At 45.7% G+C, this 57,671-nt stretch carries 54 protein-coding genes and 1 riboswitch (2 of these 55 cut by a window edge); of the genes, 14 read left to right on the top strand and 40 right to left on the bottom strand.

Annotation, left to right across the window (positions count from 1 at the left end; all coding sequences use genetic code 11):
* Positions 1 to 1,205, bottom strand: partial view of an argininosuccinate synthase gene (locus tag ACOJQI_RS03730; protein WP_421383700.1) — the 5' portion only. 43 nt of this gene lie to the left of the window's left edge; 1,205 of the gene's 1,248 nt are visible here — the first part of the coding sequence; its start codon is at positions 1,203 to 1,205; its stop codon lies off the left edge, out of view.
* 260 nt (positions 1,206 to 1,465) lie between these two features.
* Between ACOJQI_RS03730 and ACOJQI_RS03725 the strand changes: the two genes are divergently transcribed.
* Positions 1,466 to 2,518: an NAD(P)/FAD-dependent oxidoreductase gene (locus ACOJQI_RS03725; protein ID WP_421383698.1), complete on the top strand. Its 1,053-nt coding sequence runs from the start codon at positions 1,466 to 1,468 to the stop codon at positions 2,516 to 2,518.
* A 149-nt stretch (positions 2,519 to 2,667) separates the two neighbouring features.
* Complete coding sequence (locus ACOJQI_RS03720; RefSeq protein WP_421383696.1) at positions 2,668 to 2,931, top strand: hypothetical protein; 264 nt, start codon at positions 2,668 to 2,670, stop codon at positions 2,929 to 2,931.
* Between the two features lie 16 nt (positions 2,932 to 2,947).
* Here the strand turns inward: ACOJQI_RS03720 and ACOJQI_RS03715 are convergent, their stop codons facing one another.
* The 4 genes from ACOJQI_RS03715 to ACOJQI_RS03700 form a co-directional block, all read right to left on the bottom strand.
* Positions 2,948 to 3,985: a ribonucleotide-diphosphate reductase subunit beta gene (locus tag ACOJQI_RS03715; RefSeq protein WP_421383694.1), complete on the bottom strand. Its 1,038-nt coding sequence runs from the start codon at positions 3,983 to 3,985 to the stop codon at positions 2,948 to 2,950.
* Between the two features lie 19 nt (positions 3,986 to 4,004).
* Positions 4,005 to 6,245, bottom strand: a complete 2,241-nt coding sequence (locus ACOJQI_RS03710; protein ID WP_421383692.1) for a ribonucleoside-diphosphate reductase subunit alpha — start codon at positions 6,243 to 6,245, stop codon at positions 4,005 to 4,007.
* A gap of 20 nt (positions 6,246 to 6,265) precedes the next feature.
* Complete coding sequence (locus ACOJQI_RS03705; protein ID WP_421383690.1) at positions 6,266 to 6,733, bottom strand: acyl-CoA thioesterase; 468 nt, start codon at positions 6,731 to 6,733, stop codon at positions 6,266 to 6,268.
* A gap of 161 nt (positions 6,734 to 6,894) precedes the next feature.
* Positions 6,895 to 7,080: riboswitch (cobalamin riboswitch) on the bottom strand.
* A gap of 162 nt (positions 7,081 to 7,242) precedes the next feature.
* Complete coding sequence (locus ACOJQI_RS03700; protein WP_421383688.1) at positions 7,243 to 7,767, bottom strand: helix-turn-helix domain-containing protein; 525 nt, start codon at positions 7,765 to 7,767, stop codon at positions 7,243 to 7,245.
* A 159-nt stretch (positions 7,768 to 7,926) separates the two neighbouring features.
* Between ACOJQI_RS03700 and ACOJQI_RS03695 the strand changes: the two genes are divergently transcribed.
* Complete coding sequence (locus ACOJQI_RS03695; RefSeq protein WP_421383686.1) at positions 7,927 to 8,979, top strand: ATP-binding protein; 1,053 nt, start codon at positions 7,927 to 7,929, stop codon at positions 8,977 to 8,979.
* Between the two features lie 16 nt (positions 8,980 to 8,995).
* On the opposite strand, the gene ACOJQI_RS03690 is transcribed toward ACOJQI_RS03695, so the two are convergent.
* Positions 8,996 to 9,883, bottom strand: a complete 888-nt coding sequence (locus tag ACOJQI_RS03690) for a GNAT family N-acetyltransferase (RefSeq protein WP_421383684.1) — start codon at positions 9,881 to 9,883, stop codon at positions 8,996 to 8,998.
* 255 nt (positions 9,884 to 10,138) lie between these two features.
* On the opposite strand from ACOJQI_RS03690, the gene ACOJQI_RS03685 reads away from it, so the two are divergent.
* Both ACOJQI_RS03685 and ACOJQI_RS03680 read left to right on the top strand, forming a co-directional pair.
* A complete protein-coding gene (locus ACOJQI_RS03685) occupies positions 10,139 to 10,582 on the top strand; it encodes a S1 domain-containing RNA-binding protein (protein ID WP_421383682.1) in 444 nt (147 codons plus the stop codon).
* Between the two features lie 266 nt (positions 10,583 to 10,848).
* Positions 10,849 to 11,016 carry a hypothetical protein gene (locus ACOJQI_RS03680; protein WP_421383680.1) on the top strand — a complete coding sequence of 56 codons (168 nt, stop codon included), beginning with the start codon at positions 10,849 to 10,851 and terminating at the stop codon, positions 11,014 to 11,016.
* Positions 11,017 to 11,170: 154 nt separating this feature from the next.
* Here the strand turns inward: ACOJQI_RS03680 and ACOJQI_RS03675 are convergent, their stop codons facing one another.
* On the bottom strand, positions 11,171 to 11,704 hold the full coding sequence (locus tag ACOJQI_RS03675) for a helix-turn-helix domain-containing protein (protein WP_421383678.1): 534 nt from the start codon (positions 11,702 to 11,704) through the stop codon (positions 11,171 to 11,173).
* 219 nt (positions 11,705 to 11,923) lie between these two features.
* On the opposite strand from ACOJQI_RS03675, the gene ACOJQI_RS03670 reads away from it, so the two are divergent.
* From ACOJQI_RS03670 to ACOJQI_RS03660, 3 genes are all read left to right on the top strand, one after another.
* Positions 11,924 to 12,325, top strand: a complete 402-nt coding sequence (locus ACOJQI_RS03670) for an anti-sigma regulatory factor (RefSeq protein ID WP_421383676.1) — start codon at positions 11,924 to 11,926, stop codon at positions 12,323 to 12,325.
* A 212-nt stretch (positions 12,326 to 12,537) separates the two neighbouring features.
* Positions 12,538 to 13,647 carry an aminopeptidase gene (locus tag ACOJQI_RS03665; RefSeq protein WP_421383674.1) on the top strand — a complete coding sequence of 370 codons (1,110 nt, stop codon included), beginning with the start codon at positions 12,538 to 12,540 and terminating at the stop codon, positions 13,645 to 13,647.
* Positions 13,648 to 13,845: 198 nt separating this feature from the next.
* Positions 13,846 to 14,397, top strand: a complete 552-nt coding sequence (locus ACOJQI_RS03660) for a flavodoxin family protein (protein ID WP_421383672.1) — start codon at positions 13,846 to 13,848, stop codon at positions 14,395 to 14,397.
* Positions 14,398 to 14,481: 84 nt separating this feature from the next.
* On the opposite strand, the gene ACOJQI_RS03655 is transcribed toward ACOJQI_RS03660, so the two are convergent.
* Positions 14,482 to 14,625 carry a hypothetical protein gene (locus ACOJQI_RS03655; RefSeq protein ID WP_421383670.1) on the bottom strand — a complete coding sequence of 48 codons (144 nt, stop codon included), beginning with the start codon at positions 14,623 to 14,625 and terminating at the stop codon, positions 14,482 to 14,484.
* A 237-nt stretch (positions 14,626 to 14,862) separates the two neighbouring features.
* On the opposite strand from ACOJQI_RS03655, the gene ACOJQI_RS03650 reads away from it, so the two are divergent.
* A complete protein-coding gene (locus ACOJQI_RS03650; RefSeq protein WP_421383668.1) occupies positions 14,863 to 15,390 on the top strand; it encodes a YhcN/YlaJ family sporulation lipoprotein in 528 nt (175 codons plus the stop codon).
* Between the two features lie 52 nt (positions 15,391 to 15,442).
* Here the strand turns inward: ACOJQI_RS03650 and ACOJQI_RS03645 are convergent, their stop codons facing one another.
* Positions 15,443 to 16,291: a neutral zinc metallopeptidase gene (locus ACOJQI_RS03645; protein ID WP_421383666.1), complete on the bottom strand. Its 849-nt coding sequence runs from the start codon at positions 16,289 to 16,291 to the stop codon at positions 15,443 to 15,445.
* Between the two features lie 150 nt (positions 16,292 to 16,441).
* Between ACOJQI_RS03645 and ACOJQI_RS03640 the strand changes: the two genes are divergently transcribed.
* Positions 16,442 to 17,905, top strand: a complete 1,464-nt coding sequence (locus ACOJQI_RS03640; protein WP_421383664.1) for an amidase — start codon at positions 16,442 to 16,444, stop codon at positions 17,903 to 17,905.
* A gap of 100 nt (positions 17,906 to 18,005) precedes the next feature.
* Here the strand turns inward: ACOJQI_RS03640 and ACOJQI_RS03635 are convergent, their stop codons facing one another.
* The 4 genes from ACOJQI_RS03635 to ACOJQI_RS03620 form a co-directional block, all read right to left on the bottom strand.
* Entirely contained in the window at positions 18,006 to 19,718 is a 1,713-nt protein-coding gene (locus tag ACOJQI_RS03635) for an ABC transporter ATP-binding protein (RefSeq protein ID WP_421383662.1), read from the bottom strand.
* A gap of 122 nt (positions 19,719 to 19,840) precedes the next feature.
* A complete protein-coding gene (locus ACOJQI_RS03630; RefSeq protein WP_421383660.1) occupies positions 19,841 to 20,773 on the bottom strand; it encodes a TRM11 family SAM-dependent methyltransferase in 933 nt (310 codons plus the stop codon).
* 111 nt (positions 20,774 to 20,884) lie between these two features.
* On the bottom strand, positions 20,885 to 23,128 hold the full coding sequence (locus ACOJQI_RS03625) for an EAL domain-containing protein (RefSeq protein WP_421383658.1): 2,244 nt from the start codon (positions 23,126 to 23,128) through the stop codon (positions 20,885 to 20,887).
* Between the two features lie 253 nt (positions 23,129 to 23,381).
* Positions 23,382 to 24,023: a vWA domain-containing protein gene (locus tag ACOJQI_RS03620; RefSeq protein WP_421383656.1), complete on the bottom strand. Its 642-nt coding sequence runs from the start codon at positions 24,021 to 24,023 to the stop codon at positions 23,382 to 23,384.
* Between the two features lie 42 nt (positions 24,024 to 24,065).
* Here ACOJQI_RS03620 and ACOJQI_RS03615 point away from each other — a divergent pair, with 42 nt between their 5' ends.
* On the top strand, positions 24,066 to 24,575 hold the full coding sequence (locus ACOJQI_RS03615; protein ID WP_421383654.1) for a hypothetical protein: 510 nt from the start codon (positions 24,066 to 24,068) through the stop codon (positions 24,573 to 24,575).
* Positions 24,576 to 24,643: 68 nt separating this feature from the next.
* Here ACOJQI_RS03615 and ACOJQI_RS03610 read toward each other — a convergent pair whose 3' ends face one another.
* Positions 24,644 to 25,606, bottom strand: coding sequence for an ATP-grasp domain-containing protein (locus ACOJQI_RS03610; RefSeq protein ID WP_421383652.1), 963 nt, complete (start codon positions 25,604 to 25,606; stop codon positions 24,644 to 24,646).
* Complete coding sequence (locus ACOJQI_RS03605) at positions 25,599 to 26,663, bottom strand: LLM class flavin-dependent oxidoreductase (RefSeq protein WP_421383650.1); 1,065 nt, start codon at positions 26,661 to 26,663, stop codon at positions 25,599 to 25,601. Before ACOJQI_RS03605 ends, ACOJQI_RS03610 begins: the two co-directional genes overlap by 8 nt.
* Positions 26,664 to 26,926: 263 nt before the next feature.
* On the opposite strand from ACOJQI_RS03605, the gene ACOJQI_RS03600 reads away from it, so the two are divergent.
* Positions 26,927 to 27,100, top strand: a complete 174-nt coding sequence (locus ACOJQI_RS03600; protein ID WP_421383648.1) for a hypothetical protein — start codon at positions 26,927 to 26,929, stop codon at positions 27,098 to 27,100.
* Positions 27,101 to 27,188: 88 nt separating this feature from the next.
* Here ACOJQI_RS03600 and ACOJQI_RS03595 read toward each other — a convergent pair whose 3' ends face one another.
* The 12 genes from ACOJQI_RS03595 to ACOJQI_RS03540 form a co-directional block, all read right to left on the bottom strand.
* Complete coding sequence (locus tag ACOJQI_RS03595) at positions 27,189 to 27,797, bottom strand: DedA family protein (RefSeq protein ID WP_421383646.1); 609 nt, start codon at positions 27,795 to 27,797, stop codon at positions 27,189 to 27,191.
* 272 nt (positions 27,798 to 28,069) lie between these two features.
* Positions 28,070 to 31,297 carry a BTAD domain-containing putative transcriptional regulator gene (locus ACOJQI_RS03590; RefSeq protein WP_421383644.1) on the bottom strand — a complete coding sequence of 1,076 codons (3,228 nt, stop codon included), beginning with the start codon at positions 31,295 to 31,297 and terminating at the stop codon, positions 28,070 to 28,072.
* Positions 31,298 to 31,512: 215 nt separating this feature from the next.
* On the bottom strand, positions 31,513 to 33,015 hold the full coding sequence (locus ACOJQI_RS03585) for a class I adenylate-forming enzyme family protein (RefSeq protein ID WP_421383642.1): 1,503 nt from the start codon (positions 33,013 to 33,015) through the stop codon (positions 31,513 to 31,515).
* Positions 33,016 to 33,025: 10 nt separating this feature from the next.
* Positions 33,026 to 33,757: a 3-oxoacyl-ACP reductase FabG gene (gene fabG, locus ACOJQI_RS03580; RefSeq protein WP_421383640.1), complete on the bottom strand. Its 732-nt coding sequence runs from the start codon at positions 33,755 to 33,757 to the stop codon at positions 33,026 to 33,028.
* Positions 33,754 to 34,665, bottom strand: coding sequence for an alpha/beta fold hydrolase (locus ACOJQI_RS03575; protein ID WP_421383638.1), 912 nt, complete (start codon positions 34,663 to 34,665; stop codon positions 33,754 to 33,756). The genes fabG and ACOJQI_RS03575 overlap by 4 nt, the downstream gene beginning before the upstream one ends.
* A 14-nt stretch (positions 34,666 to 34,679) precedes the next feature.
* Positions 34,680 to 35,684 carry a 3-oxoacyl-ACP synthase gene (locus ACOJQI_RS03570; protein WP_421383636.1) on the bottom strand — a complete coding sequence of 335 codons (1,005 nt, stop codon included), beginning with the start codon at positions 35,682 to 35,684 and terminating at the stop codon, positions 34,680 to 34,682.
* On the bottom strand, positions 35,681 to 35,872 hold the full coding sequence (locus ACOJQI_RS03565) for a hypothetical protein (protein WP_421383634.1): 192 nt from the start codon (positions 35,870 to 35,872) through the stop codon (positions 35,681 to 35,683). The genes ACOJQI_RS03570 and ACOJQI_RS03565 overlap by 4 nt, the downstream gene beginning before the upstream one ends.
* 12 nt (positions 35,873 to 35,884) lie before the next feature.
* Positions 35,885 to 36,892, bottom strand: coding sequence for a branched-chain amino acid ABC transporter permease (locus tag ACOJQI_RS03560; protein WP_421385380.1), 1,008 nt, complete (start codon positions 36,890 to 36,892; stop codon positions 35,885 to 35,887).
* A gap of 5 nt (positions 36,893 to 36,897) precedes the next feature.
* Positions 36,898 to 37,758 (bottom strand): branched-chain amino acid ABC transporter permease, encoded by an 861-nt coding sequence (locus tag ACOJQI_RS03555; protein ID WP_421383632.1) that lies wholly within the window; start codon positions 37,756 to 37,758, stop codon positions 36,898 to 36,900.
* 11 nt (positions 37,759 to 37,769) lie between these two features.
* The gene (locus tag ACOJQI_RS03550) at positions 37,770 to 38,477 is read right to left on the bottom strand and encodes an ABC transporter ATP-binding protein (protein WP_421385379.1); all 708 of its coding nucleotides are present in this window, start codon (positions 38,475 to 38,477) and stop codon (positions 37,770 to 37,772) included.
* Complete coding sequence (locus tag ACOJQI_RS03545) at positions 38,461 to 39,228, bottom strand: ABC transporter ATP-binding protein (protein ID WP_421383630.1); 768 nt, start codon at positions 39,226 to 39,228, stop codon at positions 38,461 to 38,463. The genes ACOJQI_RS03550 and ACOJQI_RS03545 overlap by 17 nt, the downstream gene beginning before the upstream one ends.
* 77 nt (positions 39,229 to 39,305) lie before the next feature.
* Positions 39,306 to 40,541, bottom strand: coding sequence for a substrate-binding domain-containing protein (locus ACOJQI_RS03540; RefSeq protein ID WP_421383628.1), 1,236 nt, complete (start codon positions 40,539 to 40,541; stop codon positions 39,306 to 39,308).
* 334 nt (positions 40,542 to 40,875) lie between these two features.
* On the opposite strand from ACOJQI_RS03540, the gene pflB reads away from it, so the two are divergent.
* Both pflB and pflA read left to right on the top strand, forming a co-directional pair.
* On the top strand, positions 40,876 to 43,131 hold the full coding sequence (gene pflB, locus ACOJQI_RS03535; protein ID WP_421383626.1) for a formate C-acetyltransferase: 2,256 nt from the start codon (positions 40,876 to 40,878) through the stop codon (positions 43,129 to 43,131).
* Positions 43,132 to 43,158: 27 nt separating this feature from the next.
* Entirely contained in the window at positions 43,159 to 43,902 is a 744-nt protein-coding gene (gene pflA / locus ACOJQI_RS03530) for a pyruvate formate-lyase-activating protein (RefSeq protein WP_421383624.1), read from the top strand.
* Between the two features lie 301 nt (positions 43,903 to 44,203).
* Here the strand turns inward: pflA and ACOJQI_RS03525 are convergent, their stop codons facing one another.
* The 13 genes from ACOJQI_RS03525 to ACOJQI_RS03465 all read right to left on the bottom strand — a co-directional run.
* Entirely contained in the window at positions 44,204 to 44,821 is a 618-nt protein-coding gene (locus tag ACOJQI_RS03525; protein WP_421383622.1) for an acetate uptake transporter, read from the bottom strand.
* 234 nt (positions 44,822 to 45,055) lie between these two features.
* Positions 45,056 to 45,841 carry an SDR family oxidoreductase gene (locus ACOJQI_RS03520; protein ID WP_421383620.1) on the bottom strand — a complete coding sequence of 262 codons (786 nt, stop codon included), beginning with the start codon at positions 45,839 to 45,841 and terminating at the stop codon, positions 45,056 to 45,058.
* Positions 45,842 to 46,023: 182 nt separating this feature from the next.
* A complete protein-coding gene (locus ACOJQI_RS03515; protein WP_421383618.1) occupies positions 46,024 to 47,481 on the bottom strand; it encodes an MDR family MFS transporter in 1,458 nt (485 codons plus the stop codon).
* Positions 47,482 to 47,524: 43 nt separating this feature from the next.
* Positions 47,525 to 48,139: a TetR/AcrR family transcriptional regulator gene (locus ACOJQI_RS03510; RefSeq protein WP_421383616.1), complete on the bottom strand. Its 615-nt coding sequence runs from the start codon at positions 48,137 to 48,139 to the stop codon at positions 47,525 to 47,527.
* A gap of 226 nt (positions 48,140 to 48,365) precedes the next feature.
* The gene (locus ACOJQI_RS03505) at positions 48,366 to 50,048 is read right to left on the bottom strand and encodes a glycoside hydrolase family 13 protein (protein ID WP_421383614.1); all 1,683 of its coding nucleotides are present in this window, start codon (positions 50,046 to 50,048) and stop codon (positions 48,366 to 48,368) included.
* A gap of 148 nt (positions 50,049 to 50,196) precedes the next feature.
* Positions 50,197 to 51,018 carry a carbohydrate ABC transporter permease gene (locus ACOJQI_RS03500; RefSeq protein ID WP_421383612.1) on the bottom strand — a complete coding sequence of 274 codons (822 nt, stop codon included), beginning with the start codon at positions 51,016 to 51,018 and terminating at the stop codon, positions 50,197 to 50,199.
* On the bottom strand, positions 51,018 to 51,881 hold the full coding sequence (locus ACOJQI_RS03495) for a carbohydrate ABC transporter permease (protein ID WP_421383610.1): 864 nt from the start codon (positions 51,879 to 51,881) through the stop codon (positions 51,018 to 51,020). Before ACOJQI_RS03495 ends, ACOJQI_RS03500 begins: the two co-directional genes overlap by 1 nt.
* Positions 51,882 to 51,967: 86 nt before the next feature.
* Positions 51,968 to 53,206 (bottom strand): ABC transporter substrate-binding protein, encoded by a 1,239-nt coding sequence (locus tag ACOJQI_RS03490; RefSeq protein ID WP_421383608.1) that lies wholly within the window; start codon positions 53,204 to 53,206, stop codon positions 51,968 to 51,970.
* Positions 53,207 to 53,307: 101 nt separating this feature from the next.
* Positions 53,308 to 54,321 (bottom strand): LacI family DNA-binding transcriptional regulator, encoded by a 1,014-nt coding sequence (locus ACOJQI_RS03485; protein ID WP_421383606.1) that lies wholly within the window; start codon positions 54,319 to 54,321, stop codon positions 53,308 to 53,310.
* Between the two features lie 149 nt (positions 54,322 to 54,470).
* On the bottom strand, positions 54,471 to 56,072 hold the full coding sequence (locus tag ACOJQI_RS03480; protein WP_421383604.1) for a glycoside hydrolase family 13 protein: 1,602 nt from the start codon (positions 56,070 to 56,072) through the stop codon (positions 54,471 to 54,473).
* A gap of 212 nt (positions 56,073 to 56,284) precedes the next feature.
* On the bottom strand, positions 56,285 to 56,440 hold the full coding sequence (locus ACOJQI_RS03475) for a DUF1540 domain-containing protein (RefSeq protein ID WP_421383602.1): 156 nt from the start codon (positions 56,438 to 56,440) through the stop codon (positions 56,285 to 56,287).
* A gap of 175 nt (positions 56,441 to 56,615) precedes the next feature.
* Positions 56,616 to 57,077 carry a DUF305 domain-containing protein gene (locus tag ACOJQI_RS03470; protein ID WP_421383600.1) on the bottom strand — a complete coding sequence of 154 codons (462 nt, stop codon included), beginning with the start codon at positions 57,075 to 57,077 and terminating at the stop codon, positions 56,616 to 56,618.
* 80 nt (positions 57,078 to 57,157) lie between these two features.
* Positions 57,158 to 57,671, bottom strand: the 3' portion of a protein-coding gene (locus ACOJQI_RS03465; protein WP_421383598.1) for an aminoimidazole riboside kinase. It continues 458 nt past the right edge of the window; 514 of the gene's 972 nt are visible here — the last part of the coding sequence; its start codon lies off the right edge, out of view; its stop codon occupies positions 57,158 to 57,160.

The following is a 57,671-nucleotide window of genomic DNA, read 5'->3' as shown; positions in this document are numbered from 1 at the left end:
GACTCCTCATCTTCCTTGTTCACCTGTGAATACACTTTTGTGGTCAGACCCCACAGCTTGATGAATCCTGCTGCAGCATTATGGTCGAAGGCGTCCCCTTTTGAATAGGTGGCAAGCTCTTCATTATATAGGCTGTTGGCAGACTGGCGACCAGTGACAAAATGGTTTCCCTTATGAAGCTTCACGCGGATCTTTCCACTGACGACTTTCTGCGTTTCATCCACAAACGCCTGAAGCGCCTTATTCAAAGGTGAATACCATAAACCTTCATAGATGAGTTTTGCCATTTGGGCGTCTACTGTTGTTTTGAAAGCAGTGATTTCACGCGGCAGCGTCAGGAATTCAAGCTCCTTGTGCGCATTGATCAGGATGAGGGCTGCTGGATTTTCATACACCTCCCGGGATTTGATTCCCACCAGGCGGTTTTCAATATGGTCAATCCTGCCGATTCCATGCTTGCCGCCAATCTCGTTGAGTTTTTCAATAAGCTGAACCAGCTCCATTTTTTCACCGTTCAATGCAGTCGGAATTCCATGTTCGAAATCTATTTCTATATTTTCTGCTTCATCGGGTGTCAATTCAATCGGGCTGGTCCAGTCAAAGGCTCCCTCGGGTGCTTCTGCCCAAGGGTTCTCCAGCACTCCTGCCTCACAGGCACGGCCCCATATGTTCGCATCAATGGAGTAAGGATTATTTAAGTCGACCGGAATCGGTATCCCTTTCTCCTGTGCATACTCAATTTCCTCATCACGGGTCATCCCCCATTCCCTGACAGGAGCAATCACTTTCAAATCCGGTGCCAAAGCATTAATCGAAACTTCAAAGCGCACCTGATCATTCCCTTTGCCTGTACAGCCATGAGCGACAGCTGCAGCACCTTCCTGCTTAGCCACATCAACTAAGAGCTTTGCAATCAGAGGCCGGGATAAGGCGGAAGAAAGCGGGTATTTCCCCTCATACAAACAGTTCGCTTTCAGGGCCGGAATGATATAATCCTTTGCCAGCATTTCTTTTGCATCCACCATATACGCTTTAACGGCTCCCACCTGGATTGCCTTATTCTTAATAAAATCGAGATCCTTCCCTTCACCGACATCCAACCCCAATGCAATGACGTCATACCCGTACTTTTCTTGGATCCATTTTATAGAAACCGATGTATCAAGTCCTCCGGAGTAGGCCAAAACAATCTTTTCTTTTTCCAATTGCCACGCTTCCTTTCCTGATAAAAAATGAATTAAAATTTATTATACTGAATTTTTATACATTTGCAACCTCATTTAGAATAATAGTTTAAAAGAACTCACTATTTTTTATACAGAAGGTTGAATGTTTATTTCTCCTTCAGTAAATAACCGTTGATAATGATTATCAGTTTCGGATACAATGGGATTATATATATCAAACATTCTATTGGGGGAAAACCTCGATTCAATATAATTGCACAGAATAAGGAGAGGTCATTATGAACGGAATTGAATGCTTTGACGTCACCATCATCGGAGGAGGGCCTGCGGGACTTTATTCCGCTTTCTACAGCGGGCTGAGGGAAATGAAAACGAAAATCATTGAATTCCAGCCCCAGCTGGGAGGCAAAATTCATGTTTACCCTGAAAAGATGATCTGGGACGTAGGAGGGTTGACGCCTACTCCAGGGGCCAAACTGATCGACCAACTGGTGGAACAGGGACTGACCTTTAATCCTGAAGTCGTCCTTAATGAAAAAATTGTCTCTATCACACGGGATGAAGACGGCCTCTTCCTTTTGAAAGCGGCATCAGGCAATATCCATTACTCCAAAACGATCATCATTGCGGTTGGCAGCGGAATCCTGCAGCCGCAGAAACTCAATATTGAAGGGGCAGACCGATTTGAAATATCGAACCTGCACTATACAGTAAAGTCCCTTAAATATTTTAAAGACAGAACAGTCATCATTTCCGGGGGAGGAAACTCAGCGGTCGACTGGGCAAACGAGCTCCTCCCCATCGCCAAGAAGGTATACCTCACTTGCCGGAAAGATCAGCTGAGCGGACATGAAGCTCAGGTTACACAACTGATGAACAGTTCAGCAGAGTGTATCATGAATAGCTCCATTTCTAAACTGATTGCGAAAGACGGCGAGGATGTCATCGAAAGAGTGGAAATAACAAACAAGGTTTCAAATGAAACTACCAGCCTGAATGTAGACGATGTCATCATTAACCATGGTTTTGACATGGATAGCTCCCTGCTCAAGGAAAGCGAGCTTAACATTAAAATGATGGATGACTTTTATGTGAAAGGATCGGTCATGGGCGAATCATCCATCCCCGGCATCTATGCAGCAGGGGACATCCTGAAACATGACGGCAAGCTGAACCTGATTGCCGGTGCATTCCAGGATGCAGCCAATGCCGTAAATAAAGCGAAACAATATATCCAGCCGGAAGCCAATGCTTTTGCGATGGTCTCGTCCCATAATGAGGCCTTTAAGAAACGAAACAAAGAGCTTGTGCGGCAGCTGGTGAAAGGATGATGAAAAGGCGTATTCCCTGATGGGGGATACGCCTTTTTTGTGGGTTGGGATGTGCCCGGCTCAGATTCCCCACCCCGGTACTTCCCAGCCTATACACATCCACCCGCTTATGCATAGGCTGACATTGTATAGAAAAGGAGGTGGCACCCATGCCCAAATATAGAAAGAAACCCATTGTTGTGGAAGCTGTGAAGCTCACAAGATCTATTACGATTGAAACATCCAATGGCACCATGAAGGGACTCCCGGGAGATTATCTGATTACAGACAAAGATGGAGAACACTACCCTTGTGATCGAGATCAATTTGAAGCCGAATACGAGCTCGTTAAGGGACAGATGTATTTTAAAGAAATGCTTCTAAAATCCTTCAGGTTAATGAAAACAAAAATGTATAAAGCTAAACAGTCGTAACATATTAGGAAAACAATTAAAGCTCATCAAATCCATTCGCATCGGATGTTTTGGTATACTGCCTCGATTTCTGCTCAAAGAAGTCTGTTTTGCCCAGGTCGACTTCCTGATAGGCGACAATCCACCTCAGCGGATTGGTCCTGTGTCCTTCGAATGGTGCCTCGAATCCCATTTGTTCCGCTCTTCGGTTGGCCATGAATTTGATATAAGCTTCCAGGTCGGACATCAGCAGGCCTTCAATGTTATTGCCGATGATCTGTCGGCCCCATTCAATTTCGAGTTCTGCAGCCTGGCGGAATGATTCCTTGCCGAACGTTTTCAGTTCTCTAGTATCGTATTCGGGGTTTTCGCGAAGGACCTCTTTGAATATTTTTTCAAACAGTCCCACATGCAATTGTTCGTCCCTGTTGATGTAATTGATCATCGTGGAGGTGGCGACCATCTTCTGGTTGCGGGCAAGGTTGTAAAAGAAGGCGAATCCTGAGTAGAAAAAGAGTCCTTCCAGAATGACATCATACACAATGGAGTGAAGCAGATTTTCAACATTCGGGTTTTCCACAAACCCTTGGTAGCCGTTGGTGATGAAATCATTGCGCTTTCTCAATGTCGGTTCCGTTCTCCAATAATCAAATACTTCATCCTGCTTGTTTTTTGAGACGATGCTTGAAAGCACATAGCTGTAAGAGTGATTATGCACCACTTCCTGCTGTGCGAGGATGATCATCAGCGCATTCAAGCTTGAGTCTGTCAGATAGTCAGCAACCTTTCCGGCATAATCCGTCTGGATGCTGTCCAGCAAGGCAAGCAGGCCGATCACCTTCAGAAAGGTATCCTTCTCCTGGTCCGTCAAGTTCGGAAATTGCTTGATATCCTTGGACATGTTGATTTCAAAAGGGGTCCAGAAGTTGCCGAGCATTCTTTTATATTTCGGGTAAGCCCAGGGAAAGCGCACATCATCCCAGTTTAATATATTGGAACTTTTCCCGTTGATGATGCCGGTAGAAGCGTTTGGGGCATCTGAATCTATCAGTTTTCTTTTCTCTATATTCATCATGTTTCATCCGTCCTTTCTTTCAGCTATGGCAGCTTTCACAATCATCGATGTCTGCATTGGATGTCGAGCGGACATAATAGGTCGTTTTCAAACCGGATTTCCATACATCCAGATGAATATCAAGCAGGGCTTTTGCCTTGATATCATTACGCACATAAAAATTGAATGATATCGATTGGTCAATATGGCGCTGGCGCTTGGCATTTTGCTTGATGCTCCAATGCTGGTCGATATTATAGGCCGTTTTGTAGTACCAAGTGGTATGCGGCGACAAGTCCGGTGCTGTTACCGGAATCTTATAGTCTTTCTTTTCCTCCGAATATTCCAGTCGGAAGATAGGGTCGATGCTGGCAGAAGATCCGGCAATGAGCGATGTCGAAGAATTAGGCGCGACAGCCATCAGATAGCCGTTACGGATGCCGTTCTGCCGCACTTCTTCCTTCAGCTCCAGCCATCTGGAAGAATCGTAGTCTCTCGTCTCAAAATAACTGCCTGTCGACCATTCCGAACCTGGAAAATAAGGATAAGCCCCTTTTTCTTTTGCCAGGTTTGAGCTTGCTTTTACCGTATAGTAGGCGATATCTTCATAAAGGGCATCACAATAGTCAACTGCCTCATCGCTCTCCCACTTGATTCCTTTCAGGGCGAGCAAGTGATGCCAGCCATAAGTTCCAAGCCCGATCCCGCGGTATCTTTCATTCGTGAGCTGAGCCTGCAGGACCGGAATTTTGTTGATATCTATGACATTATCAAGCATCCTGACGGCAATCGTGATGACTCTTTCAAGTACACCCGCTTTGACGGACCTCGCCAGGGAAACAGATGATAGATTGCACACGACATAGTCGCCCGGCTTCTTATAGGTGATGATTCTACCATCTTCCACCAGTTCTTCTTCCATGACCGTAGGGCTCATATTCTGCGTGATTTCCGTACAGAGGTTGCTGCAGTAAATCATTCCTTTGTGCTGATTTGCGTTCATTCTGTTGACAGTGTCGCGGTAAAACATATAAGGCGTTCCCGTTTCAAGCTGGGAGATCATGATCGACTTGAACAGCTCGATCGCCGGAACCGTTTCACGGGACAAGTCGAGATTGAATACACACTGCCAATACTTTTCCCTGAAAGAGCCCTCACCTTGCTTTTCATCATAGTAATCTTCAAGGGAAAAGCCCATGACCTTTCTCACTTCATGCGGATCAAACAGATGCCACTCCCCCCTGTTTTCCACCTGCTCCATGAACAGGTCGGGCAGGCATACCCCGGTAAAAAGATCATGGGTGCGCTGGCGTTCATCGCCATTGTTCAGCTTGGCATCGAGGAACGAAAAGATATCCTTATGCCAAACATCCAGGTAAACAGCGATGGCCCCCTGCCTTTGGCCGAGCTGATCCACGGAAACCGCTGTGTTGTTCAACTGTTTCATCCATGGAATGACACCGGAACTGATTCCTTTAAAACCTTTAATGTCACTCCCACGGCTTCTGATTTTCCCCAAATAAAGACCGATTCCCCCGCCGTTCTTGCTCAAGGTTGAAACATCTGTGTTGCAGTCATATATGCTTCTCAAGTCATCTTCCACCGTATCAATGAAACAGCTCGACAGCTGCCCGTAGCTTTTACCGGCATTCGCAAGTGTAGGCGTTGCGACTGTCATGTATAAATTTGAAAGAGCCCAATAGGCCTCTTGAATCAATTGCATGCGTTTCTCTTTCGGTTCATCCGCTAAAAGAGTCATGGCTATAATCATAAATCGTTCTTGCGGCAGCTCGATAAAGCTCCCGCTATGGGACTTGGCCAAGTATCTTTCCGCCAAGGTGACAATTCCTATGTATGTGAATAATCTGTCCTTTTCGGGATCGATCATTTTTTCCAAAGCCTCGATTTCTTCTCTTGAATACTGCTGAAGCAGGCGCTTGTCATAGATGCCGAAATCTTCGAGTAGGCTGATCAACTCGTAGAAGGATCCATATCCTTTCGATGCTTCTGTGCCTCTTGCTTCTGCACTCAGCCGGTATAGCCTTCGCAAATAGATATCAGCTGCCACATAGGTCCAATCGGGTTCATTACTGCTGATTCTTTCTACAGAAGCCAGGATCAATATATTTTCAATTTGCTCTTCCGTCATATCTTCCTTCGCTTCTATTGTTTGGATCACCTTTTGCTCATATGCCTCAAAGGATAGGCCCGCATGCCTGTCCTTCAATTCCCCAAGCAGCATCATTGCTTCTTGCTTATGATTTTCAGTCATTAATTCCATATCAACATCCACCTATCTTTCTATTGATTTCTCATTTCCATCCGGCGCTGCTTTCGGATCTGTGCTGTTTTCAGCAGCCTCTCTTCTTCCTCTGTCTGCGGGATGACACCCGGGACTGGTACTGGAAGCCCGCCCTCATCCTTAGCCACCATTGTTAAAATCGAGGTGGTTGTAAGTGTTTTGCTGCCTGTTTCCAGGTCCTCGCTTTCTACTTTCACAAACACTTCCATTGATGTCCGTCCCGTGGAGATGACACAAGCTTCCAGTGTCAAAATATCGCCGACTTCAGCCGAGGAAAGAAAATTCACCGTATCAATCGATGCTGTCACCACGACTTTCCTGCTGTGCTTCATCGCAGCGATAGCTGCAATCTCATCAATATAGGACAAGACGGTACCTCCAAAGATGGTTCCCATGTGGTTGGTGTCCGGCGGAAGTACCAATCGGGTAACGGTAGTTCTCGATACATGTGACGATAAAGCTTCCATTTTTCATTGCTCCTTTTACTTTCGAAGTTGCTTCAATCTGAAAAATGGGAATAAAAAAACCCATCACTAAGGATGGGTTCATCAAACGTTGATAAATTAATAGACAATCGGTTCAGGCCTACCAATGTATCCTCGTTCTACCTTCCCAATTCCCGAAGAAGATAAGACGCTATAAACATGGCAGGTCTCCTGACTTGTGCTTCAGCCTACTTTAAGTCCTTCCCGTCTCTTTATGAAGACAGTGGTCGTCACTTATTTCGTCAGCACTTACAGTTGCGGGGACAGTTCCGGATTTTCACCAGATTCCCTATTAAGTCTATTCAGACACCATATTTACCGGCATTACACAATATGTAGTTGTTGTTTTTCTCAAAAGACACATAATATTGTGTTCTCTTTTTAGATGATAAAGGAAACTTGGAAGGATTACAATAGATTTGATTTATAAAATTTTTATTGTTTTGGTGAAGGGTAACAAAAAAGCATACCACCTGTAAAAAGAAGGTATGCTACTCCATTTCCATGGAAGAGGTGGCCACTCCGATGATTTTCCCGTCTTCGTTTTCCAAAGGCTGAGCAAACACATCATAGGATAACGAACCATTTGACAACGGGAAGCGGATTTTTCTTCTGAGAGTGGTCCTGCTCTCAAGAACATCCCGCTTCAACTTCTCCAGGGCCCGTGTCCCCTCATTATCGTCTATTTCGGTGTCCGTTTTGCCAATGACTTCTGCAGGGTCAAAATCCGAGTGTGGATTATAGATCCACGTATATCTTTGATTTCTGTCACAATGAGCAAGAATCATAGGTGAATTATGTAAGGAGAACAGGAAAGGATTTTCATCCATTGAAAATGCAGAATAATGAAATTCCAGGGTATTGGCTATCTTTTTGGCCACATCCTCACTTGGCTTCCGCTCTCCATTTTCAATTTGCGCATAGTAAGAGCGGTCAATGAAGGCTTTATCTGCTATTTGCTTCTGGGTATATTTTCTAATTTTTCTTAAAGTAATCAACCATGACCTTTTCGACAAGAGACAGACTTCCTTTCTGGTCCGTAAAGAGTGTGGCTTTTTTGCCACATCTTTCATTATCCTATAATTAGTACACTTTCGTCACGTGGCTTTTTTGCCACAAAGGTTGTTCCTTGCCTCATCCATCCCACATGGTAAAATATAGGCGGAGGAGATTTAATGACCAACCACGTTGATTTTTCCCATTTAATAGATGATAGTCGTGATGCGCAAGTCGTAATGAAGTCGGGGAATATTTTATATACCAACCAGGCTTTCATTGACCTTTTGGGTTTCCAGGAGGCCAAGGAGATTCTTGGCCGTGACATTTCCGGCCTCATACACCCTTCCTCCCAAAAAGAAGGATTGGTACACGACTTAAGGGCAATGTGCGGAAAAATAGTACCATTTAATGAGCAGAAACTGATCAGTGCTGATGGCAGCATTCTGGATGTTGAAATCATGGGAGCTCCATTCCTTCACGTCAGAGAGGTCCTTGTCCTTGCCATCATCCGCGATTTGTCGGCTGCCAAGAAAAGTGAAGAGCTGCTCAGGCAATCCGAAAAGCTCTCACTTATCGGAGAATTGGCTTCCGGTATCGTTCATGAAATCCGGAATCCGTTAACAGCAATGAAAGGCTTCCTTCAACTTATGAAAAGCCATCCGAAACCCGAATACCTGGACATTGTAATGCGTGAATTGAAGCAGATAGAAGAAATTGCAAATGAGCTGCTTCATTTTTCTAAGCCTGCTGAACAGCATCTTACCAGGCAAAACATTTTGGCTATTGTCAAAGAAGCTGTTAATTTTTCCGGTGCCGAGTCATTCAAGCGGAATGTTAAGGTTGAGTTCTATCATGGTGATGAATGTGATATCGGGATCATCGGCAACAAGACACAGTTGAAACAGGTACTGCTCAACTTGATCAAAAATGGATTAGAAGCTATAACGACTGACGGAAAGATCAAAGTACATATCAGCAAAGACGATCATCAGGTCTACATACATATCAGTGATAACGGAGGAGGAATCCCGAAAGATCAACTCGACAAAATAGGGAAGTCCTTCTATACAAGCAAAGAGCAGGGAACCGGACTAGGATTAATGGTTTCCTTCAATATCATCAAGAGTCACAACGGCTCAATCGATGTCGAAAGCGAAGAAAATCTAGGAACAACTTTTAAAATCACATTGCCGTTGGCAAATGAAGAAGCCCTCCCTCTCTTACCATGAAAGGAAGGGCCTTTTTTCACTTTTTAATGATTTTATCATAGCGGATAAAATGTCTATTGATCTTCATGCCGACACTCTCATATACTTTCACAGCCCCGGTGCCGTTTTCCGAATCGACATTCAGGTCAATGACCGGCCGATGTTCGGTCTGTAAAGTGAAGAATGCTTGATGGAGGAGAACTTTTCCCAACCCTTTTTTCCTCCATGCCGGGCGGACACCAAGATGGGTGATTTCCGCATGGCGATCCGTGGATCTTTTACAAAAAACGAACCCTGCAATCTCTTCACCTTCCTTTAATAGCAGCCACAGGTTCGGATCAAATCCTTCGTGTTCCGTCCGTTTCAAAAACTCTTCCTGGGTGGAAGGACTATAACCATAATGAGTCTGGAAGCTCTCCTCAAAAGCCTGGTAGATCTCCTCTTCATCCCGGCTCAACTGAAAGGTCTCCATTGTGTAACCGCTTGGCAGTTCAGCTTCCATAACCGGGCTCTTACTCAAATCAATCTTCATGTTGAACCAGTACCGGACCGGTTGAAATCCATTTTCCTCAAAGAGTCTGTGTTCATATTCATTATTGGATGAAACCACAATAGTCCCTTCCTGTAGCGATTGACTCATTTTAGTAATCAGTTCTTTTTCAATCCCCTTAAACTGATATTCAGGATGTGCCGCCACGAGTGATGGATGGGTCGTTCCGCCGCTTTCAGTGACAGCAGCAAATCCAATGATTTTGCCATCCCCCTCAACCACCCATGTATGTGTATTCAAATCGGGAACAGCATTCAGGATTTGCCTTGTATCCCCTTCCGTCGTTTCTATTTCTCCGGTTATATTCAGGTCATATAGCTCAAGGACCCTGGTGATTTCTTTGACATCTGACATGCTTGCGCTTCTTATTATCATCTTATACCTCATTCGCATTTTTCTTTGACTCTCTTAAGTTCCATGTACACCTGAAGAAATCCTTTTTCAGGATGAGTAAAAAATGTAGGGATGTACTGCTGTTTTAAGATTAAAATTCTTTCAAACTGGTTAAAATTGTTTAGAATACACGATTTGACACATTATTCGGCCGTAAAGGCATGAATCACCATTAGATATTAACCAGGAAGTTTGTTATAATAAAGCGTTGTTACAATTATTAAGGGGGAACTTTTTTTGGCAATCGAAATAGGCAGCAAGGTCAAAGGTAAGGTAACTGGTATCACTAATTTCGGGGCATTCGTGGAATTACCCGAGGGCTCAACGGGACTCGTGCATATCAGTGAGGTGGCGGACAGCTATGTTAAGGATGTTAACGACCATCTTAAAGTAGGCGATGAAGTTGAGGTTAAGGTAATCAGTGAGAATGCTGGCAAAATTGCCTTGTCAATCAAAAAAGCGGTAGACAAACCAGAAGGATCTGGTTTCACAAAGCGTCCTCCTCGCCAAGGAAGAGACAGCAGACCGAACAAGGACTTCCGTTCTAAAGGAAACTTCAAGCCTAAGGAATCGTTTGAAGATAAAATGGCAAAATTCCTGAAATCCAGCGAAGAAAACCTTTCATCTTTGAAACGTAACACAGAAGGGAAACGCGGCGGCCGAGGCGGAAGGCGCGGATAACCCTATAGATGCACAATTAAAAGCGGAAGCGCCTTGATCAGCCCCGACAGGCATAAGACGAGCCGGCGGGAAGGTTGCTCTTTAACCTTCTTGACGGATTGGCTTATGACCCGAGGGGCTAGGCGCTGGAGCTGGATACAGAAAACAATATTTGTATTTTTATTGTTTTCTAAACATGGACAAAGGCAAGCGTATGCTTGCCTCCTTTATTTCTCATCTGTTTCCACAAGCCAGCAGCCAATAATATACTTAGAAAGGGTGAGAATATGGGAAAATGTCTATTCAATGTTGGTGAAGAAGTCAGTATTAAATCATCCAAGGAATCAGTTACGATTCTCAAGTCTCAATATATCAAAAATATGAAAAGGTATTCTTATATTGTAAAAGAATACCCGGGTACATTCTTCTTTGAAGAAGAATTACAGAAACGCTAAAACACCCTGATGGAGTCAGGGTGTTTTTTTTTGCTTTCTAAATAACCACTACTTTCAAAAGCGCATTATAAAAAGGCCTCAAATCTCTTATCTATCCGAATAATCTAGTCTCTATCGCAACCGACCTCATCCGTCAAAAATCGGGGCGTGACTGTCACTCTTCTTGTGTTATGTCCATAGAAGCTGTAACCGCACCTATGATTTTTCCACTTTCGTCGGTAAGAGGTTCACCAAAAACAAAATAGATCCTGTCCCCTTGCGGCTGGTCAAAGAGGATGATTCTCTTAATGGGCTTACCTTTTTCTATGACTTGTCTTTTTAATTCAACAAGCTCAGGAATTCCCTTGAATATCCCCAGTTCCTCATCTGTTTTTCCGAGTACTTCCTCCGTCAAGAACACTCCATTAGGATGGTGAAACCAAGTATATCGAAGGTTGAGGTCACAGTGTGCCACAACAATAGGGGCATTTTTCAAAGCCAATCCAAACGGCTCGCTTACTTTTCCTACAAAAAAGCGGGCAGGATTGATATCAAAAGTCTCCGCGATTTTCGAGGCCACTTCATAGCTTGGATTGCGGACGCCGTTTTCTATCTGAGAGTAGTATGCTCTGTTAATGAATGACCCAGCGGCCACACTTTCTTGCGTTAGTCCTCTCTCTTCTCTTAATTGCTTGAGCCATTCCCTCATTTTACTCCCCCCTGTAGTGACTTTCTCAAAAAACAGCACACTTGAAAAGTGGCTGCTTGCTACAATGAGTTTATTACTTTTACCTGTATGTTACATTAAGTGTAATGTAACAAGCACAGGCAAACAATAAGCCGGTATTCACCTATTTTTAGAAGATTATCCCTTTTACCTTTTATTGTTAACAGCCAAAGAAACGGAAAATAGATTGGAGGTATGAAAGTGGAAATGTTGGCAACCATTTCAATCATGAATTTGGAAGACATTGCATCCGCCAGAAACTTCGCAAGGGATTTTTCAAAGCAGATCGGCTTCGGTATCCTTGACCAGACAAGGATCGTGATAGTCGTAAGCGAACTTGCCAGGAATCTGTATTTATATGCCCATCAAGGCCATATCATCCTGTATAAGCAGCAAACCTCCAATAAAACAGGGCTCAGAATCTATACGGCCGATTCAGGACCAGGGATTGTCGATGTCCAAAAAGTGATGGAAATCGGATACTCAACTTCCGGCGGTCTCGGAGCAGGCCTTCCAGGCGTGCAGAACTTGATGGACGAATTCTCCATCAGCTCTTCAGCAGATGACGGAACCCGGGTCAATACAGTCAAATGGTTAAAATGACATAGCCCCTTACACCCCTCTCCCACATATTACCCTATACTTACAACACATATCTTCCTTTACCTTAAGGACAGATAGAAAAATTAAAAAATCCACGTATTGAATGTGCTAGAATAAATGAGGACGCAGTATATTTACTATACACATCACCTTAATTGATTGCTTTAACTGGTGATATCTCTTTCCATTTTTCACAAGGGGGTTTTTTATAAATGGACTCAAGAATACATACACTCGCCAAAACCGTTGTCCAGTACTCGCTGAATGTCCAAAAAGGGGAAAAAGTACTGATTGAAGCCCTGGATGTTCATGATTATGATTATATCGCTCCGTTTATGGATGAAGTTTTTAAAGCAGGCGGACAGGTTTTCGTTGAACAAACGGACTATAGAATCAATCGTAAAATGATGCTTTCCGGAACAAAAGAACAGTTTGAGCTGGATGCAAAACACAAGCTGGAACAAATGAGAGAAATGGATTCAGTGATTCTGATCTTAGGGGAAAACAATATCTCAGAGTATGCTGATATCCCATCAGATAAAAGGAATACGTATCGCCAGGCCTACAAGCCAGTGAGTGATGAACAGCTTAAAAAGAAGTGGGTTCTGTTCAACGTGCCGACCAAAGCATATGCCCAGCTGGCCGAGATGAGTACGGAAGCTTACACGGACTTTCTCTATGAAACATGCACAATGGATTACAGCAAAATGTCAAAAGCGATGGATGCGCTTGTCGATCTGATGAATCAAACAGAACAGGTTCGAATCGTTGCACCAGGGACAGACCTTCGCTTCTCCATACAAGATATGCCTTCCATTAAATGTGACGGCAAAATCAATCTCCCTGACGGCGAAGTGTTTACGGCTCCTGTCAAGGATTCAGTCAATGGAAGGATCACCTTCAACACAAAATCGATTTATGCCGGGCAGACTTTTAATAATGTCCAGTTTACTTTTGAAAATGGGAAGATCACCGATTGCCAGAGTGACAACAACGAAAAGCTGAACGACCTCCTGGATTCTGATGAAGGTGCGCGCTTCGTCGGTGAATTTGCTCTTGGAGTCAATCCTTATATCAATAACATCATGAATGACATCGGATTTGATGAAAAGATCAACGGGAGCCTTCACATCGCAATAGGGGAAGCCTACGAGGTAGCTGATAACGGAAACAAGTCCTCCATCCACTGGGATATCGTATTGATGCTCAAGCCTGAATTCGGCGGCGGTGAAATTTACTTTGATGATGTTCTGATCAGTAAAGACGGGAAATTTGTCGTGGAATCGCTGGCTGGGTTGAATCCGGAGAATCTAATGAAATAGATGGCTGAGTTCAGCCGTCTTTTTTTTTGTGCCTGGCTCAATCCTCCCCTTTTGTGCCTGGCTCAACTTTTTCACGAATATCGAAGGATAGGATATAAGGGGATTTTGTGTTATTTTTGAACAGTATCCGGAACAGTTGGAAACAATATAGGCTATTGGAAATATACTACATATGAATAGAATGAGGAGTGTATGCTGATGAAGATTTTTGCTTTGCTGGGGAGCACAAGAGAAAACGGGAACTCGGAGTATCTGGCGAACAAAATCCTTGAGGGAACCGACCATACAGCCATCAAATTAGCTGAGAAACATATCGAGCCGATTATTGATATGAGACATACGGAGGAAGGCTTTTCACCAGTGAATGATGATTATGAAGAATTGGTCCGCCTCATGTTGGAGCATGACGTCCTTTTGTTTGCCACTCCCCTTTATTGGTATGGCATGAGCGGCCCAATGAAGAATTTCTTCGACCGATGGTCACAGTATTTACGTGATGAGCGTTTTAACCTGAAAGAGGAGTTGACGAAGAAGAAAGCTTATGTGGTCATCACCGGTGGAAGCAGTGCAAACATTAAGGGGCTTCCACTCGTACAGCAATTCAATTATATTTTTGAGTTTGTGAACATGGAATTTACGGACTATATGATCGGTGCCGGAGTAAGACCGGGAGATATAATGAATGACCTTCCTTCCCTGAAAAAAGCAGAACGGTGGAATAAACAATTCAGGGACTCAGCCTCTTTGTAGGTACGTGCTTTAGGAATTCATTATAAATATGTATACAGTCTGAGAGGCGCAAAACCATCATCTGGTTTGCGCCTCTCTATTTTTTCAGCCCCCAAAATAGTTCTGGGCTTTGGCTCTTTCCTCTTCCTGGATAATGTTCTCACGATCTTCAAACGTCTTCCTTCTAGGCCTGAGTAAGTTAGCGATGACTGAGAAAAATAATATCAACCCAAAAATCCACCACAACATTGTGAGTCCTCCTTATTCATGTGACCTCATCACAGCAGAACCAGATTCAATTGGTGACCTTATTATTATTTTACCATAAAACGGATTTTTTATCTGTATATTCAAAATTTTCAAGATAAAAGGGCTGTCTCCGAACAGGCAATCCGCTTCCAACATCGTTGTTTTTCTTTTAAGATGTATAGTTTTTTGCTTACCGTAAAATCTAACATTGTAATCTAATTTGTTGGAGGGAAAGATATGAAAAACCTTAAATTCATGTTCACTGTTTTAACAGGACTGGCCTTACTTGCAGGATGCGGTATGGCTAATGGCGGGAATGAAGCGGGCGATAACAATCTTCAGACTCAAAATGTCGGCTATAATAATAATGGGAATAACGGAAACAACGCTGACAATGGAATGTTTGATGGCAATGGAAATAACGGCGGGCAAAGAATGGAAGTTGCCGACCGCGCAGCGAAAAGGGTCAATGATCTGAAAGAGGTACAACAGGCGAATGTCATCGTAACGGAGAACAACGCTTTTGTTGCTGTCATGCTGGAAGGCAATGAAGAAGGTGAAGTCACAAAAGAAATTGAAAAAAAGGTTTCTAAAGCTGTAAGAGAAACGGATCAAGATATCGAAAATGTTTATGTATCTTCCAACCCTGACTTTGTGGACCGGATGAAGAATTATGGTAACGACCTGCAAAACGGAAAGCCTGTCGAAGGGTTATTCGAGGAATTCAGTGAAATGACTAGAAGAGTATTCCCGAACGCAAGATAAGAAGAAGATCCCGCATGAAATCATGCGGGATTTCTTATTGACAGGGCCGGATTTACCGTAAGCCTGCAGCTTCAAACGTGTCGCCGCCTTCTATGGTCCCGTTTTGGAAACCTTTAGAAAACCACTTTTTCCTCTGTTCCGAAGTTCCATGCGTAAAACTTTCCGGAACGGCATACCCCCTTGCCCTTTTTTGAATGGTGTCATCCCCTACCGCACTCGCGGCGGTCAAGGCTTCATCGAGGTCTCCTTCTTCGAGGAGGTCCATCCCCTGTGCATGGTGGGCCCAGACACCAGCATAATAGTCAGCCTGAAGTTCAAACCGGACAAGGTATTTATTAAATTCCGCCTCACTGAGCTGATTACGGAGCGGCATGATTTCATCACTGGTACCAAGCAGGGTCTGCACATGATGGCCGACTTCGTGGGCAATCACGTAGGCCATGGCAAAATCACCCGGTGCCTGGAATTTTTGCTGCAGTTCATTATAAAAGCTCAGGTCGATATAAAGTTTCTGATCGCCTGGACAATAAAACGGACCCACTGCAGAGCTTGAAGTCCCGCAAGCTGATTGAACACTGTCCGTATACAGAACAAGGGTCGGCTCTTTATAAGTCATCCCCTGTTCTTCAAAAATTTCTGTCCAGACTTCTTCTGTATCTGCCAGTACAACCGAAACGAAATCAGCCAGCTCTTCTTCCTGTTCAGTCCCCTGGTAAGACTGGCTTGTCTCTGTTTCCGTCCCACCGAAGTTGTTTAACAATGCGCCGGGATCACCGCCAAGAAAGGTGAACAGGAGAATCAAAACTAATCCGCCTATCCCTCCCCCTGCAGCTATCGTTTTTCCGCCCATCCCGCGGCGGTCTTCTACATTAGAACTGCCTCTTCTTCCTCTCCATTTCATTATTTGTCCTCCAGTGTATATTAGTATAGTATCTGTTATACCCCGGATTGAAGGAAATATTTCTTTTAAACAAGAAAGAGGGATTCCACTTCCATTAATAGTATACTATCGTTAGAGATTTAATTTTCCCATCAGAAAGGAACGAACGTCATGATCAATCCTAAATTGGAAAAACTTAAAAATGACTGGCTCATCGATGCCACAATCGAGGATATCCAGAAAAAATTACATAACAACGAAATCAGCTCGCAGGACCTGGTGCTGATGTATTTTGATAGAATCGCCGCGGTCGACCAATCCGGTCCAAGGATTAATTCGATAATTGAAGTCAATCCCGATGCCCTGCACATTGCCGCTGCACTTGATTTTGAAAGAAAAACCAAAGGCAGCCGCGGGCCTCTGCATGGAATCCCTGTTGTCATCAAGGATAATATCGACACAGGCGATAACATGCATACGAGTGCAGGATCGCTTGCGCTCGCAGAATCTTATGCGAAGGAAGATGCATTTTTAGTGAAACAGCTGCGCGAAGCAGGAGCTATCATCATTGGAAAGACGAATTTGACCGAATGGGCCAATTTCATGGCAGAAGAGATGCCGACCGGCTACAGTTCACGAGGAGGCCAGGTCCTGAATCCTTATGGTGCTGACTTCATGGTCGGAGGATCCAGTGCCGGTTCGGCGGCGGCCATTGCTGCAAACCTTGCTGTGGTTTCAGTCGGTACAGAGACGTCCGGTTCCATCTTGAGCCCGGCAAGCCAAAACTCACTTGTCGGAATCAAGCCGACTGTTGGATTGATCAGCCGTTCGGGCGTCATCCCGATCTCCCACACCCAGGATACTGCGGGCCCGATCGCACGTACGGTTACGGATGCTGCCCTTCTGCTTCAGGCATTGCAGGGAGTGGATGAAAAAGATTCCATTACAGCAGCTAATGAATTATCGGAAACCAAATACACTGATCACCTTCTTGAAAACGGGCTGAAGGGTAAAAGGATTGGCATAGCCCGCAGCACCTACTTTGATTACCTGGATGAGTCCAAACTGGAAATCATGAATGCCGCTGTCGGGAAACTGGCTGAACTAGGAGCAGAGGTCATCGATGCCGTCGAGATTCCGTCTACCGATGCAGACTGGGATATCAACGTCCTTCTTTACGAATTCAAGTCCGGGATCAATGCTTACTTAAAAACAATTGACCCTTCCGTGGGTATACGTACTCTCAGCGATATCATCCGGTTTAACAATGAAACAGGTGAACCTGCCTTGAAGTACGGCCAGAAGGTAATGGAAGAATCCGAGGAAACCAATGGGCTGTTGGATCCTGCTTATCTCAAGAGCCTGGAAAAAGATCAATACCTGTCCAAGGAGAATGGAATCGATGCAGTCATGAAGGAGCACGGATTGGATGCCATCGTATTTCCTAACAACTTTGGTGCCATGATCCCTGCCAAAGCGGGATATCCTTCCATCACGGTACCTGCCGGTTTCACTTCTGAAGGAGAACCGGTCGGCATCACCTTCACCGGCGGCGCATACAGTGAACCTGCTCTTATCGAAATTGCCTACGGCTATGAACAGGGCACGAAACACCGCAAGCCGCCGCAAGCTTAGATGCTTAGTGACAGTCACCACCCGGTTTTTGTCGATTAATCTGGAATGAAAAAAACCTGCCGCATGCTATGTGGCAGGTTTTTTATATTCGGGTAAAATTTTAATGCTGATGAGCATGCAGTTTGGCAAAGATTCCGTTTTCTGTGGACAGCAGCTCCGCATGGGAACCATCTTCCGCTATCCCATTTTCCGTGATGACCATAATCCGGTCAGCCTTTTTGATGGTTGCCAGACGGTGGGCGATAATAAGCGTCGTTCTGTCTTTTGAGAGATCATTCAGTGCTTCCTGGATAATCGCTTCTGTTTCGGTATCAAGTGCAGAGGTTGCTTCATCCAGGATCAAGATCGACGGATCCTTCAGGAACATACGGGCAATGGCCAGCCTTTGTTTCTGTCCGCCGGAGAGCTTGAGCCCTCTTTCTCCAATCTGCGTGTCATACCCGTCAGGAAGAGAAGCAACCAGCTCAGTCAGATGTGCTTTGCGTACAGCCTCTTCTATGTCCTCCTGTGAAGCTCCCAGTCTGCCATAAGCAATGTTCTCCCGCAGTGTCCCCGTAAATAGGAAGACATCCTGCTGCACAATGCCGATGTTGGCACGAAGGGACTCTTTTGTCATGTCCCGGATGTCCATTCCATCAACCGTAATGACTCCGGCCTCTACATCATAAAAACGCGGAATCAATGAGCAGATCGTTGTTTTTCCTGCCCCCGAAGGACCGACAAACGCAACGGTTGTTCCCGCTTGAATGGAGAAAGACATGTCATTCAGGATGGTGCGATTGTTTTCATAACCGAAGCTGACATTCCTGAAGCGGATATCCCCTCTCAGGGCAGGAACTTCAATAGCATCGGGTTTGTTTTCGATATCCGGCTCTTCGTCCATTAGTTCCGAGAACCTCCTGAAACCGGCCATCCCTTTCGGATACAGCTCCAGGAGGGCACTGATTTTATCGATTGGCTTAAACAGCGCATTCAGATAAAGAATGAAAGCGACAAGTTCACCATATGATAGTTCGCCTGTAAAGCTGAGCCATGCCCCGTATACCAAAATGGCCAGCGTCATCAATCTGGTCGTGATGTAGATTCCGGACAAGTTCCAGCTCATCACCTTGTATGCCTGAAGTTTCGATTTACGGAAGAACATGTTATTGACATTGAATCGCTCTTTTTCATACTCTTCATTAGTAAAAGACTGTACGACCCGTGCTCCGGAGACACTGTCTTCAACCCGTGAATTCACATCGGCAATGTTTCCATACATCTTCGTCCAGGCTGTATTCATCTTAATGTTTGAGTAAGAAATCAGCCAGATCAGGAACGGAACGATAATGATGGCAACGAGCGCCAGCTTCACATTGATTGTCAGCATGATCCAGAACGCCCCGACAAACGTCATGATGGCGATAAAGAAATCTTCCGGCCCATGGTGGGCAAGCTCACCGATATCCATAAGGTCATTGGTGATCCGGCTCATGATATGTCCTGTTTTGGTATTATCAAAAAAACGGAATGACTGGCGCTGCACATGATTGAACAGTTCACGGCGCATATCCGTCTCGATGTTGATTCCGAGCTTATGCCCCCAGTAGTTCACGACAAACTGCATCCCGGAACTCATGATATAAAGGGTCAGGAGCCCGGCACTTACTGCCGTGATGTGGGCCCAGTTCCCATCCGGAAGCAGTTCATCAATAAACCAGGAAACCGCCAGCGGAAATCCAAGCTCCAATAGCCCGACCAGCATCGCACAGAAAAAGTCTATGTAAAACAGCTTTTTATGAGGGCGGTAATAGCTGAAGAAACGCTTGATCATAGATGGACACCTCATTTTTATATTTTCATAGTTAAATACATTCTGATTATACTTAATTTCGAGTGTCTAAGGAATTGTTTTTTATTGATAAAAAGCACCCGCCCTCTTAAGCAGGTGCCCATTCACACACATACTATTATTTCACGCATGAAATTCCCTTTTGTGACAACGCAGCGGTCTTCTATTGTAAAACCTGCCTGTTCAACGGCCGAATCGATTTTTTCCACAGTGACAATGACCAGCCGTTCAGTGAACCTTCTCGCACTTTCAAGCATTTCAAGCTGCTCCTGAGGGGTGATAACTGAGCAAAGGTTATAAGGCAGGTCAATTATGGCAGCATCATAGGTTCCTTTAACATCCCTTATATCTTTAAACTCCACGTGCCCATGCAGTCCGAAGTGTTTAATATTTTCCTTTGCCCCAGGGATGACAAGAGGATTGATGTCACTGCCTTCAATATCGATTCCCATTGATAAGTCCTCGACCAATACGGTTCCTATCCCGCAGCAGGGGTCGATCACCTTTTTGCCTATAGGATCCGGGACCGCAATATTGACAACCGCCCGGGCAATCCGGGTGCTTAATGCCGTTGAGTAACTGTTAGGCTTTTGCTGATGCTTCAGCCATATTGCTTCGTTTTTAATATACTTACCGAAGATCCAGCGGCAGTTCACCTTTTTAATTCCAAGAAGAATTCCTGGATTATGGAGGTCTGCTTTCCCTTTAACGCTCAAACCGACTTCACGTTCTGCTTTCCTGCGCTCTTCAAAGCCCGTCTTATCGCTGTCTATAAAAATAGGATCCTTTACATAGATGACTTTAAAAGTCGATTGCAGTTCAGGCAGCGCTTTAACCTGTTGGGCTAAGTCTTGAAGAGTTTCAGCTTCACAGAGCACTTCAATGCGCTCCCTTATAAAAGGGCTGCGATTTGGATCCACCTTCAACGCACTTTCAAGGATGTTGGACTCTGAACCCTTTCCAAAAAGGGTCCTCATCTCCATCGCGCACAAGTGCCTTTCGTTTTCATCCCAGGAATAATTGTAGACATAGTTCATTTACGTTTCTCCTTTACCCCATTAAAGCACTAAAAGGGACAGTCCCTCTTAGTGCTTTAAAACGTTAATGCGTTATCACGCTGGGGGACTGTCCCCCATCGCGGTGATGCGTTAGTCGGTGGAAGAGCCCTTTAATTTACTTCTGATATAGGCTTCCAATTGGTCCGCCGGCAATGGACGGCTGTAGTAAAAGCCCTGTCCGATGCTGCAGGAATTCTGCAGCAGGAAGTCCACCTGCTCTTTTTCTTCCACACCTTCAGCTATAATGGCAAAATTCATATTTATCCCCAGGTCAATAATGGTTTTGACGATGGAACCATTTTTAGAGTGCCTGGAATGATCGATGATGTCATCTACAAATGATTTATCAATTTTAATATGGTCAATCGGAAGAAATCTCAAGTTATTCAAAGAAGAGAACCCTGTTCCAAAATCATCGATGCTGATGGTTACGCCCAGTTCCTTTAGGCTGTACAGGATTCTGGATGATCTGTTGAAGTCCTGCATGATGCTTTCGGTGATTTCCAATTCCAGCTGGGCAGGATTCATTTCTGCCTCTTTTAAAAGGTTCTGGACAAATTCCACAAAGTCATCATCCTGAAGCTGCCTTACAGAAATATTGACAGCTACAGGGATGGAACCAGCCCCGTTCCTTTCCCACTCTTTACTTTGTCTGCAAGCCTCCTGCAGGACCCACTTTCCAATCGGGACAATCAGTCCGGTCTCTTCTGCGAGAGGAATGAATTCCCCCGGGGAAATCATCCCCAGGTCAGGGTGCTCCCAGCGAATCAACGCCTCCACCCCTAGGATATCTCCTGTTTCCAGGTTTACTTTAGGCTGGTAATGAAGGTTGAGCTGGTTGAATTCCAGCGACTTCCTGAGTTTATTTTCAAGATCCATTTTTCTTGAAGAATAACGGTTCAGTTCACTGTTATAGAACTGGAAATTATTCTTCCCGCGTTCTTTTGCCAAATACATAGCTGTATCTGCATGCTTGATCAATGTTTCCTGGTCCTCACCATCACTTGGATACATGCTGATTCCAATGCTTGGTGTCACAAAAAATTCCTGTCCGGATATTTCAATCGGCCGGGCAAAACTCTGCAGTAGTTGTGTTGAAATATAAGAAACCCTTTCCCTGTTGCTGCCTTCCAGAAGGATGATGAATTCGTCGCCTCCCTGCCTGAACACCTCTCCTTCCTTTTCAATCGCCGATTTTAACCGCTGAGCCACTTCTACAAGAAGCTGATCTCCTGTTGAGTGACCCTTCGTATCATTGATCACTTTGAAACGGTCCAGATCGAGGAACAGTATGGCAAATGAATCGGCCTCAGGGTTCTTAATGAATTCATCCAGGTTCTTTTTGAACATATTCCGATTCGGCAGGCCTGTCAAAGTATCATAATAGGCCATTTCCCGGATGGTTTCTTCGGATTTTTTCCTCTCGGTAATATCCCTTCCTACCAACTGGATTGCTGACTTTCCGCCGTAAAGGATGGGCATGGCTGAAACTTCGACATCTATTAACTTCCCATCAAAACGGGATGCCTTAACTTCGAAAATCAAATTATCGGGTTTCTCACGCTCACTGAATCTATTTACCGATTCCCTGATCATCTGAGCGTCTTCCTCACTGACAATCCTTGAAACATTCCCGTTTATCAGTTGGGCGGAGTTTTCCGCGCCAAGTACCCTGCTCCCAGTCTCATTAATATAAATGAACTTCCCATTTCGGGTGACTGCAATAATATCCGGCGACATTTCCACCAGGCTTCGATATCGGTCCTCGCTCTCTTTTCGGTCTGTAATATCAAACAAGACGCTGGAAAAATAAATGAGATTTCCTTTTTCATCAAGGGTCGGGATGCCTCTATCCTTTATCCAGCGGATATTCCCATCCGGCTTGATGATCCGGTATGTACTTGTACAGGGGGTTCCTGACTGGATAACTTTTTGTCTCTCTGCTTGTATTTCTAAGTCATCAGGATGGATGACTTTTTTCCACAGAAAATAATCTTGGTAAAAATCCTCCAGCTTTCTTCCGTACAGTTTTTCAATTCCAGGAGTGATCAAGAGCTTATCGGACTTAAGGTCATGCGACCATATAGCGACATCCAGGGACTCAAAAATATTATTCAACTTCTGGTTGCTTTCCCTTAGCTCGCTTGTTGTTTGAAAAATCCCCTTCAGCATGAAATAGACCAGTGCCAGGGTGATGATCGTCAGAAACACTTGCATAATCAGGTTGGCAAAATTCTCTACCGGAAAATACAATCCGAGAATCAACTGGAATATCTGTATTAAAATCACAATGAAAACTATATTCATAAATGAACCATTTGTTTTAGTACCCACTATCTTTGAGCTCCCTAATTAAAAGTCTGCTGACAGACCTGATTTTCTTCATATATATAATATCGACAAAAATCGAAAAAGAATTAGCGGTCCGGGTTATAGTCAGTCTAACTCTATAAAGAAAGCCAAACAAGCAATTAAAATGGGTGACTTTAACACATTAACGCACGATAGGGGACTGTCCCTCTTAGCCGATTAACGCGTTAAAGCAGCGGGGGACAGTCCCCCGCTGCTTTAAAGGACTGAAGTGCCCTCAGTATTTTTCTCTGATTTCCGATACAGCTTCACTCATTTTCGTGTACATTTTTTCTACGCCATCTTCTGTAGCCTCGAAGTCATAGGCATTTTCCGCGCTGATGCCCAGATGGGCGGCTTCCTGTGCAACATCAATATTGGCTCCCATGAAGATGAATTCCCAGCTGTATTTTCCCTGCTGGTGCTTGATCATTTCGTTGATTTTTTCATAGCTGAATTCCCGGCTCGCATTCTCCATTCCGTCGGTGGTAATGGCAAAGATCACATTGCCGGGACGGCTGCCTTCTGGAGTCCCCGCAAGTCTCTGTCCCACTTCCATAATCGTTCTACCTATAGCATCCAGCAATGCCGTGCAGCCCCTTACGTAATATTCCTTGTCCGTCAGTGTTACTTCCTCGGCTGGTGCCCCCTGCCAAAGCACCTCGTACCGGTCATCAAATAGAACAGTTGTGACAAGTGTTTTCCCTTCCAGTTCTGACTGTCTTTTTACAAATCCATTAAAGCCCCCGATTGTATCCTTTTCAAGTCCTGCCATGGAACCGCTTCGATCAAGAAGGAACACCACTTCTGTCAGATTCTTATTCATTTCATCCATCTCCTTCAACGGGTTGATGGTATAATCATACCTAACCGCATCCATATTTTGGTCGCCTGATGAGCGACATTTTCGGAGGTGATATTCATGCAGCTGGACAAAAGATTTCTGGAAGAATTAAAAGAATACATTCAAAGGCATCAGGAAGAAGCCGCCCTGCCGGTTTGTGAATCGTCCTTCCGAATAGAAAGTGAACTGCTGGACGATGCCAAATATAGCAGTGAATTGGAGGATTTCATCAGCGAAAATGAACAGCCTTCATTCAGCCAGGAGCTGTTCAGCATCATCGATGAAAAAGGGCTGACCGACCCCGAAGTTTACAGAAGAGCAGGGATTGACCGGAAGCTCTTTTCAAAAATCCGTTCAAAACCCGATTACCGTGTCGGCAGGAACACTGCGATTGCCTTGGCTCTAGCTCTTGAACTCGAGCAAGATAAGACCGATGATTTATTGAACACAGCCGGTTATTCTCTCTCCTACAGTGACTCCTATGACTTGGTGATCCGATTTTGTATAGAGAAAAAAATCTATGATATTGACTACGTAAATGATGCATTGGATTCTTTCAGGTTGAAGCCGTTGACGGGAATCGGCTGAGCTATTTCGCTTTAGCACATTAACGCGCCGGGGGACAGTCCCCCGGCGCGTTAATTCGTTAAAGTGCTTTATATTGTAACGTGTTCTTTTACACTCAGTTTCTCCAGTTCCTGCTCAAGATACTTCGCAAGTTCCAACATGCCATATTTTCCGGCTCTTGCTTCCGCATCGGAATTATAGTTTGTATTGGTATTGATATCATAGGTGTAAATACTGCCATCCTGGTCATAAATGAATTCAATGCCGGCAACTTTGATGTCATTGGCTGCCAGTACGTTCTCGTATTTTTCCAAAATAGGATCGAGGAAACCTTCTATGACCTGGAACTTTGGTTTTTCTGCAGGCTGTTCTTCCCCAACAGGGCAGAACAGGTCACCGATGGAGCATGCATCCGCCGGGCAAAGCTCAAATCCTTCCGACGTATCGACCCTGACTGCATAGACGAACTTGCCGCCGACAAATTCACAGCGTGTGATGAAGCTTTCCGGTGCCTGGATATATTCCTGGATCAATGTCACTCCGTCTACAGGCTCTTCAAATTCCGGACCTTCTACATAACTCCGCAGGCTCTCAATATTTTGGAACAACTGCACTCCCAAGCCTTTGCCGGCACGGTTGTGTTTTGTGATGAACGGTTTGCCTTCGAATGATTCCGCAGCTTTCAGGATCTGCTCCCTCCCTACTGCAGCAACCGTTTTCGGTGTCGGCACTCCATGCTTATTCAACTCAAGATACTGTTTTACTTTGCTGACTTCAAGTTCAAGCGCGCGGCTGCCGTTCACGACTTTCCGTCCATGAGCCTCAAGCCATGCCAGTACCTGGCCGGTATATTCAGCTGCAAATCGGTTTCCTCTTGTATGCGATGAAGCACTCATTCTGCTGTAAAAAATGCCTTCCGGCGGTTCCTGTGAAAGGTCCAGTGTCCCTTCACTCAGATGCCATTCTTCGTAAGGCAGTCCCAGCTCTTCCAATCGATTCGTCAGGTGAACAGTCCACTCGCTGTTTTCATGAATTACATAGATTTTACTCAACGGAAAGCACTCCCTCTGCTGTTTTTCGTTTTTCTTCTACCAAAGGCATAACCTGTTTTGCAAAGCGTTCCATTTCTTCAAGCTGCGGCGAGAATTGAAGGAGCAGCAAGTCCAGTCCCGCATTCTCATATTCTAAGATTCTATCAGCAATCTGCTCCGGAGTTCCGATCAGATTTGGACGAAGACCCCTGTTGGATACAGAGTAATCCTGCAGCTGAATCTGCTGTTCAAGCTGGGATTTGCTTGTGAAATCCTTGAAGCCTGAGTAAGCATCGGATTCTTTTACCTCAGTGATTCTTGCCAATTCCTCCATCGCTTCTTCTTCCGTATCGCGGCAGATGACATAGGCAGCCATACCAAATGAACTCAATTCCGGATTGTCCGTTTTTTCTCTTCTGGATTTCATATCCGCTACTTTTGTCTGAATTTCTTTCACAGTCCCGCCATGCATGACATAAGCGTCACATTTTTCAACGATGGTCGATTTTCCTTTTTCACTTTCTCCGCCGGCATAAAGAATCGGATTTGGTCTTTGAAACGGTTTTGGGAATAGTTTCGTATCTTCGAGCTGATAAAATTGGCCTTCATAAGAGAAGGAATCCTCTGACCACAGACCTTTTAACACATCGATGAACTCCCTTGTGCGGTCGTAACGCTCATCGTGTTCAGTAAAAGCACCGCCGTATTGACGGGCCTCTTCCGCCCACCAAGCTGAAACGACATTCAACGTGAAGCGCCCTTTGCTCAGTTGATCAATGTTCGCCGCCATTTTAGCTGTTACTGCAGGATTATGGAAACCCGGGCGGATCGCAGTCATGATTTCCAATTTATCGGTCACCGCAGCAAGTGCGGCAGCTGTGGTCCAGGCCTCTAAAGAATCTTCAGATTGACCTTTTATATCGTTTAAATAAAGTTCCGCAATCAGGGTTGTGGAATATCCCCACTTTTCCGCTGATGTGGCAACCTTTTCGGCATATTCATAAGCGGCCGGCATGTTTTCATCCTCAACATTTCGCAACCATCCTCCAAAAATCGGTAACCAAAAGCCATACTTCATTGTGCCTCTCTCCTCACTCGTCTAATCTCTACTATTCCAACCGTATTTGTCGGTTTTAAAATAGATAATATTTCAAATTGGATTAATTGTCAATCAAATTAACCAAAAATAGGTGATAGTCATTCGACAAAAACCGGGGCGTGACTGTCACTAAGAAGGAAATACCCAGCATCAGGGAGAAGTTAATAAGGGAGTATAATTGAAATGAGGGAACCGGTCTATAGATTGACCGTAAAAAATAATCAACGCTTGGAGAGAAAGCAATGTTCGTTAAAAAGAGAAAGGAACGGAGAAAAAGGAAAAAATCAGAAGGAACCTACACGTTTTGGGATGTAATAGGCGACGTCCTTATCTGGGTGCCTGAACTGATCATCTGGCCATTCCGCATACTCTGGTATTTGCTGAGAGGGATAATGAATTTCTTCGACTGGACATGAAGGATAAGCACAATCAATACAAAAACAAAAACCGCACTGCTCTTCCAATGAGCAGCGCGGTTTTTTCTTTAGCACTTTAAAGCCATTCTTAAGATTTCTTCTTCTTTTTAATGAAATAAACGAGAAAAGCAATAACAAACACAGCAATGACGGCATAGGCGATATTGGAGTAGATGTCCATATACGCTACGATGTCTTCCCACGACTCACCGACCTGTGCACTCAGATTGACCAGCACGATGTTCCAGATGAAGGTTCCGGCAGTGGTAAAAATAAGAAACGGAATGAATTTCATGTTGGACATCCCCGCTGGAATGGAGATCAAGCTCCTGATCAGCGGTACGAAACGGCAGAAAAACACCGACCAATATCCATACTTATCAAACCAGGCATCCGCTTTGTGGATATCTTCTTTGGTGAGACGGAGGATATGCCCCCATTTGTCCACAATCTTTTCCATGCGCTCAACATCCAGAAGCCGGCCCAGGCCGTATAAAGCAATCGCTCCAATCACAGAACCGAGTGTAGCGGCAATCACGACTCCAGTAATCGATAACCCTGAGGTGGTTGTAACAAAACCGCCGAACGTCAATATCACTTCAGAAGGAATGGGCGGAAAGATATTTTCCAATGCAATCAAAAGGAAAATTCCTGCATACCCAAACTTGTCTATAATCTCAATCAACCAGTTCTCCATAAAAGTCTCCTCAATATTTATAGGTGATAGTGCTTGTTTATATTAGTTTCTGTCCCCTCTGGTCGGGTGTTCAAAACCTCTGTTGCTTACTCGTCTATTGTTACCCAGCTTGTCCAAAAGCGCAATCAGATATTTTTGGCATCCTCACACCATTCCCTTTACCACATTAAAGTGCGAAAAGGGACAGTCCCTTTTCGCACGGTAACGCATTAACGCACTGGGGGACTGTCACCCAGTGCGTTAGTGTGTTAAAGTATTCAGTTTTCTCCGGTTCACCACATATCGAGATCGGCGGCTTCGGTGATCATGTTGTACATGTCACGGGTTGCCTCCATCGGTTCCACTCCGAGCTCGGCATTCAGCACTTTCCTGCATTTGTTATACCACTTGATGGCCTGTGGCCTGTTGTTTTTCTGATAGTAACAAAACATCAGCAGGCGGTAGGCTTCTTCCCATGTATCCTCTTCCATCAGAATGCGTTCACACCAATGAATGCATGTTTCATAGTCTGACAGCCTGACAGATACTTGAGCCAGCATTTCCGCTGCCCGCAGGAAAATGACCTGAAGGCGTTCCCTCTCTGTCAGGCACCAGTCCGCAAACCGGTGATCGGGCAGGTAATCCCCTTCATACAGCTTCAATCCTTTCTCGAGGAGCTCCTTTGCCTGATAGGGATCTTTCTCGGTCAAGCCTTCCATTACCCATTCCTCAAACAAGACGGTATCAAGCTGATAAACCGCCTCGGGATTGATTCCATAGAAAGCCCCATTCCGCCTGATAAAATAGGATTCCTCCCGTGCTTTCCGGTACGGCTCGATCGTCTTCAAGAGCGAATTCAAGGAAACTTTGAAACTGCGATTCGCCGCATCCTCATCCTGGTCGGGCCAGATTTCGCGGAAAATCTCTTCGCGGTCAACCAGCTTATGTTTATTGGTGATAAAAAACTCAAAGAGCTCTTTCGCTTTCCCCCGCTGCCAATCACCCTCGTTCACCACCCGGTTTCCAAGCTGCAGGCTGAATTTCCCCAACGTCTGAACCTTAAGTGTATAGCCAGGGTGATTTTCAATCGCTGCAAAACCAAGCTCAGCAATAAATGAGCTGTGTATATTGTTCTTCTGCGCCTTTACCAGCAAGGGCACAAAATTCTGGATATCGGATGGCCCGAACGTGGTCCTCCTTGTCAGAAAGTACTGATACTCCCCTGCCTGCAGTTCATTCAGAAACTGCTTCATCTCATGATTAAACACATCTTCCGGCCCGGTTTCATAGGCAGCATACGCTTTCCAAAATGATGTCAGCATCATCCCATATCGGTCCCCGCAGGCTTCAAACTGGTTTCCTGCTTCCGCCAGCACCTCATAAGCTGATTCATATTTTTCACAATAGACAGCGGAAATCCCCATACAGAGCTGAATCAGTGTCGATAACCAGACATCTTTCACTCTTTCCGTTTCGTATAAGCCTTTTTGTCCCGCTTCTATCGCTTTTTCATAGTGCCCCTGCTTTCCGTACAGGATGCAGAGCCCCATGTAAGGTTCCGCCTTCCCCCTCGGTACATCGATGGTGTCCATTATATCAAGGGAAGTCTTATAGCATTTTTCTGCCAGGAACGGTTCGTATCGTTCAATCAATTGTACGGCATGCCCCATCCTCATCCAGCCGCAGGCTTCCACAAAAGGAGACTGAATGTCCATCCCGAGTTTCATCCCCTGTTCGGCATATTTTTTGCTTTCCTCGGGGATGCCCCTGAACGCTTCTATGATGGATAACAGGATATCGGTTTCTCTATGGGACTGAGAAATATGGGCACTGGCGCTGTTCATACTGATGTTCTTTCGTTTTAAAAGAAGCTCGCGTGCCTTGTTCAGCCTGCCCGTACGCAAATAAATCCTTGCCTTAAGATTACCTTCCTCCAACGGGAGATTTAACTTTTCCGCCCGCTGATACCATTTCTCCGCTTTCACTGCCTGTCCTGAGTTGAGAAGGTTTTCCGAAAGGAGCTGATACAGCTTGGCCATCTCTTCTTTATTCTCATTCGAGTTCTCCCTCAAGGTTATCGCCCTCTGGAGAACCCGCTCTGCCTTATCCGGCTGAATCGTATCCAGATAAATCCGCGCAACTCCTTCGAGCGCAATGCTCATCAGATAATGATTGCCCGTCTCTTCACCGATCTCAATCGCCCTCTGATAACAGGATTCCGCCCATTCATACGATGACCGCAGCCTGCTGATTTCCCCTTGATAGAACCACAGCATTGGGAATTTATGTTTCAACTCTTCCGGAATGGGTTTCAGATAGTCCAACAGAGTCTGAAGCTTTCCCCTTTGAAGAAGGTCCCGCCCGTGCTCGCTGATCACCCTGGCGCCATATCCATATTCACCGATTCGAAGATAGTGGTGAAGGGCATTTTCAATATCATCTTTTTCAAAAAACTTGGCTGCTTTCCGGTTCAGTTCGGCAAAATCCTGCTCCCGCTCCCTTTGCAGCCTGTTTTGTAAAAACTCCTTGAACAGCGCATGATAACGAAATTTCCGGCCATCTATCTCCTGGATGAAAACATTCTGCCGGGACAGATTCGTTAAAATAGATTCCGAGTTTGCCATGCCCAATACCGCATCACAAACTTCCGGCGACAGTTCTTCCAAAATGCTCGTCTTCAGCAAAAATTCCTGGTCCGTGAAAGGCTGCTTTGACAGGACCTCCATTGCTAAAAAGTCAAACAGATCCTGAAGGGTTTCCGAGCGGCTGTCCAGGAAACTCCCTGAAACAGCACTGCTCCGCAAGTTTCCGACAAGCATATGCACCGCAATCGCCCAGCCCTCTGTCAGCTGGTGAATCCGCTGCAGTTCCTCTGGTTTGATCGTAATTTCATAGATATCTTCCAGCAAGTGCTCGATTTCAGCGTGACTCAACGCAAGGTCATCCTGGGTGATTTCAAGCAGTTCCCCCTTCACTTTCAAGGATGTCAAGATCCCCCAAGAGGGCTTGTTTCGGCTTGAAATGACCAGATGCAGATTTGAAGGGATATACTCAAGGAAATGCTTCATCCACTTTTCAACGACCAGCGACTTTTGGACATGATGATAGTCATCAAGGATCACTGCGATCTGGCTTTGAAGGCCGACCAGCTCGTTGACAAACATCGAAATCAGTGACCACATCTGGTCGTCACTGATCTGGTTATCCATCATTTGGAGTTCGGCCAGGACAACCTGCCCAAACGCAGGATGTTTCGCCTTTATGGCATGTACGAGCTTTGTTAAAAACGGAATGATATCATCGTCGTGGGGTGAGATCGAGTACCAGCAGGAACCCTTTTGGATTTCATGGGCAAAAAGTGTGAGAGCTGTGCTTTTTCCATAACCTGCCCGTGCATGAAGAAGTGTAAGGGGATAGTGGGGAATAGAGGCAAGTTTTTTATGCAGAGCTGCCCGCCGCATAAAACTTTCCTTCACAGGCGGCGGCATCAACTGACTTTGTATGACCGGTATAACTCCCATCCATTTTACCTCCTTTCTATTATGTTATTAACCTGGTACCTATCTTTAAAATATATGCTCAATAAGCCTGAGCCTGTACAAAAAAATCTTTCTTTTGTAATTCGATAAATTTCACTGTAATCCTTTTTGAAAATGGGTGGTAACCGGACTCTATCAGCCGGTCTCCCAAAAAACAAAAAGCACCCGTCCACAATCGGAAGTGGCGGGCTGCTTTTCTACGTTACCTTATCCAATCTTTTTCGCAACTCATTCTTGTTGATTTTACCGACATGGGTCTTCGGCAGCTGGTCGATGATGTAAAAGCTCTTCGGTATCTTATATTTTGTCAGTTTCCTTTTACAGTAGTCTTCCAGCTCTTCTGCTTTGAGGGCGGCTCCCCCTTTGGCGGCAACAAATGCGACGACCTTCTCGCCCCATTTCTCATCCGGGATGCCGATCACCGCCACTTCGTCGACATCCTCATGGGAATCGATCCAGTTTTCGATTTCCAAAGGATAGACATTTTCGCCGCCCGTGATGATCATATCCTTTTTCCTGCCGACGATATAGTAGTAGCCGTCTTCTTCTTTTCTGGCGAGGTCCCCCGTATGAAACCAGCCATCCTTCCAAGCCTGTTCTGTCTCCTCTTCTTTATTCCAATAGTATTCGAATAAGTGGCTGCCGCGAAGATAAAGCTCCCCGACTTCCCCAGCACCTGCTTCTCCACCATTCTCCCTTACAATTTTCACGGTATTGAAAAGCATCGGCTTGCCGACTGAACCAGGGCGAATGGCTGCTTCTCCAGGATCGATGTAAAAATTATTCGGGCCCGCTTCGGTCAGCCCATATCCTTCTTTAAACGCCAGGCCTTTGCTGCTGAATGTATCATAAATACCCCGTGGACAGGGAGCGCCTCCCGAGAGAAACACTTTCATGTCCGGGAATTTGGCCTTTTTAAAATCCTTTGTCCCCGTCAGCATGTGATACATGGTCGGAACGAACAGCACGATCGAGCATCTGTATTCAATGAGGTCTTTGACTGCCTGCTCCGGGTTGAATCCAGGTGACAGAACCACAGTGCCCCCGGCAACCAGGATCGGAATCGACAAGGCATTAAGCCCCCCGGTATGAAACATCGGGATGCACGTCAGCGTTGTATCCTTATCAGTGAGATTCCAGCTCACAATTGTATTGATGGCATTCCACATGATCGAACGATGCGAGAGGACCGCTCCTTTCGGATGTCCTGTGGTTCCGCCTGTATAGATCATGGCAAGAGGGTCGGATTCAACCAATCCGGGATTCAATACGTCCTCATCAGCCGGAAATTGATCCAGATAGTGATTCGAATCAATTTCAATGAGGTAAAAATCTTCCTGGAGCTGACTGGCCTGTTCCACAAACCCCGTCTCCACCCCCATGACGACCGGCGCGGCATCCCTTACGACAAACTGAAGTTCATCAGGCGACATCCGCCAGTTCAGCGGCACGAAAATCGCGCCAATTTTTAAACAGGCAAACAAAAAGTCAAAATAGCTAATATGATTCTGGGTAAATAAAGCAATCCGGTCTCCTTTTTCCACACCCTGTTTGAGAAACAAGCTTGCCAGCCTGGAAGAACGCCCCTCCAGCTCGCTGTATGTCCAGGAATCCTTTGTGGCGGAATCAATGACAGCGCATTTCGCCGGGAACAAATCGGATCTGCTCTTCACCCAATCGGTTTCGTAGCTCACTCCCATCTCTCCCCTTCTACATCATGATTCCTCCATCAACATGCAGCACATGGCCATTGACGTAATCCGACTCATCGCTTGCCAGGAACAGATAGGCATTGGCGATATCTTCGGGTTTTCCGAGACGTCCCATCGGTACCTGGGCCTTCATCTTCTCAATCACCTTTTCCGGTACTTCCGCCACCATGGCGGTTTCAGTAAATCCAGGTGCGACGGCATTGACGTTGATCCCTTTCCGGGCAAGTTCCTTTGCCCACGTCTTGGTCATCCCGATCACCCCTGCCTTGGCGGCTGCATAATTCGTCTGGCCGACATTGCCATAGGTTCCTGTGACGGAAGAGGTGTTGATAATTTTCCCTTTCCCCTGCTCAGCCATATAAGGAAGCACCGCCTGTGTACAGTGGAATACCCCCGTCAGATTCACATTGATGACCTGCTGAAATTGTTCAGCCGTCATTTTCGAAAGCATCGAATCCCTTGTGATTCCGGCATTATTAATGAGGATATCGATCCTGCCATGCTCACTGATCACCTGTTCAACCAGCCTGTTTACACTGTCCCTGTCGGAAACGTCGACTCTGACAAATCGGAAACCGGGATTGGCTGACTCCGCCTCTTTGCCGGCCGCTTCATTGAAATCGGCAATGACGACCTTTGCCCCTTCCCGGGCAAAAACCCGTGCGGCTTCCAGCCCGATTCCGTTTGCCGCCCCAGTGATGATTGCCACCCTATCCTGCAGTCTGTTCATACTTTCTGCTCCTCTCTTTCTAAAAAACCTTCCATATATTCCAGCAGTCCGCTCAAATCATCGATCAAAGGAGAATGGCCGCAATCCTTCAGTTCAATGAACTCCACCCTGCCCTCGTAATCTTCTATCAATTCCTTTGTCATTTTCTCCGTAACAACCAGATCCCGGTCTCCCCTCAAAGAGAGGACTGGAATGGTAATCTTGCTCACCTCGCCGGTACCTTTCGTCAGCCCGTTTTCATGGCTGCTGATGTTAAATAGGTTCAAAGCCTGATAGACTTCAGCCAGGTTCCGCTGTGTGCACATATCATCCAAATATTTTTCGTACCGTACCGGATCCGGTTTTTCATCAGTGTAGATGAGCCCATCCCAAATTGCCCTCAATAACCCGTAATTTCTATTGTCATAAGCTGCCTGGACAGGAATGGTCTTGCCGGGATCTCCCTTCACTTCATCAAGGGTCTTCAGCCTTTTTTCAGGATCAGGGAGGCCATGTTCATTGCTTCCGTAGAACGGATAGCCTCGTGTAGACGCTGACGCTATCAGCAGCAGTTTGCTGCAGTAACCCGAGTGGTCGATGCAGAACTGCTGGCAGACCGCGCCTCCCAGCGACCAGCCGGCAAGGGCAAACTCAGACAAGCCGAGTTCATCCGCGAACTCTCTCAAATCATCTGAAAAATCTTTTATCGAATGAACCGGCTGTCGGTAGGAAGACTTTCCGAATCCCCTCAAATCAACCGCGTATACCTTATATTTTTCATCCATATTCTCAAGGACCAAATCCCAGTGCGCAGAGGACGTCATATTTCCATGGACCAGCACAACAACCCGGCTTCCTCCTTCGCGCTCCCGGTATCCGATCGTTTCTCCATTTGCTATCGTGACTTCCTTCAACCTGATTTCAGTCATTGTCTTCCTCCTTTTCATCCCCACCTGATGACATTTGCTCCCCAGGCATACCCGATGCCTGCGCTGACCAGCACGACGATATCCCCTTTTTTCAACAGTCCTCTCTCTTCTGCCAAGTGCAGCGAGATAATCTGGTCCATCTGTCCGATATGACCGTAGTCTTCAAGATAAATAGATTTTTCATGGGGCACCCCCAGTTGATCGAGCACATAATGGTGAGCCGACCTTTTCATATGAAGGATAGCCAAGTAATCGATATCCTCCTGGGTGTGTCCGCTCTTTCGCAAGGCTTCCCTGATGCATGTCAGGAAGTTAGCCATCGATTTTTGTTCCAACCGCGCTTTCATGCCATCCGGGTCGGGGACATCCAGCTGGTACAGCCCTGCAGCCAGGCTCTCCGCTGTCAGCGGTTTTTTTGTCCCACCCACCGGAACCACCACATCTTCGGAAAAAGAACCGTCGGTGATGATATGGCTGCCAAGGATTGTGTTTTGATTACTATCTTTTTCAAGAATCATCGCGGCTCCACCTGCTCCGAGATTGTACATAAACCTTGTTCTCGGATTCTTGTAGTCTATGAAATCGACATTCCGGTAGCCTCCTGCCAGGAGTACCATATGAATATCCGGGTCGGCCTGCATCATATCCCTGGCAATTTTGACCGCCATGACCGTTGTACCGCAGCGAAGGGCCATATCGAATGCGAAGGCATTTACGGCACCTACTTCCTCCTGCAGCTTGATGCCCGCCGTCCATAAAGGATACTCTTTGTATTCCTCTCCGATATAAATGACCATGTCGATATCGGCTGGGTCGACCCCTGCTTTCTTGATCGCCTCCCGGGCCGCTTTGACCCCCATTTCACAAGTATGGTCGTCCGGTCCCGGCAGCGGCTTTTGTTTAATCCCCAATTTTTCAGTGACGACATTTTCAGGCATTCCCGCTTGTTCAGCGAGTTCCGCTGCCGTCATTTTCGCTTCGGGAATATAGACGCCCAAGCTTCTGATTCCGGCGTTCATCTTCGTTCCTCCTCAAGCGTGCTTCCCAGTCCTTCTACTGTCTTTTTCATATAGTTCATTGCTTCCTCAAATGAATCAAAGGATAATTCGTGTTCCCCCTGGACATGCGTCAGTTTGATCCGATAGTCGCGCTGCTGCGAATCGATCACATGGCAGCGGACAACAAATGATGTGATGAGCTGATTCATTGGCTTCCCCCTTTAACCGGCGATATTCTCTTTAGAATTCACTGCCTTCTCACGGCTCTTTCCGTTCTTCTTTTTAAAAATCCCATGCAGTGTCCCTGCAATCCCTTTTGGGAAAAAGATCACCGCCAGGATATAAACCGTTCCGAACAGGATGATCCACCTTTCGAAAATCCAATGAATATCGGAAAGACCGGACAGCCAGTGATGGGCGAATTCGACGAGCGCCGCTCCAATGATCGGGCCAACCAGCGTACCGACTCCGCCGATGATCGTCATCAGCAGGGCATCCAGCGTGACTTCCGTTGCAAATACACTTGTATCGACGAATCTCAATGAGAGCATATACAGCACTCCGGAAATGCTTGCCACTACTCCCGAAACGACACTGACAATCACTTTATAATGAAGCACATTATATCCCAGTGATTCGGTCCGGCCCTCGTTCTCGCGGATGGCCAGGAGCACCCTTCCAAGCGGTGATTCCGTGAACCTTCTGAGACCGAAGAAGGTTAAGACCATTACAACAAGGCATGTAAGGTAAAGAGTCGTCCGGTCCTTGAAAATATCGGGGATGGAAAATGTGAACCCATCCGCTCCACCGGTCACGCTCCTCCACTTCTCGGCGGCTACCAGGAACAGCCCCGCCAAGGCCAGTGTCAGCATCGCGTAAAAATGGCTTTTTAACCTGAGGGTCAGCACCCCGACGATGAAACTGACGATCCCCGCCACGACAACGGCAATCAGAACTCCGAGAAGCAGCGTCAGTAGTGTAGCCTCCTGCTTATCGAATATGACCGCCGTGGAGTAGGCACCGATTCCGAAGAACATCGTGTGCCCGAACGAAACGATCCCCGTGTAGCCCAGCAGCAGGTCATAGCTCATCGCGAATATTCCCAGGATGAAAATCTGCATAATCAGAAACAGAAGGCTTCTTCCAGTCACCATAAAGGGAAGAACGGCGAGCAGGAAGGCGATCACAAGGTATATCCAAGTGCTATGGTTCATGCGTAAAGACTGCATCATTTTCACCCCTTCACCCTAAATAGTCCCTGCGGCCTGAAAATCAAGACGACAGTCATCAGCAGCATATTGACGGCCAGTGATAAAGCCGGTACATAGTAGGCCATGTAGGCTTGGGCAAGCCCGACAAGAATCGCCGCAAGGAGGGAGCCCAGGAAACTTCCCATTCCCCCGATGACCACCACGATGAAGGCGAGGATTCCAAACTCCAGCCCCATTTCTGCATAGATGACACCCGAATACGGAGCCATCAGCATTCCGCCCAATGCTGCCATTGCCGCCCCGGCCATGAAGACAAGCATGAAGACGACGCGGATATTGATGCCTAATGTCTGGACCATTTCCTTGTTCATGACGCCCGCCCGGACAATCAGGCCGATTCTTGTTCTTTTTAAAATAAATGACGTTACCGCAAACACGATGAGGCCGACAAGGATGATGAATAACCGGTATTTAATCAGGATGACATCTCCCACCATAAAGCTTCCTTCTAAAAAGCCAGGAGGATTGGCCGCTTTCTGGTCGGGTCCGAATACCACTTTAATCAGTTCAGACAAGACCAGCATCAATCCCAGGGTAATCAGGATCTGCTGCGTATGGTTTCCGTAAACCGGCCGGATGATCAAGTACTCTGTCACAGCACCGAGTATGAGGCCGGTGATAATGGCGACAACGATCCCGAACCAGAAAGATTCTGTCATGTTATAGGCCCAGACACCGCTGAATGCCCCCCATACAAACAACCCTCCGTGAGCAAAATTCAGGACATCCATCAAGCCGAAAATGAGGGTAAGGCCGGCCGCGAGCAAAAAGATGAGCATCCCGGTCGCCAATCCGTTGATCGTTAAGCTGAAAAGTAAATCCACGTTCCCACCTCCTACGCAATCCCAAGGTATTTTTTCATCAGGACTTTATCCTGCTTCAAGTCACTCATCATGCCGTTATGGACGGTCTGGCCGTCATCGATGATATGGAAGCTGTCACCGATTTTGCTGGCCATGATAAAGTTTTGCTCAACCAGGACAATCGTTGTTTTTTCTTTCATCTGCTGAATCGTCTCCATCACTTTTTCAACAATGATCGGCGCCAGCCCCTTACTAGGCTCATCAATCAGCAGCAGCTCATTGTCATTGACATACGCCCGGGCGATCGCAAGCATCTGCTTCTGTCCGCCGCTCAGCTGGCCGCCCGGCTTTTTCCAGAATTTCTTCAGGTCCGGGAACAGTTCCAGCACCCAGTCAAGCAGTTTCGCGGAATTCTCATCTTCTTTTTGCATCGCGACCCGGAGATTCTCGCCGACGGTCAATTCCGAGAAAATCCCCTGGTCTTCAGGAACATACCCGATCCCGTTTTTAGCGACCGTGTACGGCTTCCATTGATTGATTTCTTCTCCCTTGAATATGATACTGCCGGCCGTTGCCGGATTCAGCCCCATGATCGTCCTTAAGGTTGTCGTTTTCCCTGCTCCATTGCGGCCGAGCAGGACCGTGACTTCACCCTTTGGCACCTCGAAGGAGATGTCATGTAAAATATGAAACTGGTCAATATGAGTTTGAACGTTTTGGAGTTCAAGCAAGGTGTTCATCATACAACCCTCCAAGATAAGCAGACTGAACGGTTTCATTCTCCATGATTTCCGCCGGGCTTCCCTGCGCCAGCAGTTCCCCGTGGAACAGGACCAGCACCTCATCCGACAAATCAAGGATCATATCGATTTTGTGTTCGATCAGGACGATCGTCCGGTCTCCCTGCTGTTTGATTTTCCTGATGACATCCAATATGGCCGGCACTTCCTCGATGGACATGCCGGCTGTCGGCTCATCCAGGAGCAGGACATCCGTTTCCAACGCCAGCAGCATTGCGATTTCCAGCTTTCTTTTTTCCCCGTGCGCAAGATTGCTGGCAATCGTATCGGCTTTTTCTTTTAAAAGGACCTGTTCCAGCAGGGTCAATGCTTTGTCTTTCATAGATTTATAGTGTTGATAATGAGCAAAGATCTGATAACGAACTTTCTGCTGGGATTGCACCGCCAGCCTCACATTTTCAAGGACAGTCAGATTCGGAAACACATTGGTGATTTGGAAGGAGCGCCCGATGCCCCGGCGTGCCCGTTCGGTTGGGGATAAGGAAGTGATGTCATTTCCTTTATAAAAAATTCTGCCTTCTGTCGGGGAGAGCTGTCCGCTCAATAGATTGAATAAGGTCGTCTTTCCAGCCCCGTTCGGCCCTATCACTGAAGTGAATTTCTTTTCTTTGATCGACATAGTGACCTGGTTGACGGCACGGTGCCCGCCAAAATCGATTGAAAGGTTTTCTGATTTCAGGATGTCTTGCATAGGGAACACCTCGATTCTTTTATCGTTTAGAATACATACCCTCGCCAAATAGATGGCAAGGGTATCATTCATTTCAGCTATTGATTTAAGATTGGCGGTTCTGTTTCTTCAGGTGTCAGCACGCGCTTCAGCACCGGAACCGGATAATCGACGCCATCCTTTTCTTCAAGCGTGATGGCATACAGTGACTGCATCGCCTGGTGATCTTCTGGGCGGAATGTCATTGTGCCTTTCGGCGTTTCAAAACTCATTCCTTCCATTGTATCGATCAGTTTGGCCGAGTCTGCATCTCCTTCTGTTTTCTTCAGGGCTTCTACAATCGAAATGGCAGCGCTCATCCCACCCGGAGTGAACAAATCAGGAACAGCTCCGTCAAAGCGTTTCTTGTGCTCTTCGACCAGCCAGTTATTGACCTCATTGTCAGGCAGGTCATGATAGTAAACTGTGAACCCTTCCATACCGACAAGCGGCTTCATTGTCGCCAGTGCCGCAATATCCGGAGCACCAGTGGAAATCTTGATTCCCTGGTCCTGGACTTTCATATCCGCAATCTGGTTCCAAGGAGAGTTTGCGCCTGCCCAGATGACAAACAGGTAATCCGGTTTTGAGTTAATGATCTTTTGGATGTTCGCGGTAAAATCCGTTGCCGCCGGATCAGCATATTCTTCATGAACAATGTCAGCGCCTAAGTCTTTTGCCGCTGTCGCGAAAGCTGCTACACCATCACGGCCGAAAGAGTTGTCTGGGGCAAGCGTGACAATTTTAACCCCTTCCTTGGCGATCGCTGCTGCACCCGCAACCGCATCTTGTGAAGAGTTCCGTCCTGTACGGAAGATATACTCGTTGAACTCCGAGCCTGTGATACTGTCGGCTACCGCCGGCTCGACCACCATGATTTTTTCGTATTCTTCAGCAAGCGGTGTGACCGCCAGTGTATCTCCTGAGCTTGAAGATCCGACAAGGAAATCAACCTGATCTTCTTCCAGGAGCTTCAATGCTTTCTGCCTTGCAACCTTTGGATCCGTTTCCGTATCTTCATAGATGATTTCAATTTTCTTTCCTGCCACTTCACTCGTACCGTCCGTCGCATAATCAATCCCAAGCTCAAATCCTTTTTTCGTCTGGTCCCCGTATGCTTCAAGGGCACCAGTCAGAGAAGCAAGGACCCCGATTTTCACCGTTTCCTGCGCTTCATCCCCTCCGCCGCTGTCTGTATCCGTTCCGGAGGCCTCTTCATTATTGCCGCAGCCAGCCATGAACACCGCCAAAAGCAGAGCCATCAATACAGAAACACCATACCGCTTCCAAGCCATACCTATTTCCCCCTCGTAAAAATAAGATCAACTTCTGTCCCCATCATAAAAAACAGCAGTTACAACTCAGTTACAAATACAAAAGGAAGGCTCTGCTTTACCGCTTTAAAGCGCGAAGAGGGACTGTCCCTCTTAACGCTTTAAAGCGATAAAGCTCTTCTTTTCACAAATTTGAACGATATTTGAACGTTGCTGCATTCGACTGCAGGTGTGATGAATATCACTTATGAGCGCTCTGAATTGATTTACTATTGAGGTATCAAATAAGAATTTTATGGATGCGCTTGTGAAGAGTTGAACATTCAAACTTATAAGCAATTAGGAGGGAATTCACATGACAGTTATTGAGGAAGTTAGACCGCGGACACCTTGGAGAGCTTTCCACAGTGGAAAATGGCAGGAAGAAATTGATGTCCGGGATTTCATTTTGACCAACTTCACCGTCTACAACGGAAATGAAGAATTTTTAAAAGGTCCTACAGCCAATACCCTCTCCCTTTGGGAACAGGTCATGGAACTTACTAAGCAGGAAAGAGACAAAGGCGGGGTCCTGGATCTCGATACAAAGATCGTCTCTACGATTACCTCCCATGGCCCAGGATACTTAAATAAAGAAACAGAGAAGATTGTAGGGTTTCAAACAGATGCCCCTTTCAAGCGTTCCCTTCAGCCTTTCGGCGGGATCAGGATGGCCGTTGCAGCCGCCGAGTCCTATGGATACCAGGTCGATGACGAAGTGGAAAAGATTTTTACCGAGTATCGCAAGACGCATAACCAAGGGGTTTTTGATGCCTATACACCGGAAATGCTCCTGGCCCGGAAAGCCGGGATCGTAACGGGGCTTCCAGATGCCTACGGCCGCGGCCGGATCATCGGGGATTACCGCCGGGTTGCGCTTTATGGAGTGGACCGCCTGATTGTGGAAAAGAAAAAGGATCTGGAATTGACAAACAAAGGGATCATGAACGAAGAGGCCATCCGTGAAAGAGAGGAAATAGCCGAACAAATCAGGGCATTAGAAGAACTGAAACAGCTTGGCACAATCTATGGATTTGACCTTTCCCGTCCGGCTGATACGGCACAGGAAGCATTTCAATGGCTTTATCTGGCTTATCTTGCTGCCATCAAAGAACAAAACGGGGCAGCCATGAGCCTTGGGCGTGTATCCACTTTCCTTGATATTTACATGGAAAGAGACATACAGGAAGGAATTTTAACAGAAGAAAATGCACAGGAACTCGTCGATCACTTCATCATGAAACTTCGTCTTGTGAAATTTGCAAGGACACCTGATTACAACGAATTGTTCAGCGGGGATCCGACATGGGTGACAGAATCACTCGCAGGGATGGCTTTGGATGGCCGGCCTCTAGTAACGAAGAATTCTTACCGGTTCCTGCACTCTTTAGATAATCTCGGCCCTGCCCCTGAGCCTAACTTGACGGTTCTCTGGTCTGCAAAACTGCCTCATAACTATAAGCGGTATTGTGCGAAAATGTCTATCAATACAAGCTCCATTCAATACGAGAATGATGACATCATGCGCGATATTTATGGAGATGATTACGGCATTGCCTGCTGTGTTTCTGCGATGGCCATCGGCAAACAGATGCAATTTTTCGGTGCCCGTGCCAACCTGGCAAAAGCACTGCTCTACGCCATTAACGGGGGCATTGATGAAAAGCTGAAGATCCAGGTAGGCCCTGCTTACAGACCGATCACTTCCGAGTACCTTGATTATGAGGAAGTCATGAAAAAATATGATGACATGATGGATTGGCTGGCGGAGTTATATATCAATACACTGAACATCATCCACTATATGCACGACAAATACAGTTATGAGCGGATCGAGATGGCCCTTCACGACAGGGAAGTCCTCAGGACAATGGCTTGCGGCATAGCCGGATTATCCGTTGTTGCCGACTCCCTGAGTGCCATCAAATACGCTAAAGTAAGGACCATCCGTGATGAAGACGGCCTTGTTGTTGATTATGAAATAGACGGCGACTTCCCAAAATACGGGAACAATGATGACCGTGTGGATATGATTGCAGCCGACCTTGTGAAACGGTTCATGAAGAAAATCCGCACCCATCAGACCTATCGCAGTTCTAAACCGACGCAGTCTGTTTTAACCATCACATCCAATGTCGTTTACGGCAAAAAAACCGGTAACACACCGGACGGGCGCAAAGCAGGTGAACCTTTTGCACCGGGAGCCAACCCGCTCCACGGCCGGGATACAAATGGCTCTCTGGCTTCCCTCAGTTCAGTGGCCAAACTGCCATATGAATATGCTTTGGATGGCATTTCCAACACATTCAGCATTGTGCCGAAAGCGCTTGGAAAGGAAGCTGAGACGCGATACAGCAACCTTGCCGGGATGCTTGATGGTTATGTAATCAAGGGCGGACACCATTTGAACGTGAATGTATTCGACAGAGAAACGCTGCTCAATGCAATGGATCATCCTGAAGAGTATCCACAGTTGACCATCAGGGTTTCCGGCTATGCAGTCAACTTCATCAAATTGACACGAGAACAGCAGATCGATGTCATTAACCGGACTTTTCATGGAAGTATGTAAAAGAAAAGCGCAAGGAGGACGAACACCATGAATGGACGTATTCATTCCATTGAAACCTGCGGTACGGTTGACGGACCGGGACTGCGCTATATCATATTCACTCAGGGCTGCCTGCTCAGATGCCAATTCTGTCATAATCCTGATACATGGGAGGTCGGTAAGGGCGAGGAGATAAGTGTTGAAGAATTGACAGCAGATATCAAAGATTATCTTCCTTTTTTCCAGGCATCCAACGGCGGCGTGACAGTCAGCGGCGGTGAACCGCTCCTGCAGGTGGATTTCCTGATTGAACTGTTCAGGGAATTAAAAAAGCTGGGGATTCATACAGCGATTGATACGTCCGGCGGCTGCTTCCATCGTTCTCCTCACTTCATGAAGAAGTTGGATGAACTTTTAGAACTGACAGACCTTGTCCTTCTCGACCTGAAACACATCGAGCCTGAGAAACATAAAGAGTTAACCGGGATGAGGAATGACCACATTCTCGATCTGGCAGCCTATCTTTCCGAAAAAAACATCCCTGTCTGGATCAGGCATGTACTCGTGCCAACGATTACGGATATCGATGAGTACCTACATGGCCTTTCCGAGTTCATAGGGACTTTGGATAATGTAGAAAAGATTGAAATCCTTCCTTATCATCAGCTTGGGGTTTATAAGTGGGAGGCGCTTGGACTCGGATATAAACTGAAAGAAATCACTCCTCCCTCACAGGAAAGAGTCGACCATGCTTCAGCTATTTTAAATAAAGGCAAGCAGAATGTTGGTTAAAAAGTGACCTGGGGAAGGATTCAAATTTAGCAAAAAAAAATGCCCTGCCTAAGTACAATAGTGTACAAGAGCAGGGCATTTTTTATTATTTAGCGGTATTTTAAAAGATTGTTGTTTTGGGCAATTGTTACGAGAAGTTGATTGGAGTGTAAGGTGTGTGATCTCCTGCGGGACTAGCGGGACAGGTGAGACCCCGCAGGCGAAGCCGAGGAGGCTCAACGACCGCCCCGCGGAGTCACACACCTGGAGCGGAAATCAACAAACTTATTCCAATTGCAACAATCTATACGAAAAGGGCCTTTTATTTTTTAAAAATCCCAAACGGTTTTCCGATCGGCAGGAAAACTCGCCCGAAGTGGGTATTCAGCACAATCGCAGCTGATCCATAAAAAGACAGCAAGGCGATGCACATTTCTGAAATGGCTGCCAGCATGTGCGTCGCTTCATGCATGATGCCAAAAGTACTCAGCGAAAGTCCGATAAATAAGAAATCAATAAAGACAAAAATAAAGAACAGAACCTTATGAGTCTCCGCAGCGCCGATCGTCATAAAAACACTGAAAATCAGGTAGCCGATGAAGGCAAACCCCAATTGACGGGGATCTGCATCGGCAGCCAGGGCTTCCCCAAAGAAACCTAACTGAATAAGCCACGTAGTGCCTACCCCGAACCAGAACAATCCGAAAGCCCCAAAAGCTGTCGTTCCGAATATATTATTATGCTTTGCATCCAGTACCGAGGCAAAAAGCTGTGCAAGTCCGCCCAGGAAAAAAGCCCATGGCAGGATGAAGGAAAGCCCTTCAGTGAACCCCAATTTTTGTGATGAGGCCACTAATGTAACCATAGCCAGGCCGAACAGCCCCAAAGCTGAAGGATCTGCTGTTGTAATCTTTACTTGTGTGTGATTCTGAGTATCCATAATTTCCTCCTAAAAAAAGCAATACTTATGTAATCTACTCGAAATGCACGGACGAGTCAATAACATAAATCTGCCAGCCGCCCTTTACCGCTTTAAAGCACGAAGAGGGACAGTCCCCTTTTACACACCAACGCATTAACGCGGCGGGGGACTGTCCCCCATCGCGTTAGTGCATTAAAGAAGACTCCCTATAATAGGGAGTCCCCGGTATTAATCAAACGTTTGATTAATAGATTATATGTCCATTTCCCAGCGTTCTTTCTGGGTTTTCTTCAGCTGTTCTTCGGTTTCCTGCGGATAGACGGTACGGAACTTATGGTGGTCGGCCGGGATGATTTCAATCATTTTTTCAATCATATCTTCCGGATCGAATTGGTCTTCCAAACCTTTATGCTGCTCTTTGATCGACTCTTTTGGTGTCAGGTTCTTATCTTCATCGAACCATTTCCAGATTTCCTCGGCACTTCGTTTATTGAATCCTGTTTCGAATGCTCCCGGGTTGATGGTGGCAACCTGCACATTGAACTCTTCCAGTTCATTTCTCAATGTCTGCGCAATCCCTTCGACGGCATGCTTGGTAGCCGTATAAGGCCCGACATAAGGAGTCGCCGAGATTCCTGCCATGGAACTCATGAAGATGATTTTGCCGCTTTTCTTTTTCATGAACTTTTGTGCTGCAATTTGAGCCGTTTCCAGTGTGGCAAAGACATTCACATCAAACAGCGCGCGGAATCTGTCCATCGGCACCTCAGCCAAAGGTCCTCCCTCATTAATGGCGGCGTTTGCCACAAACACATCAAAGTCATACTCCTCAATTTGGGCACGGTCACGCGGATTGGTGATATCCAGCTTGAATACCTCCATATCCAGACCCTGATCCTTTGCTTCTCTTAAAAGATCCGTTTTTTGCGGTGTTATTTCTGTCGTTGCAATGATGCGGTGGCCTTTCTTGGCAAGCCCAAGGGCAGCACCCCTAGCCAGCCCGCTTCCTGCACCGGTAATGAAAATCGTTTTACTCATATGGAATTCCTCCTATTTGAGAGTCTTCCTTCATCTTCCCGGAAATGCCGAAAATGAAACTGTCTGACATTTCCGGTGCTTTAATACATTAACGTACTAAGAGGGACAGTCCCTCTTAGCACGTTAATGCGGGAAAGCGAAAAAGAGACAGCCGGACGGCTGTCTCTTTTCCTTACAGATATTTAACTTTCCAAGTTAGGCGGTGTTTTCTTAATGAAGAATGATAAGCCTATTCCTGCGATGGCAATGATGGTTGCAACCATGAACGCCACATTGATTCCGTGAATCATCGCATCTGACATCAGCTGCTGTTTCATATCAGCTGCCTCCATCCCCGCATATGCCGACATATCCGGATCAAAATCTTTAGCGGCATTTGTCATGACCGTGACCAGAAGTGCCGTCCCGATGGATCCCGCGATTGTTCTCATCGTATTATTCATTGCCGTACCATGCGGAATCAATCGTTTTGGCAGCTGGTTCAAGCCAGCTGTAGAAACCGGCATCATCACCATCGAGATTCCACCCATACGGATGACATAGACGACAAGGATGAAAGTATAAGAGGTAGCCGCTGTCAGGTTCGTAAACTCATATGTCGTAATCGCGACAATGGTCAGTCCGATCATTGCCAGCCAGCGGGCCCCGAATTTATCAAACAGTTTACCTGTAATCGGTGACATGACTCCCATCACAATCGCCCCAGGAAGCAGAAGCAGGCCAGATTCAAAGGCAGTGAAGCCGCGCATGTTCTGCATATAAAGCGGGAGGAGCAGTTCGGCCCCGATCATCGCCAGCATCACAATCATAGAAGTCGTAGCGGCCAGCGTATAGATCCCATTTTTAAAAACCCTGAATTCCAGAATCGGTTTTTCGAGTTTAAATTGCCTCCAGATAAAGGCTGTCAGTGAAATCGCGCCGATAATGACCGCAATATAGACGTTGCTGCTGGACCAGCCGTCATTCCCTGCACTGCTCAGCCCATATAGCAGCCCGCCGAACCCTAACGATGATAAGACAACGGACGGTATGTCAATCACAGGATTGGATTGCTTCGTCACGTTTTTAAGAGCAAAGATACCGAAAATAATCGAGCCTATCGCAATTGGTAAAATCACGAAGAATGGCACTCGCCAAGAGTAATTTTCAACGAGCCAGCCGGATAACGTCGGCCCGATTGCAGGACCAAAAGCGATGACCAGTCCTGCCATCCCCATTGCTGCACCCCGTTTTTCCACAGGGAATATCAATAGCATCACAGTCTGCATCAGCGGAAGCATGATTCCTGCACCGCTTGCCTGGACAAGCCTTCCTGTCAACAGGACCGGAAAGTTCGGTGCTATCCCGGCAATAAGGGTTCCTAGTGTAAACAAACTCATTGCGGTGAAAAATAATGTCCTGGTTGTGTATTTATCAATCAGGAAAGCAGTAATCGGAATCATGATTCCATTCACCAGCATGAATCCGGTCATCAGCCATTGAGCAGTACTGGCTGTTATGTCCAGGCTGGTCATGATATTCGGCAGTGCCGTATTTAAAAGGGTCTGATTCAGGATCGCCACAAAGGCACTGACCAGCAGGACCGCCACGATGGCTATCCGGTTGTACTGCGGCTCCTCATTAGATATTGCTTGAGACATTTATAAAACTCCCTCTCTCTTTGATGATTGATTTTCAAACGGCTTATCCTTTATAGAGTCCTCTTTTGAGCAGCTCTATTTCTGTCATGTAATTTTTTCTGGACTCTTCAGCAGTAAGATTGAGCTTGAAATTTTTTATCAAATTATGAAAAGTGATGACCCTCAGGATTTCAATCACATGGGGAATTTCATCCTCATCCGATACATTCAGCTTTTCAATATTAATCAAGCTGCTGAGTTCCCTGATCTTATTTTGAATCTTATCCTGTTTAAAGGTTGTGCTGAAGCTATTCTCAATTCTATGATTCATGTTCAGGAAGGTATTTTTGAAAAAGTCCCTGTTTTCCTGATCACTGATTTTGATGAGCATGGCGTCAAACATTCTTATGAATGTCGTAAAAATGTCACCATCCGTCTCTTTCAGGAATCCAATCATTTTTTCTTTATTGTCTTTTGCGTATTCGTCCAATAAGTAGAAGTAGGCATCTTCCTTATCTTCAAAGTATTGATAAAAACTTCCTCTGGAAATTTTGGCCTCTTTAATTATGTTAGAAATCAACGCTTCGCTCAGCGGTACCCTTGAAAATTCTTTCTTGGCTGCTTGCACAAGATTATCCCTTTTGTCTTCAGGAAGATTGAAAAATGTTAATTTAGGCATCGTCTCTTACCTCCATTTTCATCTGCACACATGACACCGTGTCACACAAAACATGAATACATTCTATATGACACGATGTCACATGTCAACCACAAGAGTGACATCGTGTCATAACTTTATCACTTTAAAGGACTAAGAGGGACTGTCCCTCTTAGTCCTTTAAAGCAATAAAGAGAGGTGTATCCGCCACAGCGGATACACCTCTCTCCTGTTACTTACGATTCAATTATTTTACTAGATATACGCGGGCTTCGTATGGACGAAGTTCCACTGTCTTGATGTCTTCGCTGCCGTCTATATCGTAGTTGCTGATGAACAGCTCTTTGCTGCCGCCTTCAAGTTCTTCTGGCAGTTCGAACACCGGCGTATCGGCAGAGAAGTTCAGCATGACGATCATTTTCTGACCTTCATACTCTCTTACATAGGCATAGATCTTATCATGATCCGGCATGATGAGGTCATAAGAACCGTAAACCATGATCGGATTTTCTTTGCGAAGCTCGATCAATTTTTTATAGTAATGGAAGACAGAATTAGAATTCTCCATCGCCTGCTTTGCGTTGATTTCCTTGTAATTCGGGTTCACTTGGATCCAAGGCGTGCCTGTTGTGAAGCCGCCATGCTCGCTGTCATCCCACTGAATCGGCGTACGGGCATTGTCCCGGCCTTTTACATAGATGGATTCCATGACCTTGTTGTGATCTTCGCCATTTTCGATGACTTTTTCACGGTACATATTCAGGATTTCAATATCCTTGTAGTCATCGATTGAGTTGAAGCGGACATTGGTCATTCCGAGCTCTTCACCCTGGTAAATGTACGGAGTCCCTTTCAATGTATGCAGGAATGTTGCCAGCATTTTCGCTGATTCCACGCGGTACTCTTTGTCATTCCCGAAGCGCGAAACCATGCGCGGCTGGTCATGGTTGTTCAGGTACAAGCTGTTCCAGCCTTCCTGCTCAAGTCCTTTCTGCCACTTGGTAAAACTGTCGCGAAGGGCGCTCATCTTCATCGGACGAAGATCCCACTTGCCTCCCGGGCCTGAATCAAGATCCACATGTTCAAATTGGAACACCATGTTCACTTCTTTTCTATCTTCTGCAGTGTAAAGCTTGGCTTCATCCACATCGACACCAGGCATTTCACCGACGGTCATGACATCGTAACCGGAAAGTGCTTTTTCGTGCATTTCCTGAAGATAGTCATGGATTTTCGGTCCGTTCATATAATAATCTCCGCCCGGAGCATACTTGCGCCCTTCCGGCAGCTCAGCATCCGGCAGGCCGTCCACTTTGGAAATGAAGTTGATGACGTCCATGCGGAAACCGTCGATCCCTTTATCCAGCCAGAACTTCATCATCTCATAGACTTCTTCACGAAGCTCCGGGTTCTCCCAGTTCAAATCCGGCTGCTTTTTGCTGAATAAGTGCAGGAAGTATTCTTCAGTCTGCTCATCATACTGCCAGGCAGAGCCGCTGAAGCAGGATTCCCAGTTGTTCGGTTCCTTGCCGTCTTTAGCATCTCTCCAGATATAGTAATCACGGTAAGGATTGTCTTTTGACTTTCTTGATTCCACGAACCAGGCATGTTCATCAGAACTGTGATTGACCACAAGGTCCATGATCAGCTTGATCCCGCGTTTATGCATTTCTTCTAAAAGCTGATCCCAATCAGCCATCGTGCCGAATTCGTCCATAATCGCGCGGTAATCACTGATATCATAACCATTATCATCGTTGGGGGACTGATAGACCGGCGATAACCAGATGACGTCGATCCCAAGCTCCTTCAGATAATCCAATTTCGAGATGATTCCCTGGATGTCGCCGATTCCGTCTCCGTTCGAATCTTTGAAACTGCGGGGATATATTTGATAGATGACTGCTTCTTTCCACCATTGTCTGCTCATGTTTTGTGTCTCTCCTTCTCTCTTAAATACTAGAATGATTATATCATGCAAACGTTTGCATTGATAGACAGGAAACCTCCTGTCTTTAACTTCACCTGGAAACTTTACTTTTTAATATAGGACAGCAGAAGAAAGCTGCCCTATGAAATTACTTGATGGCACCTTTAGTAACCCCGCTGATGATCCATTTTTGTGCAAAGATATAGACAAGGATCATTGGTGCAAGTGCCATTAGATACGACGCAAAGGCAAGGTTGTAATCGGTGCTGAACTGGCCTTGGAACATGTATTGAACCAAAGGCAATGTCGCCATTTCACTATCGCTCAAGATAACGAGCGGCAGCATGAAGTCGTTCCATGCCCATAAGCATGTCAGGATTCCGACTGTTGCGTTCATTGGGGTAAGCAGCGGGAATATGACTTTCCAGAATACCTTCCAGGTACTTGCTCCATCCACGATCGCCGCTTCTTCCAGTTCTTTTGGAATCGATTTGATATACCCTACATATACAAAGATATTGAACGCAAGTCCATAAACAATGTATAAAAGCATCAGGCCGACAATATTATCAAGCCCCCATGTGCTTGTCTGCTTAACGATTGGAAGCATGATGATCGGGAATGGTACAAACATCGCACTGACAAAATAGTAAAACAGGAACTTATAAAACTTTTTATGAAGATTGCGTGCTATGGCATACGCAACCATTGAGTTCGTCAATACAGTAAAAATCACAACCACGATGGTGATAAGAAAACTGTTTTGGAATGCATTGAAGAAATTCGTGATTTCGATGGCATCCAGATAGTTTTCAAATCTCCATTCCTTTGGCAGCGCCCATAAGGAATCTGCCAGCTCCTGAGGTGTTTTCAAAGAGATTGAAATCGTTAAGTACAGCGGAAATAGTATGAGCAGAGAGCCTAAAATCAATAATGTTGTGATCAACCAGTTGGTCTTTTTGGCTTTCATTACATTTCCACCTCTCTTTTTTGTAAAATGCGAATTTGAATGACTGAGATTACAACGATGACGATGAAGTAGATGACCGCATTGGCAGATTGATAAGCAAATTCTCCGCCTTGGAATCCTCCGCGGTAGATCAATAACGAGATAGATTCAGTCGACTGACCCGGTCCGCCGCCTGTCATTGCCACGATCTGATCAAAGACCATGAGGAAGTTCTTCATTGCAAGGACCATGTTGATGGTGAAAAACGGTGCAATCATCGGGAATGTGATATTCCAGAACTTTTTCCATGTACCCGCTCCATCAATACTTGCTGCTTCGTATAAGTCATTCGAAATGGTCACAAGACCCGCAAGATACAAGATCGTATTGAAGGCAACCGCTTGCCATACCGCTACGATGACGATACCGAGCCAGGCAAGATCAGGATCTCCCAGGATGTTGGTTGTTAATGATTCGATGCCGGCCTTTTCAGCAATCTCCGGAAGGAACTGCGAGAAAATAAAGTTAAAGATATATCCGACAATCAGAATACTTAAGATATTGGGAAGAAAGTAAACGGCGCGCAGTGTCTTCTGGAACTTAATTTTTGCATTCAAGCCCATAGCAATCACCAAACTGATGATGTTTACGAGAATCGTAGAGACAATGGCAAATTTAAAAGTAAAACCATAGGCATGAAAGGCTCTTTCGTCCTTAAACACATTGAGATAGTTTTTTAATCCTACAAAATTATAATCCCCGTATCCTTTCCAATCCGTAAAGCTGTAGAAAATTCCTTGCAGTGCAGGATAAGTATGAAAGATGAAGAAGAGGGCCAATGCAGGGATTGTCATAAGGAAAAAGGCTGTTTTTTGCTTATTCATGATTTGATCACATCCGATCACTTAATTTTTCTGTTTTAAAGCAGAAAGGATAAGTTTTTCGCTTATCCTTTCCACCTTGATGACTATTAGCGGTTTTGAACTTTATCCCACTCTTTATCGATCTTGTTCAAGAACTTCTCTGTATCTTTCTTGATAAGGAATTCCTGAATCAGGTTCTCGGCACCCATACCTGCTGGGTAGTAGTGATCAGGGAAGCTTGTAATCGCACCAGTTTCGAAGTTTGTTTTGATTCCTTCCATGACTGGATCCTCTTGGTACACACCTTCAACGGCAGAGAAAGCAGCTTGCTCGTCAATGTATGTCTTAGCATTTTCTTCCTGCAGCATGAATTCAATGAACTTCTGTGCTTCTTCCGGATGTTTTGTGCCTTCAGTGGAAGTCAATAGTACGTCTACACCGGATACAAGTCTGTTTTGTTCTGGATCATTCGTTACAGGCATTGCGAAGACGCCAAGGTCAATGTCTGGATTTGCTTTCTTGATTTCAGGGATCGCCCAGTTACCTTGAAGATACATCACACTTTCACCTTTAGCGAAAGCAGTGTTTCCATCGCCGTATGCTTTACCCATGTTGTCTTTGTGGCCATACTCTAGTAGTGTCAGCATTTTCTCAGCAACATCTTTATAATCTTCCTGGAAGCTTGCTTCACCGGCATTCTTCTTGCTGGCGAAATCTTCAGGTGCCGCATTGGCTGCGATGGAGTTCCATGGAATCATCGCTGTCCAAGCATCTTTTAATGTGAAGTAAATCGGAGTTTCGCCTGCTGCTTTCGCTTTTTCAGCGATTGCGATGAATTCATCCCAAGTCTTCGGCACTTCTACGCCAAGCTCTTCGAATTTCGCTTTGTTGTAGATGACAGCGTTTGCATTTGTTGCATAAGGAATACCATAAACGCCTTCTTTTTCATCACCCACAAGTTTACCGATCATTTTAAGGTAAGCAGGCTGAATTTTATCAACGATTTCACTGTCGGAGAAATCTTTCAGAACGCCGGCACGCGCTAATTCGCCGTATGTTGCATTTCCTCCAATGGACATTACGTCTGGCATATCATTCTTTGTTAAACGGGATTTCAATACCGTTTCCGCTTCTGGAGGAGCATTCAGTTCGATATCGATATCAGGATTTTCTTCTTCAAATTTCTTGATCATATCTTTATACGTATTGATGCTTTCTGATTTATTAGAGAAAAGTTCCAATTTCACTTTCCCATCAGAAGCTTCGTCTCCGCCGCCGCAGCCTGCAAGTAAAGAAGCACCTAGGATCGCCGTTGCTGTAAGTCCTGCAATTTTTTTGAATTTCATCTCTTATCTCTCCCTTTTTGTTTTGCGTAAACGTTTACGTTAATGGGCAAAAAAATATATTAATAGTGCGGGTAAACGTTTACGTAAATATCTAAAAAAAATTATTTTATTTCTTTTACACTTTGTCTCTCTACTACTGAATGCCCTATGATGCGGCTTTCCGCTGTTTCTCCGGTTTCCAGCATCTTAAGCAGCATGCTGGCTGCTTTCTCTCCCATTTCCTCAAGCGGCTGAGCCACCGTAGTTAAAGGCGGAATCGACATATCTGCTAGAGGAAGATTATCATACCCGATGATGGATAAATCATCCGGAACCCTTATGCCCATTTGGTAGGCCGCAGAGAGTGCGCCGACAGCCATTTCATCACTTGCAAGGAAAACAGCTGTTAAATCATCAGTTGATGACATGAGTTTCATGAGTCCCTGGAAGCCATCTTCAAAGCTGAATCCCCGGGAAGTAACAATATTCTGTTCTTCAACCGTGACTCCATGTGTCTTGAGGGCATCTTTATACCCTTCGATTCTCGGCTGACCGGCAATGATATCCTCTGGATTCCCACTGACCATTCCTATGCGCCGGTGCCCTTTTTCTAATAAATATTCTGTAGCAGAGTATGCGGCATGGCGGTCATTCACTTTTACATATGGAAGGGAATAACGGTATGATTCCGTTGACACCAAAACGATCGGGACCTTCATATTGGAAAGAACTTCATAATATTCATCTGTGATCATCTCACTGACGAAGATGATTCCATCGATTCTTTTTTCCTGAAGCACCTTCAAATACTTCAGCGTTTTCTCTCCCTTTGAAGCGGTATTGCAGACGATCACGCTTGAACCGCGCTGATGGACAAAGTCCTCTACCCCTTTCAGGATACTGGATGAGAACATATTCGAAACACTTGGAAAAAGAACCGCGATGGTTTCTGACTTTTTGTTTATTAAGCTTCGTGCCAGACCATTCGGCTGATAATTCAATTCCTGGATGGCATTCAGAACCTTTTCTTTTGTAGCGGCTCCATACCCGCCAAGATCGTTGATCACCCGTGAAACAGTCGCAATCGACACGTTTGCTTTCTTGGCTACATCTTTAATTGTGTGTATTGTTGTCACCTACTTAACAAACAAATGATTTAAGTAAACGTTTACGTTGTTACAAGCTCATCATAACACTTTATGAAAACCCTTACAACTATTTTTTCATAAAACTTTTATTTGTGGAAAGCAAAAGGAGCCGGTGCTGATTAACCGGCTCCCTCCCCTTAAACCTGGTAGATCCTCGCTTCATAAGGAGCAAGTTTCTGTTGTTCTGGATTCTGATAATTCCCTAATAACAAGTCAGCTTTTTCAAAAGTAATAAACTGGCTCCAGTCCCTTTCAATTGTCTCTTCAGAGATATTCAAGAGAACGAGCCACTTGGCTCCTTCATATTCACGATAATAGGCGTAAACTTGTTCGTCATCCTCCAGGACAGGCTCATACGTGCCATAGGTCATGATCTCATTTTGTTTTCTGAGTTCAATCAGCTTTTTATAAAAATGATAGATGGAGTTCTGATCCTTCAGCGCCTCTTCTACATTGATTTCCTTGTAGTTCGGGTTGATATTGATCCAAGGACTGCCGTCAGTAAACCCGGCATTTTTCTCAGCATTCCATTGCATCGGGGTCCTTGAATTATCACGTGCCAATGGCAGCAGCTCTTCAAAGACTTCTTGAGGATTTCTCCCTTTCCCGACTTCTTCTTTGTATTTATTTTTCATGGCGATGTCATTATAGTCTTCAATCGAATCAAAGCGGACGCCCGTCATCCCGATCTCCTCACCCTGGTAAATATAAGGGGTGCCCGGTAGTGTATGAAGCAGAGTGGCAAACAACTTTGCCGATTCCTTGCGATATGTCGCGTCGTTTCCGAAGCGGGTCACGAGGCGGGTATGGTCATGGTTGTTCAGGAATTGCGAATTCCAGCCGCGCCCCCACAGGGAGTCATACCATCTTTTCTGGATGGACTTGAACTCCAGCATGTCCCAGTTTTCCATATAATCGCAAACTTCAAAGTGGAACAGCGTATGAAGCTCCTTTCGCTTTTCCTCTACATACAGCGGACCCTCTTCCGCTTTGACAAACGCCAGTTCACCGACTGTCAGCAGATCATACTTTGCAAGCACCTTTTCATTCATTTCCTGAAGGTATTCGTGGATGCCGGGATTATTGCCAAGGTAGGAGATATCCTCAGGGGTGTCTGCATCCGGGAAGCCTTCCTGCTTGGCAAGGATTGCAATCGCATCCATGCGGAACCCGTCAATTCCCCTGTCCAGCCAGAACTTCATGATACGGTAGATTTCTTCCCGTACCTCAGGATTCTTCCAATTCAAGTCGGGCTGTTCCACTGCAAATGAGTGGAAGTAATACTGTTTTGTTTTCTCATCGTATTCCCACGTTGAAGGGCTGAAATATGAGCGCCAATTGTTCGGCTCATCGCGCCAGATATACCAGTCACGCTTTGGATTGTCTCTCGAAGAGCGGGATTCGATGAACCATGGATGCTGATCGGACGTATGGTTGACGACCAAGTCCATGATCATTTTCATGCCGCGTGCGTGAATCTCATCAATCAGGTGCTGAAAGGTTTCCATCGATCCCGCTTTTGGCATGACCGCGCAGTAATCCGAAATATCATAACCGTTATCTACATCCGGGGATTCAAAACAAGGATTCAGCCAGATGACATCGACACCCAAATCTTTAATATAATCAAGTTTTTCGATGACTCCCTCCAAATCTCCGTAACCGTCTCCATTGCTGTCCAAAAAGCTGCGCCAGTAGACTTGGTACACAACCGCTTCTTTCCACCACGTTTTGTTCATAATCCGTTCCCTCTCCTTTAACCGCAAATTTCATATTAACGCTAGTATACTATGTAAACGTTTACGTTGGTAGAGAGAAATTATGGAGGTGTCCTTGGTTTACTGCTTTAAAGCACGAAAAGGGACTGTCCCTCTTAGCGCTTTAAAGTGATAAAGCTTGCCGCACTAAAAAAGAGACAGCCGGGTATGGGCTGCCTCCTCGTATTATTCTTTTACGCTTCAGGTTCAAATGTCTGACAGTCGGTTTCTTCGCTCTTTCTTGCTTTACTGTTGGTATGGCTGCTTACAAAAATCTGGTCAGCCGTGCACTTTCGGCCATCTCGGTTGTATACACAGTTATTCACTTCACATAATACATCTTGCGCCATAACTGCACACCTCCTTATTTTTAGTAGAACGTATTCTCTAAACAATAGTTGGAGTCGATTGTACCTTTGTTAGGTATATACCCTTATCCGGCATGAATAACCTTTTTATGAACATTTAATTGCAGCCAAAAATGACTCCAGGCTTTCAACTGCCCGGAGTCATCTTGTTCATCTATTATTCCTCTTCTTCCTGTTCTTCCAGATCCTCTATCAAATTCTTCATTTCTGCGATTTCTTCGCGCTGAGTCTCAATGATTCCCTCAGCCAGTTTTTCCACACGCGGGTCCTCAATCTCGGCATTCTCACTCGTTAAGATTGCAATGGAATGGTGGGGAATCATGGCTTCCATATAATCCTGGTCATCAACAAGTGTCTGGCTTCGCAGCAAGAACAACGATACACCGAAAACAAGGATGCTTCCCACTACTATTCCGACATTGGCTTTCTTGTTTTTTAGCATATGAGTCATGAATGCAAGCATGATGACAGCCATCGTAGCACCCATCAACAGCGCCATATAGGCTCTCGTTTCACTGAAGAAAACATGATCGACTTTATATGTGCTTAAGTATTTAAACATGAACATGACAATGGTCGACGTGACCACCATCGCTCCAAAACGTAAATAGGGCTTCACTGTGCTCACTCCTTTAGAATTCTTTCTTACTACTAATACCCGAATTCCAAAGGAGTATTCATGGAAATTCCTTCACCGCTTTAAAGCACTGGGGGACAGTCCCCCGAGGTTTTCAGATGTTTCTTCACTTCATCCAGTGTCGGCAGGGCTGTCATCGCCCCTTTAGTTGAAGCTGCAAGCGCGCCCGAAACCGCGGCAAATGTTGCCATCTCTCCTGCTTGTTCAGCAGTCAGTGAACTGATGTCTCCTTCATACTCATTCAAGCGGTACAGCATTCCGGATACAAACGCGTCTCCTGCTCCTGTCGTGTCGACAGCTTTCACCTTCATGGCCGGAACATGCTTATGTCCATCTTTTGTATAGACATGACATCCTTCTGCGCCCATCGTTATGATTATCAGAGGAATGTTGTACGCTTTCATTTTTTCCGCGCCAGCATCCAAGTCCTTTTCGCCTGTTATGAACTCAAGCTCCTCCTCGGATATTTTTAAAAAGTCAGCTTTCCCGAGCATCGACTTTATGGTTTCCCTGGCATTCTCTTCGTTATCCCACAGACCGAGCCTCAAATTCGGATCATAGGAAACGATCATCCCA

Source organism: Bacillus salacetis, assembly GCF_049177075.1.
In the GTDB taxonomy this organism is placed as follows: domain Bacteria; phylum Bacillota; class Bacilli; order Bacillales; family Bacillaceae_B; genus Rossellomorea; species Rossellomorea salacetis_A.
This window is presented reverse-complemented; position numbering and strand designations above follow the sequence as displayed.

What these genes read in the sequence shown, in the direction of transcription:
- ACOJQI_RS03725 (WP_421383698.1), top strand. Translation starts at nt 1,466, where the DNA reads ATGAACGGAATTGAATGCTTTGACGTCACCATCATCGGAGGAGGGCCT.
- ACOJQI_RS03720 (WP_421383696.1), top strand. Translation starts at nt 2,668, where the DNA reads ATGCCCAAATATAGAAAGAAACCCATTGTTGTGGAAGCTGTGAAGCTC.
- ACOJQI_RS03715 (WP_421383694.1), bottom strand. Translation starts at nt 3,985, where the DNA reads ATGATGAATATAGAGAAAAGAAAACTGATAGATTCAGATGCCCCAAAC.
- ACOJQI_RS03710 (WP_421383692.1), bottom strand. Translation starts at nt 6,245, where the DNA reads ATGGAATTAATGACTGAAAATCATAAGCAAGAAGCAATGATGCTGCTT.
- ACOJQI_RS03705 (WP_421383690.1), bottom strand. Translation starts at nt 6,733, where the DNA reads ATGGAAGCTTTATCGTCACATGTATCGAGAACTACCGTTACCCGATTG.
- ACOJQI_RS03695 (WP_421383686.1), top strand. Translation starts at nt 7,927, where the DNA reads ATGACCAACCACGTTGATTTTTCCCATTTAATAGATGATAGTCGTGAT.
- ACOJQI_RS03690 (WP_421383684.1), bottom strand. Translation starts at nt 9,883, where the DNA reads ATGATAATAAGAAGCGCAAGCATGTCAGATGTCAAAGAAATCACCAGG.
- ACOJQI_RS03680 (WP_421383680.1), top strand. Translation starts at nt 10,849, where the DNA reads ATGGGAAAATGTCTATTCAATGTTGGTGAAGAAGTCAGTATTAAATCA.
- ACOJQI_RS03675 (WP_421383678.1), bottom strand. Translation starts at nt 11,704, where the DNA reads ATGAGGGAATGGCTCAAGCAATTAAGAGAAGAGAGAGGACTAACGCAA.
- ACOJQI_RS03665 (WP_421383674.1), top strand. Translation starts at nt 12,538, where the DNA reads ATGGACTCAAGAATACATACACTCGCCAAAACCGTTGTCCAGTACTCG.
- ACOJQI_RS03660 (WP_421383672.1), top strand. Translation starts at nt 13,846, where the DNA reads ATGAAGATTTTTGCTTTGCTGGGGAGCACAAGAGAAAACGGGAACTCG.
- ACOJQI_RS03655 (WP_421383670.1), bottom strand. Translation starts at nt 14,625, where the DNA reads ATGTTGTGGTGGATTTTTGGGTTGATATTATTTTTCTCAGTCATCGCT.
- ACOJQI_RS03650 (WP_421383668.1), top strand. Translation starts at nt 14,863, where the DNA reads ATGAAAAACCTTAAATTCATGTTCACTGTTTTAACAGGACTGGCCTTA.
- ACOJQI_RS03645 (WP_421383666.1), bottom strand. Translation starts at nt 16,291, where the DNA reads ATGAAATGGAGAGGAAGAAGAGGCAGTTCTAATGTAGAAGACCGCCGC.
- ACOJQI_RS03640 (WP_421383664.1), top strand. Translation starts at nt 16,442, where the DNA reads ATGATCAATCCTAAATTGGAAAAACTTAAAAATGACTGGCTCATCGAT.
- ACOJQI_RS03635 (WP_421383662.1), bottom strand. Translation starts at nt 19,718, where the DNA reads ATGATCAAGCGTTTCTTCAGCTATTACCGCCCTCATAAAAAGCTGTTT.
- ACOJQI_RS03630 (WP_421383660.1), bottom strand. Translation starts at nt 20,773, where the DNA reads ATGAACTATGTCTACAATTATTCCTGGGATGAAAACGAAAGGCACTTG.
- ACOJQI_RS03620 (WP_421383656.1), bottom strand. Translation starts at nt 24,023, where the DNA reads ATGGATGCGGTTAGGTATGATTATACCATCAACCCGTTGAAGGAGATG.
- ACOJQI_RS03615 (WP_421383654.1), top strand. Translation starts at nt 24,066, where the DNA reads ATGCAGCTGGACAAAAGATTTCTGGAAGAATTAAAAGAATACATTCAA.
- ACOJQI_RS03605 (WP_421383650.1), bottom strand. Translation starts at nt 26,663, where the DNA reads ATGAAGTATGGCTTTTGGTTACCGATTTTTGGAGGATGGTTGCGAAAT.
- ACOJQI_RS03600 (WP_421383648.1), top strand. Translation starts at nt 26,927, where the DNA reads ATGTTCGTTAAAAAGAGAAAGGAACGGAGAAAAAGGAAAAAATCAGAA.
- ACOJQI_RS03595 (WP_421383646.1), bottom strand. Translation starts at nt 27,797, where the DNA reads ATGGAGAACTGGTTGATTGAGATTATAGACAAGTTTGGGTATGCAGGA.
- ACOJQI_RS03590 (WP_421383644.1), bottom strand. Translation starts at nt 31,297, where the DNA reads ATGGGAGTTATACCGGTCATACAAAGTCAGTTGATGCCGCCGCCTGTG.
- ACOJQI_RS03585 (WP_421383642.1), bottom strand. Translation starts at nt 33,015, where the DNA reads ATGGGAGTGAGCTACGAAACCGATTGGGTGAAGAGCAGATCCGATTTG.
- fabG (WP_421383640.1), bottom strand. Translation starts at nt 33,757, where the DNA reads ATGAACAGACTGCAGGATAGGGTGGCAATCATCACTGGGGCGGCAAAC.
- ACOJQI_RS03575 (WP_421383638.1), bottom strand. Translation starts at nt 34,665, where the DNA reads ATGACTGAAATCAGGTTGAAGGAAGTCACGATAGCAAATGGAGAAACG.
- ACOJQI_RS03570 (WP_421383636.1), bottom strand. Translation starts at nt 35,684, where the DNA reads ATGAACGCCGGAATCAGAAGCTTGGGCGTCTATATTCCCGAAGCGAAA.
- ACOJQI_RS03565 (WP_421383634.1), bottom strand. Translation starts at nt 35,872, where the DNA reads ATGAATCAGCTCATCACATCATTTGTTGTCCGCTGCCATGTGATCGAT.
- ACOJQI_RS03560 (WP_421385380.1), bottom strand. Translation starts at nt 36,892, where the DNA reads ATGCAGTCTTTACGCATGAACCATAGCACTTGGATATACCTTGTGATC.
- ACOJQI_RS03550 (WP_421385379.1), bottom strand. Translation starts at nt 38,477, where the DNA reads ATGAACACCTTGCTTGAACTCCAAAACGTTCAAACTCATATTGACCAG.
- ACOJQI_RS03545 (WP_421383630.1), bottom strand. Translation starts at nt 39,228, where the DNA reads ATGCAAGACATCCTGAAATCAGAAAACCTTTCAATCGATTTTGGCGGG.
- ACOJQI_RS03540 (WP_421383628.1), bottom strand. Translation starts at nt 40,541, where the DNA reads ATGGCTTGGAAGCGGTATGGTGTTTCTGTATTGATGGCTCTGCTTTTG.
- pflB (WP_421383626.1), top strand. Translation starts at nt 40,876, where the DNA reads ATGACAGTTATTGAGGAAGTTAGACCGCGGACACCTTGGAGAGCTTTC.
- pflA (WP_421383624.1), top strand. Translation starts at nt 43,159, where the DNA reads ATGAATGGACGTATTCATTCCATTGAAACCTGCGGTACGGTTGACGGA.
- ACOJQI_RS03525 (WP_421383622.1), bottom strand. Translation starts at nt 44,821, where the DNA reads ATGGATACTCAGAATCACACACAAGTAAAGATTACAACAGCAGATCCT.
- ACOJQI_RS03520 (WP_421383620.1), bottom strand. Translation starts at nt 45,841, where the DNA reads ATGAGTAAAACGATTTTCATTACCGGTGCAGGAAGCGGGCTGGCTAGG.
- ACOJQI_RS03515 (WP_421383618.1), bottom strand. Translation starts at nt 47,481, where the DNA reads ATGTCTCAAGCAATATCTAATGAGGAGCCGCAGTACAACCGGATAGCC.
- ACOJQI_RS03510 (WP_421383616.1), bottom strand. Translation starts at nt 48,139, where the DNA reads ATGCCTAAATTAACATTTTTCAATCTTCCTGAAGACAAAAGGGATAAT.
- ACOJQI_RS03505 (WP_421383614.1), bottom strand. Translation starts at nt 50,048, where the DNA reads ATGAGCAGACAATGGTGGAAAGAAGCAGTCATCTATCAAATATATCCC.
- ACOJQI_RS03500 (WP_421383612.1), bottom strand. Translation starts at nt 51,018, where the DNA reads ATGAAAGCCAAAAAGACCAACTGGTTGATCACAACATTATTGATTTTA.
- ACOJQI_RS03495 (WP_421383610.1), bottom strand. Translation starts at nt 51,881, where the DNA reads ATGAATAAGCAAAAAACAGCCTTTTTCCTTATGACAATCCCTGCATTG.
- ACOJQI_RS03490 (WP_421383608.1), bottom strand. Translation starts at nt 53,206, where the DNA reads ATGAAATTCAAAAAAATTGCAGGACTTACAGCAACGGCGATCCTAGGT.
- ACOJQI_RS03480 (WP_421383604.1), bottom strand. Translation starts at nt 56,072, where the DNA reads ATGAACAAAACGTGGTGGAAAGAAGCGGTTGTGTACCAAGTCTACTGG.
- ACOJQI_RS03475 (WP_421383602.1), bottom strand. Translation starts at nt 56,440, where the DNA reads ATGGCGCAAGATGTATTATGTGAAGTGAATAACTGTGTATACAACCGA.